This window comes from Cohnella suwonensis, from assembly GCF_042655365.1.
In the GTDB taxonomy this organism is placed as follows: domain Bacteria; phylum Bacillota; class Bacilli; order Paenibacillales; family Paenibacillaceae; genus Cohnella; species Cohnella suwonensis.
The window spans coordinates 56,700-105,794 of sequence record NZ_JBHSMH010000042.1; the positions used below are offsets into that span (position 1 = coordinate 56,700).

A 49,095-nucleotide genomic window follows, 5' to 3' on the forward strand; every position below is an offset into this window, starting at 1 on the left:
AAGGAAGCGTTCGAGGAAGAGAAACTTAAAGTATAGCGGAATGCGAGTTGAGCGGAAGGAGGAATGAGAGATGAGCGGTCCGATCGCGGAACGGTCGAAAGTGAAGGAAGCGACGGAAGCGACGGAAGCGACAAAAGAGACGGAAGAGAAGGAGCTATTCGCCGAACGGATTATCGGTTACAGACGGCATCTTCATGCCCATCCGGAGCTGTCGCACGAGGAAGTCGAGACGACGGCGGTGATCCGGGGATGGCTGGAGGAAGCGGGCATCAAGATCCTGGACGAGTACGCGCTGCGGACCGGCCTCGTGGCGGAAGTCGGCGGTTTGCGGGGAGGGCCGACGATCGCGATCCGCGCGGACATCGACGCGTTGCCGATCCAAGAGGAGACGGGGCTGCCGTACGCCTCCCGATCGGCGGGCAAGATGCATGCGTGCGGGCACGATTTTCATACGGCGGCGGCGATAGGCGCGGCGTTCCTTCTGAAAGCGAGGGAGAGCGAGCTTCCGGGAACGGTAAGGTTCCTGTTCCAGCCGGCCGAGGAGAAAGCGAAAGGCGCCGAGCAGGTGATCGCGAGCGGCGCGCTTGAAGGCGTAGAAGCGGTGTTCGGCCTGCACAACAAGCCGGACATTCCGGTCGGCACGATCGGCATCAAGGCGGGGCCGATCATGGCGGCCGCGGACGGCTTCGTCGTCGAGGTGACGGGACGAGGCGCCCATGCGGCCGTTCCGGAAGCGGGAATCGATCCGATCGTGGCGTCGGCCCATATCATTACGGCGCTGCAATCGATCGTCAGCCGTAACGTCGGCGCGTTGGACAGCGCGGTCGTCAGCGTAACGCGGCTGAACAGCGGCACGGCGTGGAACGTCATCGCCGACAAGGCCGTATTCGACGGCACGCTGCGGACGTTCGCAGAGGACGTGAGGACGGTCGTCCGCGAACGTTTTGAACGAATCGCGACCGGCGTCGGCGCGGCGCTCGGGGCGGCGACGAAAGTGAGCTGGCTCGAAGGGCCGCCGGCCGTCGTCAACGACGCGGCATGGGCGGAACGGGCGGCCCGAACGGCGACGTCTATCGGGTTAAGCGTCGTCGAGCCGAAGCCTTCGCCGGCCGGCGAGGATTTCGCGTACTACTTGCGGGAGACGACGGGAGCTTTTTTCTTCTTCGGCACGTCGGGGCCGCAGGAGTGGCATCATCCGGCGTTCGATGTCGACGAAGCCGCTTTGCCTCTCGCGGCCGAATTTTTCTCGGCGTTCGCGGCCGATGCGCTTGGCGATCTGAGCGGCTTGCGCAAGTGACGGGGAGGCGGTACGCATGAGGCAATTATACGACGTCATCGTCGTCGGCGCGGGCTCGATGGGCATGAGCGCGGGCTACGAGCTGGCGAAGCGGGGAATGAGGACGCTGCTCATCGACGCGTTCGATCCTCCGCACGACAAGGGGAGCCATCACGGCGAGCCGAGATTGATCCGGCACGCTTACGGCGGCGGCCCGACTTACGTGAAGCTGGCGATCCGGGCGGATGAACGGTGGCGGGAGCTCGAAGAGGAGACGGGAGAGAAGCTGCTGGTCAGATCGGGCGTGCTTAACGTCGCCGATCCCGACGTGTACAAGTTCGGCGTCCGGTTCGGCGACGCGGAGGATCACGGCGTTCGAATCGAAGCGCTCGACGCGGAAGAGATCCGGCATCGTTGGCCGGGCGTTCGCGTTCCGGATCGCTACCGGGCCATGTATGAACCGGACGCGGGTTATCTGTACAGCGAGAAATGCGTCTCGGCGTATCGCCGGTTGGCGAAGGAATCGGGAGCGAGAATATTGACGGACACGTTCGTCACCGGCATACACGCGGGAGCCGCGTTCGTCACCGTATCGACCAAGGACGTGACGTATACGGCGAGTCACGTCGTGCTCAGCGCGGGGGCCTGGTACCGTTCGTTTGCGTCGCTGATCGACGCGCCGATCCGGGCCGTCCGCAAAGTCGTCGGCTGGTTCGAACCGAATGGCTCGGCGGCCGACGGCGCGTACGATGCCGGAACGTTCCCGGGCTTCACGTTCGGGGATGCTTCCGGAGGCTACTACGGATTCCCGAGCATCGGAGGCGCCGGCGTCAAGATCGGCCGCCACGACGGCGGGATCCCGTGGGAGCCGGGAGAACCGTTCGCCCCTTTCGGGGCGTATCCGGACGACGAAGCGGATTTGCGGCTCGCCCTCGAAACATTCCTCCCCGCCGCAGCCGGAAAGCTTATGCGGGGAACGGCTTGCAAATACGAATTGACGCCGGACGACGATTTCCTCATCGACGTGCATCCGGAGTATCCGAACATCGTGCTCGCCGGCGGATTCTCCGGGCACGGCTTCAAGTTCGCGAGCGCGATCGGGGAACTTATCGCGGACCGGATCGAGTACGGCAGATGGGGACGGGACTTATCGATTTTCTCGTTCGGCCGGTTCGCGGGGCAGGGTCATTCCCGTACCGGAGCCCGGACGGGAACATAGAAGGAGGCAAGGCCATGAGCCAAGTTCAAGCTACGGTAGATATCGAATCGTATTTGGATACTTACGAGTCTCTTCGGCAGGCGATCGAAGGATGGACAGAGGAGCAGCTTCGTTGGAAGCAGGCGGAAGGCAAATGGAGCGCGACGGAGGTGCTGACGCATCTGGCGGATCACAACATCGTCGTCTCGTTCCGTCTTCGCGTAATATTGTCCGGCTCGGAAGCCCGCTTGCCGGCGTTCGGCCAAGACGGCTGGGTTGCGGGTCAGAAGGGCAACGCCGGCAAAGCGTCGGACATTCTGAACTTCTATCGCGGTTTGCTCTTGTATAACAGCCTGCTGTTCAGCCGGTTGACCGATGCCGATTGGGAGAAAACGGGAGTGAACTTCAAGGGGGAGACGGTAACGGCAGCGGCTATCATTCGCTCTTTCGTCGCCCATGCGCACCATCATATCGCCCAGATAGAGAGGATCAGGCTGGCTCAATTGGAAACGTCCGGGAACGGCGGATATCCGTCGTAAGTGAAAACCCATTTTCGATAGGAAAGCAGGTGGAGACCATGGCATCGACCAAGGAAGTAAAGATTCGCGAGGCGTCGCTTTCCGATCGGGACGCGGTCGTCCGCGTATTGCTCGACGCGTACCGGCAATACGAGCAAACGTTGGACGCGGAACGCTGGGAGCAGTATCGGAACGGCATTCTGCAGGCGATCGACGCGCCGACGACCCGCGACCGGCTCGTCGCCGAAGTCGACGGGCAAATCGTCGGCAGCGTGTTCATTTACGATTCCTCTGAGTCGGCGTACGGAGCGCCGCAGCTCGCGATCCACAATCCGATCATCCGGCTGCTCGGCGTAACGCGCGAAGCGCGCGGGCTCGGGGTCGCGACGGAATTGATCCGCGAAAGCGCGAAGAGGTCGCTCGAATGGGGAGCCGACACGCTCCACCTGCATACGTCGGACATGATGGATTCGGCCGTCCGGTTATACGAACGGCTAGGATTCGAAAGGGCGCACGACAAGGAATTTTTTAACGGGGACATTCTGGTGAAGAGCTACAAGCTTCGGCTGAAGGAAACCGCGCTGCTGCAAGCACATTGAAGAGGAGGAATCATTCATGGCGAAAACCAAAAAGTTAAAGCTCGGCACGATCATTCACGGCGTCGGGGGCAACGTATCGGCGTGGCGGCACCCTTCGGTTCCGGTCGACGCGAGCGTGAACCTCGAGTTCTACAAGAAGCAGGCGCGGATCGCGGAAGCGGGCAAGTTCGATCTCGTCTTCATCGCCGACGGCTTGTACATCAACGAGAAATCGATCCCCCACTTTCTGAACCGGTTCGAGCCGATCACGATATTGTCCGCCTTGGCGGCGGTCACGAGCCGCATCGGCCTTGTCGGCACGTTGTCCACCTCGTACAGCGAGCCGTTCACCGTCTCCCGCCAATTCGGCTCCCTTGACCATATTAGCGGCGGGCGCGCGGGCTGGAACGTCGTGACGTCTCCCCTGGAAGGCTCCGCCAAAAACTACGGAAAGCCCGAGCATCCGACGCACGACGAAAGATACCGGATCGCGGAGGAATTCCTCGAAGTATCTCGCGGGCTGTGGGATTCGTGGGAGGACGACGCGTTCGTGCGGAACAAGGAAACCGGCGTATTCTTCGATCCCTCGAAGCTGCATCGGCTTGACCATAAGGGAGAATATTTCTCAGTTCAAGGTCCGCTGAACATCGCGCGGTCGAAGCAGGGGCATCCGGTCGTCTTCCAAGCGGGCTCTTCGGAGAGCGGCAGGAAGCTGGCCGCGAAAAGCGCGGACGCCGTGTTCACGGGACACGAGAATATCGAGGAAGCGAAAGCGTTCTACAAGGACGTCAAGGATCGCGCCGAAGCGCTTGGTCGCTCCCGCGATGATATCGCGATCTTCCCCGGCATCGGGCCGATCATCGGCGCGACGGAGGAGGAAGCGGAGCGCAAATATTTGGAGTTCGCGAACCTGGTGACGATCGACAAGGCGCTCGAATATCTCGGACGATTTTTCGAGCATCACGATTTCTCCCAGTATCCGCTCGACGAGCCGTTCCCGGAGCTCGGGGATCTCGGCTCGAACAGCTTCCTCAGCGGCACGGACAAAATCAAGAAAAACGCGAGAGAGCAGGGGCTGACGCTCCGCGAAGTGGCGATCCGGACGGCGACGCCGAGAGGCGAATTCATCGGCACGCCTGAGAAGGTCGCCGACCTGCTGCAGCGTTGGTACGAAGAGGACGCCGCGGACGGCTTCATTATTTACGCGCCGACTCCGGATGCCCTGAGCGACTTCGCGACGCACGTCGTTCCGCTCTTGCAGGAACGCGGCATCTATCGCACAGAGTACGAGTCGGATACGCTCCGGGGGAACCTTGGATTGCCGATTCCGGCGAACCGGTATACGGCCGCCGCGACGGGGGCGGGCGTGAACGGGTAAGGGAAAGACCGGAACGTTGCGACTTTCGTCGCCTTCGGGCGATAGAGCTTGCGTAATAACCTTCAGGGGTCGACAGTTGGATGACTTCCGGGCACCTCGAGAAGCTCTAGTTGCTTGCGAAGCAGCTATTGAGCGACTCGAGGTTGTTTCGAAGGGCTGTAGTTGCTTGTGAAGCAGCTATTGAGCGACTCGAGGTGGTTTCGAAGGGCTGTAGTTGCTTGCGAAGCAGCTATTGAGCGATTCGAGGTTGTCTCGAAGGACTGTAGTTGCTTGCGAAACAGCTATTGAGCGACTCGAGGTTGTTTCGGAGGACTGTAGTTGCTTGTGAAGCAGCTATTGAACGACTCGTGGTCGCTTCAGCCGAACCCTTGTCGAAAACCGGCGTTTTCTAGGGAAGGAATCTTCTTGCCCTGCGCAGGGGCTTGGATTAGACTTAAAGACAAGAGTTCAAAGATCGAAAGCGGACTTTCGAACGCTTCCCAAAAAAGAATAGATTTGTAGGCAACGGTGCCTAGGATAAGGATCGCTTTTCGCGTTCCTTGAGCCTGGGCGCCTTTTTGCGTTAAGCGATAGTCATCGCATGCGGGGAGGTGGAGGAAGTGGAGCGTCGGCCGATCAGGGGCGTCCCGCTCGCCGTCCGGGTCATTCCGAACGTGGACGGGGGACTGGCTCGGGCATTGGCGTTGAGAGCGGGCATTCGAAGCTTGGGGCTGTTCACGTCGACCGTCGACGACGTCGGTTATACGGCACTGGACGAGGCGACGAAAAAAGCGGCCGTGGAAGTCGTGTACGCAAAATCGTTCTACGCGGGCTCCGGGCATGCTTCCGGACCGCTTTCAGGCGAGTTCATCGGCCTCATCGGCGGCGAAACGCCCGACGAGGTGAGAAGCGGACTGGACGCGGCCGTCGCGCTTATGGCGGAAGGAGCCTGCTTCTACTCTCTCGACGAGGAAGGAACCCATGCGTATTACGCGCACGTCGTTTCCAGGACGGGAAGTTATTTGTCCGAGGTCGCCGGCGTTCGGGAAGGCGAACCGCTCGCGTACTTGATCGCGCCGCCGCTTGAGGCGCTAATCGGCTTGGATGCCGCCTTGAAAGCGGCGGATGTCAGGCTGTGCCGGTTCTACGGCCCGCCTACGGAGACGAATTTCGCGGGAGGGCTGCTCGCGGGCAGCCAATCCTCCTGCGCGGCGGCAGCGGCGGCATTCGCCGAAGCGGTTCATGAAGTGGCTCGATTTCCTAGGAAATGAGGAGATGAGGGGCAATGACCGGATATGCGAAAGCGTTAGGCATGATCGAGACATGGGGATATCCCGCGCTCATCGCGGCCGCCGACGCGGCGGCGAAGACGGCGGACGTACAGGTGACGGCGTACGAGAAAGCGGACGCCGGCATCGTGACGGTATACGTGCTCGGCGACGTGGCATCGGTGCAAACGGCTATCGAAGCCGGGGGAGAAGCGGCGAAGCGGGTAGGCAAGCTGCTCGCGACGCACGTTATTCCCCGTCCGGACGCGTCCGTGTTCGCGATGGTGGAAGGTTTGCTACGTCAGCCGCCGCCGCAGCCGGAACCGGAGCCGGAGCCCCGCTCGGGATCAGACGTTCCCTCGGGGACGACCGCTCCTCCGGACGCTTCGGCCAATATCCCTTCGCGTCAGGAGGAAGAAGCCGGCGACATTCCGATCGCTAAGCCGTTCCCGTCGATGGAGGAGCTCGGGCAATGGAAGGTGAAACCGCTTCGCGAGTTCGCGGCAGGACTGGACGCCTTTCCGTTATCGGCCGAACAGCTCGCGAAAACGGGTAAAGCCGAGCTACTTCGGTTGCTGGCCGGGCTGAGCGAGGGGGATAACGGAACAAGAACCGACGGAACGAACGACGGCGGCAACGGAGGCGGATTCGCATGATCTTCGACGCCGATTTGATGGCTATTCAAGAAACGCGGCAAGCGCTCTCGGATGCGAAGGATGCGCAGAAGCAGTTGGCGCGCATGACGCAAGGGCAGATCGACGCCATCGTGGAGAGCATGGCGCGGGCCGCAGAGGCGGAGGCTGCGACGCTCGGCGAACTAGCCGCAGAGGAAACCGGCTTCGGCAACCCGGCCGACAAGAAAGCGAAAAATTTGTTCGTCGCCAGAGACGTGTACGGCGCGATCAAGGACATGCCTACGGTCGGCATCGTACGTAAGGACGACGCGCGACGGGTGTGGGAGATCGCCCAGCCGATGGGCGTCGTGGCCGCGATCGTTCCGTCGACGAACCCGACCTCTACCGTGATCTTCAAGTGCTTAATCGCCTTGAAGGCGCGCAACGCGATCGTCGTCAGCCCGCATCCGTCGGCTCTTCGTTGCTCTTTGGAAGCGGCGCGGGCGATGGCGAAGGCGGCCGAGAAGGCCGGCGCCCCTCCGGGCGCGATTAGCTGTCTGTCCCGGCCGTCCCTCGAAGCGACCCAAGAGCTGATGAGGCACAAGCTGACGGACGTCGTGCTCGCGACGGGCGGCTCCGCCATGGTCAAGGCGGCTTATAGCTCAGGCAAGCCCGCTTACGGCGTCGGACCTGGCAACGTTCCCGTCTACGTGCACCGCAGCGCCGATCTGTCGCGGGCAGCCAGGCTGATCGTGCAAAGCAAGACGTTCGATTACGGCACGATCTGCGCTTCGGAGCAGGCGATCGTCGTCGACGGCGACGTCAAGCATCGGCTGAAGGACGAGCTCGAGCGGCAAGGGGCCTACTTCTTGTCAGCGGCGGAGAAGGCCAAAGTCGCGGGCGTGCTGCTTGCGCCGTCCGGGAGAGGGATGAACCCTAGCGTCGTCGGCCGCTCTCCGAAGGTCATCGCCGAACGGGCGGGCATTGCGATTCCGGAAGGCGCGCGCGTCCTTGTCGGCGAAGAGACGGAAGTCGGGCTTAAGCATCCTTTTTCGACCGAGAAGTTATGTTCCGTTCTTGCCTTGTACGAGGTGCGGGATTGGCGAGAGGGCTCCGTGCGATGCAACGAGCTTCTGGAGCTGGGAGGCATGGGCCATACGCTCGGTATTCACGGCGAAGATCCGGAAGTCTTCGAAGCGTTCGGGCTCGGGATGCCGGCCTCCCGTATCGTCGTGAACGGAGGGACGACGTTCGGGGGAATCGGCGCGACGACGGGTTTACTCCCTTCGATGACGCTAGGATGCGGCTCGTTCGGCGGCAATATTACGACGGATAACATCGGGCCGATGCATTTGATGAATATCAAGAGAGTCGCCTTCGGCATTCGCGAAATGCCGGATCCGGAGGAAGACGGGCTCGTCCGGAAAACCGCGGATCGGGCGACGTCAAGCGCGGGAGGCAAGATGGGCATTTCAAGAGAAGAAGTGACTCGCATCGTCCGGCAGTTGCTGGACGACATGCAAATACGCTAAGGGGGAATGTTGAATGGCTGGAGAATTGACGGCGCTCGGCATGATCGAAACGAAGGGACTCGTCGGCTCGATCGAAGCGGCGGACGCGATGGTAAAAGCGGCGAACGTGAAGCTGATCGGCAAAGTGCACGTCGGGGGCGGACTCGTCACCGTCATGGTTCGGGGAGACGTCGGCGCGGTGAAGGCGGCGACGGACGCGGGAGCGGCGGCCGCGGAGAAAGTCGGAGAGCTCGTGTCGGTGCACGTCATTCCTCGCCCGCACGGAGACATCGAGTCGATTCTTCCGAAGCTCGAAGCTTAGGAAGGCATAGATGGGTCTGATTACGGAAACGAGCCTTCGGGCGATGTTGGGCAGCGGAAGGGGACTTCCGAATCCGTTCCCGATCGGAGCGGGAGACCGGGTCACGCCGGCGGCCGCCGATTTCCTGAAGGACCGGCGAATCGGTCTTAGGCGAATCGCGCCGGAACGAGAAGCGGGAGAGTCGTGGGCGCATGGCGAGCATCGAGGAGCGCTCATTCCGGTCGGGGTGTCGAACCGGCATGTTCACCTCTCGCCGTCGCATGTACAAGCGTTATTCGGACCGGACTTCGACTTGCATCCCCTAAGAGGCTTGTCGCAGGAGGGACAGTTCGCCGCGAAGGAAACGGTGACGCTCGTCGGACCGAAAGGGGAAATTTCCGGCGTACGGGTGCTTGGCCCTTCGCGCGGAGCGACGCAAGTCGAAATCTCTCGAACGGACGGCCGCAAGCTCGGCTCGACGCCGGCCGTCCGGCTATCCGGCGACCTTGCCGGTACGCCGGGCATCTCGATCAGAGGACCGGCGGGAACGCTCGGGCTGGACGAGGGCTTGATCGTCGCGCGCAATCACGTCCACCTGTCCCCGGACGATGCGGCGAGGTTGTCCGTGCAGCACGGCGACAGATTGCTGTTGCAGTCGCTTGGCGACAGGCCGATCGTATTCGCGGACGCGATCGCGCGGGTGAACGAAAGGTTCTCGCTCGATTTCCACATCGACACGGACGAAGCGAACGCGGCTTTTCTACGCACGGGCGACTTCGTTCGGCTCGTCGGCATCAATATGAGCATCTCGGACTTGTTCGGAGGACGCAAAGCATAACCGATTGCCCGAAGGGAGGGGCGTCACGGCATGGAATTGAAACCGCTCGTCGAATCGGTCGCGCGCGAGCTGCTCGATGCTTGGAGGAAGGAAACGGTCAAGGAGCCGCCGCTTCCGAAGGTGCTGTACGTGTTCTGCGACAGCACGGCGCACGAAGCATACTCGGATCATTTCATTTATCTTCGCAGCAACGGCGTATGCCACGACATGCTGTTCCTCGACGGAGAGACGTCGGGATGGCTCGGCATGCATAAGCTCGAATGCGGGGGCGCGGGCCGGATCCTCGCGGCGGACGAATTCGCGCCGGCGCCGCTGGAGGTGCCGCGGGATTACGACGGCATCGTGATCCCGGAGATCGACTTGGACAACGCGGCGCGAATCGCGCTAGGCATGAAAGGAACGGTCAAGGCGGAAATCGTCTTCGCCGCGCTCATGCAAGGCAAGTTCGTGCTCGCGGGGGAAGACAGTCCCGGCGCGAAACGGTCGGACCGGCGGACGCTGCGGACGATCTCGCTTCCCGAGCCTTACGAGAAGCTATTCTCTTATTACAAGCAGGAGCTTGCCATGTACGGCGTGGAACTCGCTCCGCAGAAGCGGTTGGCCGATGTCGTCGTCGATAAGCTGGGGAGGCGGGGGAAACCCGAAACCGAAGCCCGGAACGGAGGGACTTCGGAGGCGCCGCGAGCGCCGGAGCGTAACATGCCGGAAACGGCGAACCGGTTACTGTTCCCGGGACGGCTGCTCAGCGCCGATTGGCTGGCGAAGACTTATAAGCGACAGCCGTTCGGCGAGCTGGCGATCGCGGCGACGACGATCGTGACGCCGCTCGCGAAGGACGAAATCAAACGGTACGGCATCGCGTTGACGTACGCGGACGAGAGGTGAGCGCCGATGTTTCTCGGCTTGGTGATCGGCAGCGTGTGGGCGACGCAGAAGGAAGAGGGCATGGACAACCTGAAGCTGATGATCGTGCAACCGATCGACGCCTTCGGCGTTCGCGCGGGCTCGCAAGTGATCGCGGCGGACCGGATCGGCGCGGGCGTCGGAGAGAACGTCATCGTGTCGAGGGGCAGCCCGGCCAGGGTGCTGTTCGGCGGCAAAGCGGTGCCGATCGACGCGATGATCGTTGGCATCGTCGATAGCTTCGACGTCGCGGAACGATCGTCCGGCGAGGAGGAGAACGGATGGAAGAAAAGCAACGGGTAATCCAGGAATACGTTCCCGGGAAGCAGCTTACGCTGTGCCACGTCATCGCCAATCCGGACCCGGTGCTGTATACGAAGCTCGGTCTGGAGCAACGGAACGCGATCGGCATTCTGACGCTGACGCCGACGGAGACGGCAATCATCGCCGCGGACGTCGCGACGAAGGCGGCGAACGTCGGCATCGGTTACTTGGACCGCTTCACGGGTTCGCTCGTCATTACGGGGGAGGTGTCCGCCGTGGAGATGGCGATGGGAGCCGTGAACGCGTTCCTGCGGGAGAAGCTGCAATTCGCGATCGCGGCGCTCACGAGGTCCTGACGATGGGCGGTATCATGGTCATCGGCCCCGTCGCGGCGGGCAAGTCGTCGCTCATCCGAGCGCTATCCGCGCGGGACGAATCGGTTCTCAAGACGCAAAGCCTGATCTTCTACGGCGACTACATCGACACCCCCGGAGAATACACGGAAAATCCGTTGTTCTACCGTTCGCTCATGGCCACTGCCCAACAAGCGTCGGCCATGCTGCTCGTGCAAGACGCGACGCGAAGGGGCATCGGCTTTCCGCCCGGCTTCGCGGGCGGATTCCCCGTTCCCGCGGCCGGCGCCGCCACGAAGCTCGACGATCCCGCGGCCGACCCGGAAAGAGCCGTCGCGTTGCTACGCCAGGCGCTTCCGGTGGGAGACATCGTGCTGACGTCGTCGGCGACGGGGATGGGCATCTCGGAGCTGCGCGCGCTGCTCGAGAGGTTGGCCGCCCGCGCAAAATAAGTTCCTTTCCGACAACCGGATTCGACAACCTGCCGGCTCGTCCTATGACACAATGGAGGCTATTAAAGCCAAGTTCAAAAAGTCCGATTTGCGGACTTTTTGAACCACCTTTAAAAGTAAACTCACATGTCGGCGAGGGTTGAAAGATGCCAACGATCAAGGAACTTTGCCTGGACCATACGTTGCTAACCGCGCAAGACGCCGAGACGATCGAGCAATTGGCGCGGCACTTGCAGTTGCTCGCGGACGTGTCCCAAGCGGACGTGTTCATCGACTGTCCGATGCCGGACAAGAGCTCCGCGCTCGTCGTCGCCCAAGCGCATCCTTCGACGGCTCCGTCGCTGTACCGGACGTCCGTCGTCGGTCAGCTCGCGTACGCCCGCAACGAGCCTGCGGTCATGTTCAGCCTCGTTTCCGGGCAAGCCGTCGTCGGCTCGAGAGGCATTTCCCAGGAGCAGGTCTCGATGCAGCAGAACGTCACCCCGATCGCGGGACGAGGCGGCAGGATTATCGGAGCGCTCATCATGGAGCAGGACATCTCCGAGAAGGTCGAGCAGGAACGCAACGTCGAGAGGCTGATGGAGACGACCGAGCAGCTTAGCGAGACGCTGCTGGCGATCGCGATGAGCGAAGGCAGAGTGCAATCGCTCATGCACGAAGGCATTCTGCTGTTCGACGAGTCGGAACGGCTGACGTACGCCAATCCGCGGGCCCGTGCTCTTCTAAGGGAGATGGGACGGCCGGGCGTCGCGCCCGGAGACGAGATCCCGAGTCCGTTCGTCGACCGGACGTTATGGCGCTCCGTCTTCGAGCCGACCGGCATGCTGTGCCAGGAGATCCAATTCGGCAAGCTCGCGCTCGAGGTGAAGGCGGTCGCGATCTTCCGCGGCAGCCGGAAGGTCGGCGGACTGCTGCTCGTTCGCGACATCTCCGCGCTCAAGGAGAAAGACAAGCAGCTGATGGTCAAGTCGGCCGTTATCAAGGAAATCCACCATCGGGTGAAAAACAACCTGCAGACGGTCGCGAGCCTTCTTCGCCTGCAGATGCGGCGGACGAAACACGAGGAAGTGGCGAGGGTATACCGGGACAGCATTAACCGGATCGGAAGCATCGCCCTCATCCACGAGATGCTCGCGTACGGCGGACTCGATACGATCGCGTTCGGCGAAGTCGTCGAACGGATCGCCCGTACGATTGTTTCCTCTTCGGCGAAGCCGGGCCAGGAGATCGGATTCCGGCTGACGGGCGACGGCTTGCGCTTGCCTTCCGACGAAGCGACGACGGTGGCGCTCGTCTTGAACGAAATCATCCAGAACTGCGTTCAGCATGCGTTCGCGCAGCGGCAGACGGGAGAAATCTCCGTCCTCGTACGCGCGAGAGGGCATACGGCGGAAGTCGAAGTCGCCGACAACGGCCGCGGCATCGCGGAGAGCGAAGAAGGCGGAACGCATCTGGGACTGAAAATCGCGGAAACGCTGATCGAGGAAAGCTTGGACGGTCATATCCGCATCGTGTCCGACGGGAAAGGAACGACGGTTCGCATCTCGTTCCCGCTGCCGGATCTCGAGACGAAGGAGGGTTAACGCCTTGGACAAGACGAAGATCCTGCTCGCCGACGACGACCCGATCATCCGGATGGACATTCGCGAAATGCTGGAGGAACGAGGCTATAGAGTCGCGGGCGCGGCGAGAAACGGGGAGGAAGCGGTCGAATTGGCCGCGAGGCTCAAGCCGGACCTCGTCCTTCTCGACGTCAAGATGCCCCGGATGAGCGGGCTGAAGGCGGCTCGCCTTATCCGGCGGATTTACGATCCCGCCATCGTCCTCGTGACGGCTTATAGCGAGAGAGACACCGTTCGCGAAGCGGGAGAAGCCGACGTATCGGCGTATTTGGTCAAGCCGGTGTCGGAGCTGAACTTGTTCCCGGCGATCGAAATCGCTTTAAGCCAGCAATCGCGAATCGACGGGCTCAAGAAGGCGTTGGCGTCGTTGGAAAGATCGGCGGAGGAGCGCAGGACGGTGGAGAAAGCGAAAGGCTTGCTTATGCAGGCCCATGCCTTGAACGAGGAGGAAGCCTACCGGTTCATGCGAGGCGCCAGCATGGATAGCCGGCTGTCGCTGGGCAAGTTCGCGGAAGCCGTCTTGCAGGAACGCGAAGAGCGGATGCCGGACAAAGCCGGCAACGGATGAACGGGCAGCCGGAGGAACTGTGGCTGACGAGCGCGGGCATCGACGTCGGCACGAGCACGACGAAGCTCGTCGTCAGCCGGCTGAAGCTTGCCCGCGCTTCCGGCGCGCTCAGCTTGCCGCGCTTCGAGATCTCCGCCCGCGAGGTGTTATACGCCGGGCCCGTCGTTCCGACGCCGCTCGCCGGCGCGGACGAGATCGACGCGGTCCGGCTATGGGAGATCGTGTCCGCCCAGCTCGCGGAAGCGGGCGTCGAAGGCGGACGGTTGGAGACGGGGGCGGTCATCGTGACCGGCGAGACGGCGACGAAGCGCAATGCTTCGGCGATCGTTCATCTGCTCGCCGAACGCGCCGGCAAGTTCGTCGTCGCGACGGCGGGCCCCGACCTCGAAGGCTTGCTCGCGGGCAAGGGAGCCGGCGCCGATAAGCGCTCGCTCGACGCGAGAGGCGCGATCTTGAACGTCGACGTCGGCGGCGGAACGGCCAATGTCGCGATTTTCCGCCGAGGCAGAGCCGTCGGAACGGCGACTTACGCGGTGGGAGGCAACTTGATCCGGATCGACGCCGAAGGCCGCGTCGCTTCGGTATCCCCTACGCTCAGGCCTTGGCTAGCGGCGAACGGTTACGGCATCGCCGAAGGTTCGGTGTTGCCGTTCTCGTCGCTACGGGAAATATGCCGCAAGCTTTGCGAAGACATGCTGGACGATCTAACGGGACGGCGCGTATCAAGCTCAGGTCCGAATGCGGGCAACGTCGGGTTGCTTCGGATCGGGGCTCCGCCGCTTACAGTACCCGACATCGAGGTGTGGTCGGTATCCGGCGGCATCGGCGGATTGATGTTCGAAGCTCCGCCTCGCGATCTGGCGGAGACGGCGAGGTACGGCGACATCGGACCGTTGCTCGCATGCGAGCTGCGGGCTTGCATGGCGGACTATCGCGTCCGCTTCGTCGCCCCCGATCAGACAGTTCGGGCGACGGTCATTGGCGCGGGGACGCAGAGCGCGGACATTAGCGGGGCGACCGTCTTCATGGAAGCGGGAACGCTGCCGGTTCGCAACTTGCCGGTCGCGAAGGCAGTGATCGGCGCGGATCCGAACCGGTACGGCGAAGCGGTGGAAGCGGCGATCGGAGAAGGCTTGACGCTGCACGGACCCGACGGATCTCCGCCGTTCGCGCTCGCTTTGGCCGGCGAATCGCCGGTCGGCTACGCGCAGTTACAGAAGCTGGCGGAAGAGTTGAGCGGGCGGTTCGTCCGAAGCTTCCCGCGAAGCAAATGCTTGGTCGTCGTCTGCGAGCGGGATATGGCGCAGGCGTTAGGGCAGGCGCTCCGCAAGCGGTGCGGCGGGCGGCCGAAAGTTCTTTGCGTCGATCAAGTGCGCGTGGAGCACGGCGATTATATCGATCTGGGCGAGCCGATCTCGGGGATGATGATTCCCGTCGTGGCGAAGACGCTCGCTTTTCCGAACGGGAGAGGGTGAAGAGGCTTGAAGCTGACGACGACCGTACTCGGCAGGACGTACCGGATGGCGAATCTGAAGGAAGTATTCGCGAAGGCGAACGAGGAGAAGTCCGGCGATCAGCTTGCCGGCATCGGCGCGGAAGACGCCAAGGAGCGGATCGCGGCGAAGCTCATCCTGTCCGACCTGACGCTCGCGGACATTCGGAACGAGCCTCTCCTGCCCCCGGAGAAGGACGAAGTGTCCCGAATCATCGAAAGCTCCGTCAACGAGAAAATCTACTCGGAAATTCGCAACTGGACGGTGGCGGAGCTGAGGGAGCACTTGCTCCGGCAGACGACCGGCAACGACGAGATCCGCCGCCTGTCCCGCGGATTGACGAGCGAGATGGTCGCCGCCGCGGCGAAGCTGATGAGCAATTTGGACCTGGTGCAAGCCGCGTCGAAGATCGAAGTGCAAAGCCATTGCAACATCGCGATCGGGCAACGCGGCGTGCTGTCCGGGCGGGCGCAGCCGAACCATCCGACGGACAGCGTGCCGGGCATCAAGGCGTCGCTCTACGAAGCGCTCAGCTACGGCATCGGGGATGCGGTCATCGGCATCAATCCGGTCATCGATTCGGCGGACAGCGTGAAGAACATCCTGCTCGCGACGAAGGAAGTGATGGCCAAATGGAGCATTCCGACGCAGAACTGCGTCCTTGCCCACGTGAAGACGCAGATGAAAGCGATCCGGATGGGGGCGCCGGCGGACCTCGTGTTCCAGAGCTTGGCCGGCACGGAGGACGGCAACACGGCTTTCGGAATCGACGCGGCGTTGTTGGACGAAGCCGACGAGCTTGTCCGAAGCGAAGGAACGGGAACCGGTCCGAACCTGTGGTACTTCGAGACGGGGCAAGGCTCGGAGCTGTCCGCGGAAGCCCATCACGGCATCGATCAGGTGACGCTGGAAGCCCGTTGTTACGGACTCGCGCGGAAATACAAGCCGTTCATCGTCAATACGGTCGTCGGCTTCATCGGTCCGGAATATTTGTACGATAGCAAACAAGTGATCCGGGCGGGGCTTGAAGATCATTTCATGGGCAAGCTGCAGCAAATTCCGATGGGCGTCGACGTCTGCTATACGAACCATATGCAAGCCGACCAGAACGACATGGACAATCTCGCGGTGCTGCTGGCGGCCGCCGGCGTCAATTACATTATCGGAGTGCCGATGGCCGACGACTGCATGCTCAATTACCAGTCGACGAGCTACCACGATATCGCGACGCTTCGGGAGACGATGCGGCTGCGGCCCGCGCCGGAATTCGAAAAATGGCTGAACCGGATGGGCATTATGGAAAACGGTCGGCTTACCCCCCTCGCGGGGGATCCGAGCTTGTTCATGTGAAAGGTTTGGCGCCGTCGAAGGAGGGAAAAAGCAATGAACGCGAATGCACCGAACGAGCTCGACATGCTTGTCGACCGGGTCATGGCGGTACTGGAGCGCAAGCTTGCGGAACCGGGCGTTGTCTCCGTGCCTACGGCCTTGCAGCCGCCGATTGGCGGAACGGCGAAAGACGGAGCGGAGCGATGCGGCGGTGACGAAGCCGGCGAAGAAACGTCCGAAGCCGACGCTTTCGGCGAGGGCACGCGCGTACCGGAGCCCAAGTGGGCGGAAGGACTTGCCGAACTGGCAGACAGCACGCCGGCGAGAATCGGCGTCTGGCGCGCGGGCACCCGGCCGCTGACGAAGGAAATGCTGAAGTTCAGACGGGATCACGCCGCCGCGATCGACTCGATCTACGGCGAGGCGAACGCCGCGCTGCTGGAAAGCTTCGGCTTGTTCGCCGTGGAGACCCGTTACGGGACGACGGAAAATTATTTGAAGCGGCCCGATATGGGACGCGTCGTCACCGACGAAGGCATGGCGCGCATTCGTCTCGCGTGCAAGGCCGATCCGCAAGTGCAGATCGTCGTCTCGGACGGCTTGAGCGCCAACGCGATCGACGCGAATTTGGCCGACGTGTATCCATCGTTGCTCGACTCGCTGGAGACGTACGGACTCGCGGCGGGAACGCCTTTCTTCGTGCGCGGGGGGAGGGTCGCGGTCATGGACGCCATCGGCGAGCTGCTGCGGCCGGAAGTGCTCGTGCTGCTCATCGGCGAAAGGCCCGGGCTCGTCTCCTCGAAATCGATGAGCGCGTATATTTGTTACCGGCCGCGCAAAGGCACGGTGGAAAGCGACCGCACGGTCATCTCGAACATCCATGCGGGGGGAACGCCTCCGGTGGAAGCGGGCGCCTACATCGGGACTCTTGTACATAAGATGATAGAGCAAATGGCAAGCGGCATTCGCCTGGAGCTATGACGAATCGGAAGCCGGGGAGGTGGAAGGATGGAAATGGGAATCGGCATCGCGTTGATCGCCGTCGCGTGTTTGTTCGCTTTGTGGATCGTGCGTCTCGCGGGCAATAACGTGCGCAATTTCGACGAGAGCAAGCACGAGAGCTTCCTCGGGAAGTAAGCGGTTCGCCCGGGAGGCGGCAAGAAGAAGCGGGTCATGTCGGTAGAAAACCGAGGAGGGTAAAGGGATGAGCACTCAAACCCATCACCATGACAAAGACAAACAGGACTTGAATAAGTTCGGTTATGCGCAAGAGCTCCTTCGCAGCATGGGCGGATTTTCCAACTTCGCGATTTCGTTTTCCATCATTTCCATTCTGACCGGCGCGGTATCGTTGTACGGACACGGCCTGACGTACGGCGGACCGGGCATGATGGGCTTCGGCTGGCCGCTCGTCGCCTTATTCGTCATGCTCGTCGCCGCCTCGATGTCCGAACTCGCGTCGGCCATTCCAACGGCCGGCGCGCTGTACCACTGGGCGTCTATTCTGCGCAATAAGCGTTGGGGCTGGTACACGGCGTGGATCAACTTGATCGGCCAAATCGGCATCGTTGCCGGCATCGATTATTCCGTTGCGCTGTTCGCGGATCCGCTCTTGTCGGACGTATTCGGTTACAACTCGACGGAGACGTCCATCCTGATCTGCTTCGGCGTCATTCTGCTGACGCACGGCATCTTGAACCACGTCGGCATTCGCATCGTGGCCAAGTTCAACGATTTCTCCGCGTGGTACCATATCGCGATCGTCATCGTGCTCGTCGCCTCGCTCGCGTTCTTCTCCAAAGGCGACTTGAACAGCTTCGATTACTTGTTCCAGGTCGGAGAATCGTTCTCCGACAAGCCGTACATGTTCGCGTTCCTGATCGGCTTGCTGCAGGCGCAATGGACGTTCACGGGCTTCGACGCTTCGGCGCATACGATCGAGGAAACGGTAAACCCTCGCGTTCGCGCGCCTTGGGGCATTTTCACGTCGGTCGCTTACTCGTTCGTGTTCGGCTTCATCATGCTGGCGTTCGTCACGCTATCCATCAAGGACGCGGGCGCAGCGGCCGGCGCGGACAACGCGTTCATCTACGTCATCAGCGAGGCGCTTGGCGGAGATTTCGGCAGGGTCGTGTTATGGCTCGTCGTCGCGGCGATGTGGTTCTGCGGCTTGTCGTCGATTACGTCTTTCTCGCGGATGATGTACGCGTTCTCCCGCGACAAGGGCATGCCGTTCAGCAAGCAATGGGCGCAAATATCCAAGAAATTCAGAACGCCCGCGAAAGCGATCTGGCTCGCCGTCATTCTCTCGTTCCTGCTCGCGCTCGTGGACTATCTCATCAAGCGGGCGAACCCGGACACGACGCATACGACGATCGCGTTCATGACCGCGGTCAGCGTCGTCGGGCTGTACGTCGCGTACGGCATTCCGATCGTGCTGAAGATGGTCGCGAAGGCGCAAGGGAAGTTCCTGCCTAAGCATCTCGGTCCGTGGCACCTTGGCAAGTACAGCGATCTGATCGGCGCATTAGGGGTGCTGTGGATCGTCTTCATCTCCGTCATCATGGTCATTCCGCCGAACGAGATGGCCGGTTACGCGCTCGCGGGAATGATCGTCGTGCTCATCATTATGGATTTCGCTTACTATCGCAAAAACTTCCCGGGTCCGCAAGCGGCTCTCAAGACGTCGATGTCGGAAATTCTGCGCAAGGAGAAGGAGCTCGAGAGCGGCTCCTCCGGCGGAGGTCCCGGCGTGACGCATCGGGGGTAGGCAACCGTTAGCCGATGCCGGCGAAAAGCCCGCCGTTCTTCGCTTTCGCGGAGGCCGGCGGGCTTTTTTTTTCACAAAAGCAACGCGAGACACCGTTATTCGGCGAGAATCGATCATGCGAGGCCATTATCCTCGCGAGGCACCGTTATTCGGCGAGAATCGATCATGCGAGGCCATTATTCTCGCGAGGCACCGTTATTCGGCGAGAATCGGTCATGCGAGGTCATTAGCATCGCGAGGCACCGTTATTCGGCGAGAATCGGTCATGCGAGGTCATTAGCATCGCGAGGCACCGTTATTCGGCGAGAATCGGTCATGCGAGGTCATTAGCAACGCGAGGCACCGTTATTCGGCGAGAATCGATCATGCGAGGCCATTATCGTCGCGAGGCACCGTTATTCGGCGGGTCAGGCGAAACCCAATTATAGATTTGGCCAAATTTATTCCCCTCCGGTACGGCTCCCGTTATAATGTGGATCTAGACACAACGTGATTCGACGGGAGACGACGTATCCAGATGAAGGCATCGACGGAAAAAATATTTACGCACCCGCTGGGCATCATGGGGGCGGCGGCCGGGGCGACGTTGCTCTGGGGGAGCGCGTTCCCTTACGTGAAGCTGAGCTATAAGGAACTCGGGATCGGCAAAGACGACGTGTTCGAACAACTGCTGTTCGCGGGATACAGGTTCACGCTGGCCGCTCTTCTGATCCTCGCGTTCATGAAGTTGCTAGGCAGAAGCATCGCGTACCAACGAGGTTCCTTGCCGCGGGTCGCGCGTATCGGGTTATTCCAGACGCTCTTGCAATACGTGTTCTTCTATTACGGCATGAGCGCGTCGACGGGCGTTCAGGGCTCGATCATCGCCGGCACGACTTCGTTCTTTCAAATTTTGCTGGCTCATTTCATGTACGCGGGAGACCGGATCACGCTGCGCAGGACGACCGGGCTCATCGTCGGGTTCTCGGGCGTCGTGTTCGTCGGCTTGGGCAAAGGGGAGGCGTCGTTTCAATTCGGCGTCGCGGAGGTCGCGCTGCTGGCTGCGATGTTCTTCGGCGGGCTCGGCAACGTACTGTCGAAGAAAGAGTCGGAGCATCTCGATATTCTGTACATGACGTCCTTCCAGATGCTGATCGGCGGCGTCGCACTCGTCGCGATCGGCGCGGCGGGAGCGGGCATCGCGCCTTTCTCTTTCTCCGCGGAAGCGGCGTGGATGCTGCTCTACCTCGCCGCTCTATCGGCCGTCGGGTTCGCTTTATGGAATACGGTCATGAAATACAACAAAGTCGGCAGCATCTCGATGTATTTGTTCTTGATTCCGGTATTCGGCGTCATCTTGTCCGCTTTGTTGTTGGACGAGGCCTTGCACGTTTACGTCTGGGCGGCGCTCGCTCTCGTCGCGGCCGGCATCGTCATCGTCAACCGGCAACCGGCGAAAGCCGAGACGGCTTAAGCGTCTTCCGACACACAAGCTTCCTTCCCGTATCGATCGGGGAGGAAGCTTTTTTGCGTACACGTCCGGAGAAACGCATTATTCCGCTTATCGCATGGCGAATAGTCGAGTCCGAATCGCTCTCCGTTGTATAGCTTGTATACATAGTACTTAATTCGGTACTTGCACTTATCGAAAGTAGGGACAGGCATGTGGATCAAGGCTTCGGACAAAGAACTGAAGGAATTGCTGGAAGGCGTCGCCCGCGTCATCTCGCAATTCTCGAGCCGGCTCGGTAAGGGGAATTCTCGTCGACGCATCGAAAGGGTGGCCGAAATCCGAGAACCGGACGGCGGCACCGTACTCGTATTCATGGAGCGGGTCATCGGATTCGAATGGCAATGAACGAAAGCGAGAGGGGTAGCTTATATCCGAATCGTCGCCGAATGAATGGCGCGAGGATCGGAACGAATTAGAAAGGAGAATAACGAATGACGGAATACGCCAGGACACCGAAATTGGTCAGCATCGTCGTGACGAACTACAACAAGGCGTCGTATCTCAGGGATTGTCTCGACGGCATATTGAGGCAAACGTACCGTCGCTGGGAGCTTATCCTGGTCGACGATTCGTCGACGGACGAGTCGCTCGCGGTCGCCAGCCGTTGGCAAGAAGACAACGCGCATCTGCTTAGCGACCGCAACGCGTTGACGTTCCTCGGCCTTCCGAGGAACGTCGGCTATGCGGGGGCGCTTACGCTCGGCATGTATTTGTCCAAAGGGGAGTACATCGCGGTCCATGATGCGGACGACGTCTCGCACCCGGACCGGTTGGGCCGCCAGGTCGAGTACTTAAAGTCGCATCCGGAAATCGAGCTGCTCGGTACGAATTACGCCGTGTTCGACCAGGAGCCGTTAGAGCCCCTTCAGAAGGCGGGGTGGATCCGATACGGGGAAGACATCCCCCAAATATACGCGAACGGCGGGCATTGCGTCTGCCAAGGGACGGCGCTTCTGCGCGGTTCGTTATTCGACAGAACCGGCGGGTTATCGAGACGCGTAACCGGCGCGGAAGATTACGATTTTATCTCGACCCGCCTAACGACCCATCCCCGCAACGTGGAGAATTTGCGCGACGTCCTTTATTATTACCGCAAACATCCGGCGCAACGTTCGCGCAAATATTTCGGCAAGGACAAGGAGGGGGCCGGAACGGCGGCCGCCTCCGTTGAAATGGAGCACGAATACGAGAGCGACGGATACGGAAGGGGCGACGATGGAGCGTAAGCGCCTGCACGCTTTGACGGTGCTCGACAGCCTGGCCGAAGGCGGCTCGGAAACTTACGCGCTCAGCTTGATTCGGGCATTAAGGCGGCGCTGGGTCAGATGGTCGTACGCGGGAGGACAGTGGCTGCTTTTCGAGGCTTTCGCCAAGGAAGCCTGCTCGATCCATCCCGTGAACTTGTCGCCGTGGTCGCTCATGCACGAAGCGGAGAAGGAGGGGGCGGAACGCTCCCTGAAGCTGCTCATGCACGCGAGGCACATCAACGTCGCGCACATCCACCAGACGCCGTCGGGCACGGTGGCCGCAAGGGCGGTCAAGAAGCTGAGCGTTCCCGTCGCGTTCACCGTGCACGGCATGTATTACGCGCCCGAACAACTGCTGGAAACGTCGGCGAACCGTTCGCTTCTGATCAGCGTCAGCAGACCGATCCAGCGGTATCTCGAAGCGATGGGACTGCGCTCCGAAGTCGTGCCGAACGGCGTCGATCCCGGCGTATTCTATCCGGTCGACGCTTCCGAATTGCGCGCGTCTCTCGGCTTCCCGGACGCGTCGGTCGTGATCGTCTACGCGAGCCGACTCGCTTCGGACAAAGCGATTGTCTGCTCGCTTCTTATGCAGGCGGTCAGGAAGCTGTACGCGGAAGGCGGCGCCCAGATCGCGCCCAGTGCGCACTAGGCTCTTCTGCAATTTTATTGACATTCGATACGATTCATCGTTTTCCGGAACGCGCGCGATCGCGAACGCGGCTGGGAGAGAAGCCGAAATTGCTCTTGAACAGCCGGTTAAAATTCGAGAGGTTGTGAAAGCCGCACTCGTAGGCGACGTCGACGATTTTCCGGTCGGAGTCTTCCAAGAGCCGAACGGCGTTCGACATTCGGATCTGAATTAAATAATCCATCGGCGACACGCCCATCGTTTGTTTGAATTGGGCGCTGAATCTCGCCGGGCTTAAGAAAGCGAGCTCGCTCAAGCTTTTCAAATCCCATTCCTCGGCATAATGTTGTTCCATTAGGTTTAGAACGTCGCGGATTTTCGCCATTTGTTTCGGACTGGCAACGGCAGTCCTCACGTTCCTCCCGGGAATGTCCCGGCGGCATTCCCGGCCGACGTAAGCGAGAAAACGAAGCAAGTGCGAACGGATAACCGAGATGTGGGAAAAAGCCTTTCGATCGTTTTCTCTCTGAATCTTGATCAATATGGAACGCAGTTCGTCCATTCTCGGACACGCTCGCGGAATCAGATTCTCGTAATGAACGCCCATCTCGGTAAAGGGAGCTAGAAGCGTAGGATCGTACCTCATGTCCGCCAGAAACCAAGCCGGGCTGAACGAAATGACCAGAATGACGAGGCCTTCCCGCTCGTAAGCCCGATGCAGGTCGTTACAGTCGATCAGAAGAATATCCCCTTGTGAGAATTCGATCGTCTGCCCGTTAATGGCATAATAACCCGTTCCTTTCTTGATCAAATTGATTTCTAGCACGTCGTGCCAATGCAGCCGCTGATATTGGGGAGCAACGCCGGACGTTTCGGTAACGGAGATCGGATAGTCCGAATCCAGCTTGACCTTGTCCTTCGCGATGTACGAAATCGAAGACTTTCTCAATCGCAGCACCTCCAACTTATATAGTAATCGATTACTATAAAGGGGTGAAAAATTTGTGGAAAATAGACATGAAGCATGGAAAGGCAACGCGGATAAGTCCGATTATATAGGCGAAGGAAAATGATAACAATCGATTTCTTTGATTATAACGAGAAAACGGTTGCAAGCAATGCCGAAATTTTGAGAATAGGAGCATTTGGGATGATTTATCGGAAAATAATTTAAAAGAAATCGATTGCTTTTCTTAATTTACGATGTTAATATCGAATTAACAAACGAAGAAACTGCTTACATTTACTCGAAATAGTAATCGATTTCTATGTTACTAAATTATTGTTGGGAGTGACTCTGCTTGCGATTACACTTACATCAAGATTCGGAAACGCTGGGCCGGCATGCGGCGAAAGAGGCAGCCGCCTGGATTAACGAATGCCTCGGAGAGAAAGGGTTTGCCCGCATCGTTTTGTCGACCGGCGCGTCCCAATTCGAATTTTTCAATTCCCTGATTCAACAGCCGGTCGACTGGACGAAAGTCGAAATGTTCCATTTGGACGAATACATCGGGCTTCCGGAGTCCCATCCCGCAAGCTTTCGCAAATATCTCAAGGAACGGTTCGTCTCCCGCGTGACATTAAAAGCCGTCCACTTCGTGGACGGGGAGAGGCTTCCTTCCGATATATTAGATGAACTCGAAAAAGCGGCCGGGAAAGGTCCTTTCGATCTCGGCCTGATCGGGATCGGCGAGAACGCCCATATCGCTTTCAACGATCCGCCTGCCGACTTTCTTGTGGATTCCGCGTACAAAGTGGTCGCTTTAACCGACGATTGCAAGGAACAGCAAGTGCGGGAAGGGTGGTTCGCCGGTCTCGGTGACGTGCCGGACTTGGCGATCACGATGACGGTGAGTAGCATCATGAGCTGCCGTAAGATCATTTCCTGCGTACCGCACGAGGTCAAGGCGGATGCCGTCGGCAGAACGCTCGCGACGGAAGAAACGACGCCGGAAGTGCCCGCCTCGATTCTGAAGACCCATCCGGACTGGTCTCTGCATTTGGACTCGGGCTCCGCTTCCCGGTTGCCGATTCGGGTACGCGGAGGAATTGCATGAACGGGGGCTTAAAGATCGCGGTCGTCGGAGGGGGCTCGTCTTATACGCCCGAGATCGTCGAAGGCTTCATCAACCGGTATGAAGAGCTGCCCGTCCGGGAACTATGGCTCGTAGATATTGAAGCCGGGAAGGAGAAGCTCGAAATCGTCGGCCAGTTGGCGAAGAGAATGATCGAACGTTCCCGCTTGCCGATTCGTCTTCATCTTACCCTCGACCGCAGAGCCGCGCTGGAGGGGGCGGATTTCGTCACGACGCAGCTCCGCGTCGGTCAGCTGGAAGCCAGGGGTTGGGACGAGCGGATACCTCTCGCGTACGGCGTGATCGGACAAGAGACGACGGGCCCCGGCGGCATGATGAAAGCGTTCCGGACGATTCCCGTTCTGCTCGATATATGCCGGGATCTGGAAGAGCTCTCGCCGAACGCATGGCTGCTGAACTTCACGAACCCTGCGGGCATGGTCACCGAAGCAATCAATAAGTACGCCAAGATTCGCACGATCGGATTGTGCAACGCGCCGATCGGTTTCCGCAAAAAAATGAGCAAACGGTTCGGACGACCCGTTCGGGAGATTTTGCCGGAATTCGTCGGCATTAACCATTTGCATTGGATCACTTCCGTGTACGTCGGCGGGGAAGATCGACTGCCGGAACTCCTTCGGGAAGCCGAAGGAAACGGGTCCTCCTCGCCGGCCAACATTCCTGCTTTGGACTGGGATCCCGCGTTCCTTCAAGCGCTAGGTGCCATCCCCTCGTCTTACTTAAGGTATTATTACATGAAGGACCGGATGCTGCGGGACCAGTTCGAAGCGCTCGAAGAAAAGGGTACTCGCGCGGACGAGGTACTTCGCGTCGAAAAGGAACTGTTCGGGATTTACCGGAATCCGGGTTTGTCGAGCAAGCCGCCCCAATTGGAACTCAGAGGCGGCGCGTATTATTCGGAGGCGGCCGTCGACTTGATCCATTCCATCCATAACGATGTTCGGGACATTCAGACGGTGAACGTCCGCAACGGCCGCACCATCGAATTCCTCGAACCCGACGCGGTTATCGAGACGAACTGCGTCATTACGGCGCAAGGTCCGATTCCTTTGCCGCCGAGTCGCGTTCCGGCCGCCGCCAAAGGCTTGCTGCACGCCGTGAAGACGTACGAATCGCTGGCGGTGAACGCAGCGGCGCAAGGCGACGAAAGCGCCGCGCTCCTCGCGATCTGCGCGCACCCGCTCGTGCCGTCCGTCGAGACCGGTCGGAATTTGCTCAAGGCGCTCATGGAACGAAACCGAAATTTTTTACCTCAATTCGGACCTGCGCCATCGTCTCGTCCGTCGGACGGGAGGTGAGGGCCGGACCGCGAGTCCCGCAAGTCGCAAGAGGAACCGCAACATCGCGTTACCAGTAACTACCTATTAGGAGAGGGGTCAGTATTCATGGTATCTAAACGCAAACGGTTATCGATTTCTTTATCCGCGCTTCTGGTTTTCTCAGGCATTCTCGCCGGGTGTTCTTCGAGTGACAACGGAGGCGAATCCACGCCCAGCGCAAGCGCGAGTTCAAGCGCCGCTACTTCCGAGTCGCCGGCCGCTTCCGAGAACAAAGAACCGGTCACGCTCGAGATCAGCTGGTGGGGCGGAGATCCGCGGCACAAAGCGATTCAGGACGCGCTTGTGCTGTTCGAGAAAAAATACGACTGGATTACGGTTAAACCGACGTTTTCCGGCTTCGACGGCTACGGAGACAAGCTGACGGTCCAGTTGTCGACGGACGGCGCTCCCGACGTATTCATGTTCTCGCGCGCGGTCAGCCAACAATTCGGCAAGAGCGACGTGCTACTGAATCTCTACGATCATAAAGACAAGATTCCTTATTTGGCCGACTTGGAGCCGTTCATGGAATCGCCTTACTATAAATATCAAGACAAATTGGTCGGCTTGGCGGCAGGCATTACGGCCAACGTCGTCGTATACAACAAGAAGCTCTACGACGAGGCGAACGTCCCGTATCCGACGGACGACGAATCTTGGAAGTCGCTCGGAGAGAAGTGGTCGAGCGTGCATAAAGCGAAGGACGTATACGGGGATGCAGGTTGGTTCTACATGCCGGATACGTTCGCGCTTATCATGAAGCAATTGGGCAAGGAAGTCGTCGACGGCAACGCGACGCCTCCGACCGCGGTCGTCAATACGGAAGAAGCGAAGAAAATTTGGCAATGGACCGAAGGATTATGGGCCGATAAGTCGGTGGCGCGCGACTCGAGCGACACGATCGGATTCGCGTCCGGCAATCTCGCGACGGCGTTGTCGGCGACTTCCGTCTTGCCGACGACGGTGACAGAGACGCAAGATCCGCTAGGCTTCGCGACGATGCCGAAGACGTTCGACGGCACCGGCAGCAAAGTCGCGATTCCGCCGGTTCCGGCCGGATTGTGGGGGATCGACAAGAGAACGAAACATCCGGAGGAGTCGATTCTTCTGATCAACTTCCTGATGTCCGACCCGGACGCGATCAAAGCGCTGCAAGTCACGAACGGCGTGCCCGCCGTCCCCGCCTCGCAGGAGTTGCTGAAAGGGCAGCTCGCCCCGGAAAGCATCGAAGCGGCCATGGTCGACGTCGTCGCGAGAACCCAACAAGGCGCGGACGAATATTGGAGTCCCGCACAGCCGCTCGGAATTGGCGAAGCAAACGCGGCGTTCACGACGCAAATGGAAAACTTTATATTCAAAGGATCGGATCTCGATAAGTTCCTTTCCACCGCCGAAGCCGAAATGAACGCGGCGCTGAAAGCGGCCAATCCATAAAGCAGGCACGAGCGTTGCCGCGGGGCATATGAAACGCGTTGCCCCGCGGTTTTTTTTACCTCTTCACAGATAGGAGGTTTACCGGATGAAAACAAAAACATTAAAACAGAATCTTGCCGGATATCTGTTCATCAGCCCGTGGCTCGTCGGATTCGTCGTCTTCATGCTCATACCGGCCGGCTGGTCGATGTATTTGGCCTTCACCGACTATCCGTTCCTCACTTCGCCGAAGTGGACGGGCATGGACAACGTCCATAAGTTGATCGAAAGCGATACGTTCGGCAAATCGTTGCGCGTCACGTTCCTGTACGCGGTGCTCTCGGTCCCTTTGCATTTGGTTACCGCCTTGCTGGCGGCGATGGCGCTCAATACGAAGCTTCGGGGAATCGGCTTCTATAGAACCGCCTTCTATATGCCCGCTTTCGTCGGTTCCTCCATCGGGGTCGCGATCATGTGGCGCATGATCTTCAGCGACAGCGGGTTCGTCAACGCGATGTTGTCGGGTCTCGGGCTGGGCACGATCAAGTTTTTCAACAGTATCGATAACGCCCTGTTTACGCTCGTCGGCATCAACGCCTGGGTGCTCGGCACCGCGATGCTGATCTTTCTGGCGGGCCTTCAGCAAATTCCGAAGGAACTCTACGAGTCGGCGAAAGTCGATGGCGCCGGCACGCTAAGACGTTTCCGGGCCATTACGTTGCCGCTCTTGACGCCGGTATTCCTGTTCAACCTTATCTTGGGGATCATCAACGCGATGCAGGTGTTCACGGCCGGCTTCGTTATCACGAAGGGCGGTCCCGCGAAGGCGACGTACTTCTACGTGCTGTACTTGTACGAAGAAGCGTTCAAGTATTTCCGAATGGGGTACGCTTCGTTGCTCGCATGGGTACTGTTCTTCATTATCTTGCTCCTGACGCTGCTCACGCTGAAGTCGTCTTCCGCTTGGGTCCACTACGAATCCGAATTGAAAGGCGGAAAAAAAGGATGAATACGTACTCGCGGCGAACCCGTTGGGGTCATGCGGCCATGCATTTGCTGTTGACGTGCGGCGTGCTCGTCTTTCTGTTCCCGCTGTACTGGCTGCTCGTCAGCTCGTTCAAGCCGGTGCACGACATTTTCAGCATTCCTTTCGAGTGGTGGCCCTCGGAATGGACGACGGCGCACTTCGAGGAAGGCTGGCGCTATATGCGCAGCGTGACTTTCACCGACGTGTACTTGAATACCTTCTACGTCACGACCGTATCTGTCGTCGCCACCGTCTTTACTTCCACGTTGGTCGCCTATGGATTCGCGAGAGTGCGCTTCGCGGGAAGGAATGTCTTGTTCATCGTGCTACTGTCCACGATGATGCTGCCGACTCAAGTGACGCTCGTTCCGACTTACTTGATCTACGATTACCTGAACTTGATCGATACTTACGCCTCTTTATATCTCGGCGCGTTTTTCGGAGGCGGGGCGTTCTTCATCTTCTTGGTCAGGCAATTCATCATGGGGCTACCCTATGAATTGGACGAATCGGCCAGAATCGACGGCGCTTCATTGTTCCGGATTTACTTGTCGATCATACTTCCGCTATGCTCGCCGGTGCTTATCACGGTCGTTATCCTGAGTTTCTCTTGGACGTACAACGACTTTTTCTCTCCGTTGATCTTCATCCGAAGCTTGGACAAATACACGGTTCCGCTCGCGATCAACACGTTCATGGACGAAGCGGGCTCCGGGAAGATCGGATCCGCGATCGCGATGACGACCGTATCGATCGTGCCGCTCCTGCTCGTGTTTTTCCTGGCGCAGAAGAAGTTCATGGAAGGGATCTCCACGACGGGACTTAAAGGTTAGGGGAGAATCGAATTGGACAATAAGCGATTCGGAGTCGCCATTATCGGAGCCGGCGACATCGCGTGCATGCATATCGATGCCTACTTGCGCCTTGCGGAGGAGTGCGAGATCGTCGCGATATCGGACTTGAACGGGGCCAAAGCGGAGAAGCTTCTCGCAACCAGCGGCGTACGGGCGGACGTCTATATGGATTACGCCGCAATGCTCGAACGCGACGACGTGGACGTCGTCAGCGTCTGCACGCCGCCGTTCCTCCGGGAAGGACCGGTCGTCGCGGCGCTCGCCGCGGGCAAGCACGTCGTCTGCGAGAAGCCGTTCGCGGCTTCGCTCGAAGAATGCGATGCCATGCTCGATGCGGCCCGACGGTACGATCGCAAGCTTGCGGTCATGCTACAGACGAGGTTCGATCGGGAAGTCACGGCGCTGAGGAGAATCATCAGATCAGGAACTCTCGGTCCGCTTGCCTTCGCAACGGCGGAGAATCACCACTGGCGAGGGGACGCTTATTACCGAAAGCAGTGGCGGGGATCTTGGGAGACGGAACGAGGCGGCGTCCTGATGAATTTGGGCGTGCACACGTTGGACGTCTTCCTCTGGATCGTCGGACAGCTGGCGTCGGTCAAAGCCGAAACCGGAACTCTCGGGCACGCCATCGCGACGGAAGACGTCGCCGCGGCGACGCTGCGGTTCCGGGACGGGACGATCGGGCAATTCCATTGCACGACGGTTCATGCCGCGAACCGGAACGCGATGGCGTTCGTCGGCAAGACGAAGACGGCGGCATTGCACCCGCTGTCGTTCATGGCGATGAAGGAAGACGAGTTCGGCTTCCCGATTCCGGATCCCGAGGCGGAAGCGGCGCTCGCGAAGCTCGCGGGACGCGAGGGAGAGACGGAGCCGTTCCCGGAAGGGTTCGCCGGCCCGATCGCGGATCTGTTCGCGGCGATTCGCGAAGGCCGCGAACCGGTCACCGGAGGAGGCGAGGTTCGCGCCACGGTGGAGGCGGTGACGGCGATCTACAAAGCCGCGGCGACGGGGCGGGAAGTCAGGCTACCCTTGTCGGCCGAAGATCCATGGTATACGACTGAAGGGGTTCGCAACGGAATGACGTCCCGTTAGCAATCGATTGTTAACGCGGGAGGATCGGGTTATAATCTACACGAACCGATCCAGGTCAGCCGAACGGCGTTGGACGAACGAGGAGGATTCGACTTGAACAAACCAACGACTATCTACGATATCGCCGAGAAGCTTAACATATCCGCGGCTACCGTATCACGGGTATTAAGCAAGAGCAATTATCCGGTCCGCGCTGCGCTCGCGAATCGCATTCGCGCGACGGCCGAAGAGATGAACTACGTGCCGAACAGCATCGGCAGGCAATTGAAAACGAACAAGACCTCCACGATGGGAGTTATCATACCTTCGATCACGAATCCGTTCTACGCGAGCGTCGTATCCGGCATCGAAGAAGTGGCTAGCGAGAAGGGCTTCCAAATTCTGCTTTGCAACTCGCAGCAGAATCCCGAGCTGGAAGACCAGCATCTGAACATGCTGTTCGAGAAGCAAGTCAAGGGCGTCATCTTGTCTTCCGTCTCGAACCGGCACGACGTGCTTCGCAAAGTGATGGCGAACGGACTGAAGGTCGTATCGGTCGATCAGCACATGGCCGATTTCGAAGCGTTCCAGATCAATTTCGATTACCGCAAGGGCGGCATGATCGGCACCCGGTATTTGCTCGACCAAGGTCATCGGGAAATCGCGTATTTGACCGCGCCGTTGACGCTGACCAGCAGACAGCAGATTTTGCAAGGCTTCATGGACGAAATGGCCTCGGCCGGCTTGCCGGTTCCGCCGGAGAGAATCGTCGTCGCGGACAAGAGGCGCGGCAAGAAAGCGGAGGGCGGTTCCGAGGAGTTCGAGAACGGCAAGCGGATGACCCGCCAGCTGCTGGATACCGGGGATATGCCGACGGCCATCTTCGCCTGCAACGACATGACCGCGTTCGGCGTCATGGACGAGCTGGCTAGCCGCAAGATTAAAGTGCCGGAACAAATATCCGTGATCGGATTCGACAATCTGGAGTTCTCGGAGATCGTGTCGCCGCCGCTGACCAGCATCGAACAACCGAAATACGAAATGGGACGACTCGCTTGCGGCATGTTGATGGATTGGATGGACGACTCTATCCGACAGACCGGCGAAATTATGCTTCAGCCCCGGCTGGTGGCGAGGACGTCCGTTCGCGAAATAGACTCTTAACGTTATTGCCTGTCGGGGCGCCTCAAGGGCGCTTTAGCATCTAATGAGCAATCGATTGCTAGATTGGGGGAGCACAAATGGCGAACAGACATTTCGGCAGCACGCGGTATTGGTTGGAGCGTTCGAAGGATTGGCAACCGCGTTTATCGTTTAAAGGCGAGAACAAGAGGGACTGGGAAGAGTGGCGGAAAGATGCCTCAGACCGTCTCCTCGGGCTTCTCGGCGAATTTCCCGAACGGGTCGATCTTGCCGCGGAAGTCGAATATTCGGTGCAAGACGGAGATTTGATCCGAGAACGGGTCGTCTTCGATTCCGAAGCGTTCGCTTCGGTTCCTTGCGTCGTGCTGCGTCCCGCGGTCATGAAGCCGGACCGGAGCAACGCGGCCATCATTTGCTGCAACGGACATCCCGTGGATATGGGCAAAGACCCGGTCGCGGGAATTCGTTCCGGACCCGAATGGGAGGCCTCGATCGCGCTCATGAACTATAACTACGGCGAACAGATGGCCAGGGCGGGTTTTCTTACGATTATTCCGGAACTGAGAGGATTCGGGGAACGGAACGATTCGGAAGGCCGCAAAGACGTTTGCAATCTCAATTACGTCAAAGGTTCCATTCTCGGGGCGTATCCGCTAACGCTGAACATTTGGGATATCAAATGCTGCATCGATTACTTGGAAACCCGGGCGGAAGTGGATCCGGGACGAATCGGGATGATGGGTTTAAGCTACGGGGGAACGATGACTGCGTTCACGGCTGCCATCGAGCCAAGGATCAAAGCGGCCGATATTATGGCATACGTCAATCCGTTCCGAGGGTTCGGCCTGGAGCGCGGGAATTTCTGCGGCTCCCAAGTCATTCCGGAAATTTACAAATATTTCGACACGCACGATATCGCCGGATTGATCGCCCCGCGTCCTTTGTTGGTGGAGATGGGCCTATACGACGAATGCTTTTATTTTCATGATCTGAACAAAGGCTACGAGGGCGTTCGCGGCATCTACGAAGCGGCGGAAGCGGGCGACTCGCTAGAGGCGGACGTTTTCCCGGGGCCTCATGCGTTTTCCGGTAACAAGGCGTTTGCTTTCTTTAAGAAGCACTTATAGCGCGAGCTGAAAAAGTTCGTTTATCAGCACCGAGATGGTTAGGGGGCAACTGCACAATGAGGACCAAGTACGCTATCGTCGGCGCCGGCCATCGCGGGCTCCACATGTTCGCCTTGCCGATCGCGCGCCAATTCGGGGAAGTAGCGGAGCTAACAGGTATTTACGACGTGAATCCGGTCAGAGCCCGTTACATGAGCGAAGCCTGCGGGAACGCGCCCGTCTATGACGATTTCGACCGCATGCTGATAAATAGCGGGGTCGATACGGTCATCGTAACGACGATCGACTATTATCACGACGAATATATCATTCGGGCGCTGCGGGCCGGCTGCGACGTCATTACCGAGAAGCCGATGACGACCGATGACGAGAAGTGCCGCGCGATACTGGCCGCCGAGAAGGAGAGCGGCAGAAAAGTAACCGTTACTTTTAACGTTCGCTTCATTCCTTACGTTCGGCGGGTCAAGGAACTCCTTCGCGAAGGAGCCGTCGGACGCGTCCTGAGCGTACACTTGGAATACATGCTGGACACGTCGCACGGCGCCGATTATTTCCGTCGGTGGCATCGCGATCTCGTGCTCGGAGGCGGCCTGCTCGTGCACAAATCGACCCACCATTTCGATATGATCAATTGGTGGTTGGACGACGTGCCGCACACCGTCCACGCGTTCGGCGCGACGCGGTTCTACGGGCCGACCCGGGAAAATCGCGGCGAGCGTTGCACGACTTGCGAGCACGCCTCGTCTTGCGAATTCCATATGGACTTGAACGCCGATCCGGAGATGCGCCGAATGTACGCGGAGGCGGAAGGCGAGGACGGTTACTACCGGGATCAATGCGTGTTCGGTGACGGTATCACGACTTACGACACGATGAGCGTCAACCTGCGCTACGAGAGCGGCGCGTTGTTGTCTTATTCGCTGAACGCCCATTGTCCTTACGAAGGATGGAAAGTTTCCATTAACGGGACGAACGGCCGGATCGAGGCGGAAAGTTTCGACCATCCCTTGAACGACGGGCAACCGAACGACATCGTCCGCCTGTTCAACCGCAAAGGCGAAGCCGTCGTCTACCACGTACCGAAAACGAACGGGGTCCATGGGGGCGGCGACGACAGATTGCATAGGATGTTATTCGGCTTGGAGACGGACGATCCCTATAACCAATCGGCCGGCTCTCTCGAAGGCGCGCATTCGATGCTCATCGGGGTCGCCGCCAACCGGTCCATCGCCGAAGGTCGCCCGGTCGCGATCGGGGAGCTGCTGAGATGAGGGAAGAACTGTTGCGTTTACTCGGCGATTTTCCGAAGCGTCCGCCGTCCGCGGAAGTCCGAGTGATCGCCGAAGACGAGCTAGACGATCATATCCGACAGCTCGTTCGGTACGAAGCCGAAGAAGGGGAGACGATCAATGCGTATTTGTTGCGACCGAAAACCGGCAAGTCGGACTCGGCCGCGCCCCGTCCCGGCATCTTGGCCATTCATCCGCACGCGGGCGAATTCGCATACGGCAAATCGGAAGTCGTCGGACTAAGGCAAGACAAGCGAACGAGTCATTACGGACTCGAGTTGGTTAAGCGCGGGTTCGTCGTTCTGGCTCCGGATCTCCTCGGATTCGAAGAGAGACGGCCTTCCGCCACGGAAGCCGAACGCAATTACTCTCTCGAAGGGTTTCATTACGAGAGGATGATTTATTTCGACCGGTTGTTGACGGGTTCTACGCTGCAGGCCAAATACTTGTCCGATCTGGCGGCCGCGCTCGACGTGCTGGAAGGGTTGCCGGACGTGGACGGGGGCAGGCTGGGCACTATCGGCCATTCGTTAGGCGGACAAGAGGCGTTGTGGCTCGCCATGTACGACGGCAGAGTCCGCGCGGCGGTCTGTTCTTGCGGCGTGTCGACCTACCGTTCGGTTATGGAAGACCGCTATATTCATAATTTTCCGTTCTATGTTCCGAATCTGTTGGCGTCGGGGGACATGGACGACTTTCTGACGGACGTCGCGCCGAGAGGCTTGTTCATCTCCGCCGGCGTTCGCGATCTCAGCTTTCCCGTTCGCGGAGCGATGGCGATCGACCGCGCGTTGTCCGCAACGTACGAGAAGCTCGGAGCGGCGGAGCGCTACCGCTTCGTCGCGTTCGATGGCGGGCACGATTTCCCGGATTCGATCAAATCGCAAGCATACGATTGGCTTGAGCAAGAGTTGAATGCACGGACATAAGTTCGAAGGGCGGAGTCGCAATGCCGTATTACTTGGGCGTGGACGCAGGCGGGAGCAAAACTCACGCGGCGGTCGCCGACGCGGAAGGGCGCATTCTCGGATTCGGCAAAAGCGGATACGGAAATCATCAGTCCGGCCGGGATGAGGCGTTCGCGAACATTCGCGCGGCCGTCGGCGAAGCGTTATCCGCCGCCGGACTGGCGCCCGACCGGATCTCTCTCGCGAGCTACGGCTTGGCGGGGGCGGATCGCGAACCGGATTACCGTATACTCCGGCCGTTCGTCCGGACGCTCGGCATCGGGAGGCACGAAGTCGTCTGCGATACGATGATCGCTCTTCGGGCCGGTACGCCTCATTCTTTCGGTATCGCTTTGATCTGCGGAACCGGGACGAATTGCGGCGGCAGAAGCCGGTCGGGCGAGGAAAAACAAATCGGCGGTTTCGGTTATTTGTACGGCGACATGGGGGGCGGAGCGGATTTGGCGGCGGAAGCGTTCCGCTCGGTCGTCCGGGCTTGGGAAGGAAGAGGGCCGTCGACTTCGTTGACCGCCGTCATGCTCGATCTTTGGGGGTATCCCGACGTCGAGACGATGGTTCACGATTTCTTGGACCGGGACGAGAAGAGGGTTCCTCTAACGATCGTGCCGCGATTGTTCGCGGAGGCGGCTTCCGGCGATCGGGTGAGCGCCGGAATATTGGAGCGGCAAGGCGAAGAGCTGGGCGCGACGGCGCAAGCGATGATACGCAAGCTTGATTTGACGGCATGCCGGTTCGACGTCGTATTGGCCGGCAGCGTCGCGGCGAAGGGCGAAGGGGAATACGTGACGGCACCGGTCGTTAGCGCGGTAGCCCGGGTTGCTCCGCTGGCGAACGTCGTTCGGCTGAAGGCGGAGCCGGTCGTCGGCGCGATCTTGCGCGCGATGGACGCGGACGGAGTCGACGCGCCATACGAGAGGCTTAAGGAGTGGACGATCGGTTAAGATCGACGCGACGGCATTAGAAGGAGGAGAAGGCGAGACGATGGATCATACGGGCAGGACGGGGAGTTGGAAAGGGAAGGACATCGCGAGCGGGCTCCCGATAGCGGTGGAGATCGAGGACGGGATCGTCCGGCGGATTCGCTTAGTGGAGCCGGAAGCGGGATTGCCTTGGCTGTCGGCGGGATGGATCGATCTGCAGGTCAACGGCTGCGGCGGCGGGGACCTGAACGGACCGCGAACGACGGCCGAAGACGTGGAGAAAACGACGAGATGGTTGTGGTCCAAGGGCGTGTCGTATTACTTGCCGACGGTCATCACGGCTTCCCGCGATCGGATGGGCGCGTCGATGGCCGCGATCGACGAAGCTTGTTCCTCGGACGCCGATATCGGAGCGTCGATCGGCGGCATCCACATGGAGGGCCCTTACATCTCGCCGATCCCGGGTCCGAGGGGGGCGCACGTTCCGGATCAAGTCCGATTGCCGGACACGGAGGAGTTCGAATTTTTGCAGCGTTCCGCTAACGGCCGGATCGCGCTTGTCACGCTGGCGCCCGAACTAGAAGGAGCCGAGAGCCTTATCCGGACGTTAACGGGTCAAGGCATCGTGGCCAGCATCGGCCACAGCGCCGCGACAAGCGGACATATCTCGGCGGCCGCGAACGCAGGCGCGACGATGTCGACTCATCTCGGCAACGGGTCCCACCTTGAATTGCGCAGGCATCCGAATTACATCTGGGATCAGCTTGCGGAGGATCGGCTCCACGCCGGACTGATCGCGGACGGCCACCACTTGCCGCTCGCCGTGCTCCGCACGATGCTAAGGGCGAAGGGAACGAACGCTTTCCTGGTCAGCGATTGCTCTTCCTTGGCCGGCATGCCGCCGGGTATATACAGCGACGAGATCGGCGGAAAGGTGGAACTGCGGGAAGACGGCTACTTGGGCGTGCTGGATCAGCCGGGCATTATGGCGGGTTCCGCTTCTACTTTAGATCAAGGGCTTCTAACGCTCTTGCGCGGCTTATCCTATTCGTTGCCCGAAGCGATCGCGCTCGTCACGGAACGTCCCGCGGCGGCGATGGGTTGGCAAGGTTTCGGCCGGTTGGAACCAGGAGCTCCGGGTTACTTGACGCTTTTCGAATATGACGATGGCGGGGGTTCGGAGGGCATTCGCATCGCGGAGACGGTCGTCAACGGAGTGTCCGTCTATCGCGGATGAAGGGGCGCTACCGCTGGCTGGCGGGCTTGAACTTCTTCGTGTCCGGCACGATGGCTTTCATCGCTATCTACTTTCCTCTTATCCTGGAACGGAAATCTTTCACATTATCGGAGATCGGCTTCGCGCTCGCCATCGGTTCGCTGGTCGGTTTCTTCGGGCAATTCTTTTGGGGCATGACGAGCGACAGGCGCGGATCGATCCGATTCGTCCTGTTCGCTCTAACCGCCGGCACGTGCTTACTCGCGTTCGGCTTGCGCCTTTCCGATAGTTATCTGCTTGCGTTGACATTCGCCGTGGCGATTCGTTTCTGTTCGACTTCGCTTCTGCCGTTGACGGATCTATGGACGCTTCGGCATTCGGAGAACGGAAGCGGGAATTTCGGCGCGTTCCGCCTATGGGGATCGGTCGGTTACGTCGCTTCGGCGCTCGCGTTCGGCTGGGCCGCATCTCTATTCGACTTGAACGCAACGTTCTGGGCGCTCTGGCTGACGGCGGCTTTGTACGCTCTTGCCGTGTTTTTGCTGCCCGAGACGGGTCGGCCGGCGGACTCCAAAGCACCGAAAATTTCCGAGGCGCTTAGCTTGTTCCGTGCCCCCGCGACTTGGTTGTTTCTGGGCGTCACTCTGTTGATCAACGTTCCCGCGAGAGCTTTCGACGGATTTTTCAGCCTTTACGTCAAATCGATGGGAGGCGACGATGGGATGATCGCGGCTGCCGCGATCGTCGCCCCGCTGTTCGAGATCCCGTTTTTCCTGTACGGAACGAAGTGGATCGGCCGAATCGGCCATCGTTCGATGCTGCTGTATTCCGCGTTGCTATACATGGCGATATGGCTATTTTACATGTGGAACGATTCGGTTATTTTGCTGGCTTTGTCGCAGGTCGCCATGAGCGGGGCTTACGTCATGTTTTACTTAGCGGCGCTAAGTCACATGAGGGCGTTCGTTCCCGAGAGATTACGAGCCACCGGCCAGATGCTGCTCTTCATGTTCATGAATACGTTGTCCGCGTTCGCGGGGAACGCATTGGCCGGTTACATGCTCGAGAACGGCCATCGGACGTGGTTGTTCGGGTTCTCGCTCGCTTTCGCTTGCGGCGCCTTGATTCTCGTGCGCTTGTTACCGAAGGCAGCCGTCAATAACCGTTCGTCGATCGCGGATTAAGCGCCGCTTATGCCGTCGAATGAAGCCTGCGCAATCGAATAGGAAGCGATCAAAGCGCCCTCTTGCGAATAGGAGGGCGTTTCTTGTTTCGGATGGGCGGCAAGCGCGAAGGCGACGAACAGGCTGCGGGAGACGAGGTTCGCCATGCTCATGACGAGATGAAGCCGCGTATTCTGGAGCACTTGGTAGCCGAACATGCCGCCGATATTGACGATTCCCGAGACGTGAACGTCGCCGACGGGCGTCAATTCCTTGTTGACGCCGGAGCCCGGACGAAGCGGACCTTCGCCGACGATGACGGTGCCGATGCCGGATATGGTGCCGAGGCAAGCGTCGATCGCGATCACGTACGACTCGTCGACGTTCCGTTTGATTTTCGCGAGCGTATCGTCAAGGTTCATCGCATGGACGGGATTCTCGAGCGTGCCGTACACGTCGAACAAGGGAGAACGGTATTTCAATAGCAAGGAGCCGGTCAGCGGACCGAGGGAGTCGCCCGTGCTGCGGTCCGTGCCGATGCAGACGACAACGATCCGTTTGCCGGCAGCGGCGGCCCGAATCGAAGCGCTCAGCCTGTGGGTCAATCGCATGGAGGCGGCGGGATCCGAGTGGGATATTTTGAACGGGGCTCGGTCGAGCAAGGACATGCATTCACCTTCTTTTCCGTAAATGTATCAAGTTGAAGCCATCTATTTTTTAATGATACATTACGTATCAAGAGAACGTTGTCGAAATCGGCCGTCGTCCGAAAAAAGCAATCGCTTCAAGGAAACGGCGAAATAAACCGATAAAGCCTGCGTGCGCGGAGCTATACAAATAGAAGGCGTTGTACGAGCATGTCTAATGTTCATCGACCTGCAAAAGTGCAGTTTGTTATCGATACTCGGCTGCATCGTGCGGATCAAACTGCATGGGTACAGTTTGATTCCAAGTAAATCGCGAAAATGAGCCATTTAACGCATTTAAACTGTAGTAGATGCAGGTTGTTGGGCGATGATGAGGAAATTGGTGCAAACAAACTGTAGTCCATGCAGGTTGTCGCGGCGGGATGAAGGGAGGAAGGGAGGAAGGGAGGAAGGGAGGGAAGTGTGAGTTCCGCTGAACTAAAACGAATCACTCAACGCCGCAAGCTCGGATGAACGACATCCGGGGCGATAATGGAGTGCGGATCGTTGCCAAGGGGCGAGTAAGCTTGGACAGCAAGAAAAACCCCTGATCCTCAGGGGTTTTTCTTGCGTTATGCCCTGCTCACATCGCCGTCGGCATCTTCACGATCGTTCTTCCATCGCGTGCTTCAATAACCCGAACACGTTGCGGCTGCAAGCGGCCAGCAACGCTTCCGCCCGATCCATGCATGTTCGCAAGTCGGACGGCTCGGTTACGGTCGCGAAGCAGCCCGTGAAGTAAGGCTGAAGAAGCTGCCAATCCTGTCCCAGGCTGCCGGAGATGAGCAGCGCTTTGGCCCCGCATTGCCTGGCGACGGAGGCGACGTGGAACGGGAGCTTGCCGTAGATCGACTGTCCGTCCGAGCGTCCTTCGCCCGTGACGACCCAATCCGCGCCGGCGATCCGGGAACGCAGACCGGTCATCCGGTCGACGAGCTCCGCGCCGGGTACGATGCGGAAGCGGGCGGCCAGCAAAGCGAAGCCGAGTCCTCCCGCGGCGCCGGAGCCGGGCAGGTCGCGGATCGGCGTGCCGGCCAGCCGGCTCTCGACGAGATCGGCATATCGCGATAGGGCTGCATCCAAGGAAGCGGCCTGCTCGGGAGTCGCGCCTTTCTGCGGACCGAAGACGAAGGAGGCGCCTTCGGGACCGCATAGCCTGTTCGTGACGTCGCTGGCCGCAAGCAGCTCGCACTCGGCCAATCGCGGGTCGAGCTTGCCGAGATCGACGGCGGCTACGCGCGCGAGATCTCCGCCGAATCCATGCAGTTCTTCCCCTTCGTCATCGGTAAAGCGCGCGCCGAGCGCGGCAAGAAAGCCCATGCCCCCGTCGTTCGTCGCGCTGCCTCCGAGTCCGATCACGAATTTCCGATAACCCAAGTCCAGCGCGATTCCGGTTAATTCGCCGACGCCTCTCGTGGTCGTCCGGTAAGGATTCCGTTCTTCGTCCGGTACCATCGTCAGTCCGGCGACGTTAGCCGTCTCGATGACGACGGTGTCTTCATGGACGATGCCGAACGACGTATCGACCGCATCGCCGAGCGGGCCGGTCGCCCGCTGCGACACCTTACGCCCCGAAGAAGCCGTTACGAGAGCGTCCAACGTTCCTTCTCCGCCGTCTGCCATGGGGACGAGGTCGATCTCGGCTTCCGGGAAAAACTCGCGGATCGCGTCCGCGATAATCGTACCCGCCTGAACGGACGTGAGGCTGCCCTTGAACGAATCGGGCGCGACGACGAATTTCGGCATATGGTTTCCTCCGCTCCGCTTGCGTCATTTCACGATCGATTATACAAGGAAATGGAATCCAGTTACAATGATATCGGATGCCGGGCGGGTCTTAGGTTGCTTTCGCGTCTTCCCATGAACTAAGATGAATTCGCAAGCCATAGAGCCGATAAGATCAGAGGGGCAAATTCAAAAATGAGCGAGAAAAGCTTCAACGACTATACATTAAGCGAAGAAATCCTCCGCGCGCTCGCAGGGCTCGGCTACGAGAAGCCGACCGAGGTGCAAGACAAAGTCATTCCCGTCGCGCTCGGCAAGAAAGATCTGACCGTCAAATCCCGCACGGGAAGCGGCAAGACGGCCGCGTTCGGGATTCCGGTATGCGAGCTTGTCGAGTGGGAAGAGAACAAGCCGCAGGCGCTCATTCTGACGCCGACGCGCGAGCTCGCCGTTCAAGTCAACGAGGACATCACGAATATCGGAAGATTCAAACGGATCAAGTCGACCCCCTTGTACGGCAAAGAGTCGTTCTCCAAACAGACCGCCCAACTCAGGCAGAAGACGCACGTTATCGTCGGCACGCCGGGACGGGTCATGGACCACATCGACAGAGGCACGCTCGACGTGGAGCGGATTCGCTTCTTGGTCATCGACGAAGCGGACGAGATGCTGAACATGGGCTTCATCGAGCAGGTGGAGAAAATCGTGAAGACGCTCCCGAAAGACAGGGTTACGTTATTGTTCTCCGCGACGCTGCCGAAGGACGTAGAGAAGCTATGCCGCAACATCATGAAGAGTCCCGTCGATATCGAGATCGCCGCGGCGGCGGGAACGGCGACGAATTCGCTCATCGACCATGCGCTGATCGAAGCCAAGGAAGGCGATAAGCCGAAGCTGCTGCTGGATGTTCTCGTCGTCGAGAATCCGGATAGCTGCATCGTCTTCGGGCGCACTCAGGAGCAAGTGGACAAGGTGTATCGGCAACTGGACCAGCTCGGCTTGCGCATCGGGAAAATCCACGGCGGCATGGAGCAAGAAGACCGCTTCAAGGTCATGAACGACTTCCGCAAAGGCATGTTCCGGTATTTGATCGCGACGGACGTGGCGGCGCGCGGCATCGATATCGACAACATCACCCACGTGATCAACTACGATCTCCCGCAAGACGCCGAAAGCTATGTCCATCGGACGGGCAGAACCGGACGCGCGGGCAAAGCGGGGAAGGCGATCAGCTTCGCGACGCCGGGCGAAGGCAAATTCCTCGCGAGCATCGAAGCGTACGTCGGATTCGCGATTCGCGGAAGAAAGATGCCGTCCAAGGACGAGGTCGAGCTTCGGCAACCGGCTTTCGAGAAAAAACAAAGCGTCCAACCGGCGGTCAAGAAAGACAAGAACGAGCAATTGAACAAGGGCATCATGAAGCTTTGCTTCAACGGAGGCAAGAGCAAGAAGCTGAGGCCGGTCGATTTCGTGGGCACGCTCGCGCGAATCGAGGGCGTGACGGCCGAGGATATCGGCATCATTACGATTCAGGACAACGTGTCTTTCGTCGATATTCTGAACGGCAAAGGGCCTTTCGTACTGGAGACGATGCAGACGACTACGGTCAAAGGGAAGCAACTGAAGGTGCGGGAAGCGAAGGAGAAGTAACGCGCGAACTAGGACTTTCCGGGACGCATTTCCCTTTTTCGACAAAAAGAACAGGCGTTCCTATGGGGGCGTTTTCATGGTAAAATAATGAAGCACAGCCGCCTTGGGTGGGCATAGTCGCGCTTCCGAAAGGAGGTGTTGCCTATGGAATTTTCGTTGTCGGAAGTGATTATGCTGGGGAGCTTTCTTCTCGCGCTTCTCACTTATTTAAAACGAAAATAACCCGCCTAGGTTAGCGCCAGGGCAACGGGTTATTTTCATTCTTACTATGTGCTTGGAAGTTGCCCACTCAAGCGTTGTGCGGGAGGACGGCGTTGGCGCGCCGTCCTTTTCTATGTCCGATTATACATGGAATGGCGGCCGGTTGCAATGAGATCGGGCCTCCTCGGACGCTCGTTTTATCATGTTAGCCCACCGCTTCCCGCTTGCGGAAAAACGTCTTGAGCGCGTTATAGATTTCGCCTTTTTCCTTGATGACGTAATAAAGGAATTGTTGGTGCTCCAGATGCTTGTAGGCCGACATAAGCGTGCTGCTGCGGTTGTATTGGTTCACTTCCCCGTAGCCGAAAATGTTCGACCGCTCGAGCAGCTCCTTGATGAGCCGCACGCAACGTTCGTTGTCGCTCGTCAAGTTGTCGCCGTCGGAGAAATGGAACGGATATATATTGTATAGCGACGGCGGATACCGGCTGTCGATGATTTCCAAAGCTTTAATGTAAGCGGACGAACAGATCGTGCCTCCGCTTTCCCCGCGCGTGAAAAACTCCTCCTCGGTTACTTCCTTCGCTTCCGTATGGTGCGCGATGAACACGATGTCGACCTTCTCGTACTGGCGCCGCAGGAAGCGGCTCATCCAGAAGAAGAACGATCTCGCGCAATACTTCTCGAAGCTGCCCATCGACCCCGACGTATCCATCATGGCCAGAATGACGGCGTTGTTCTGCGGCTTGACGATTTCTTCCCACGTCTTGAATCTCAGATCGTCCGGGCTGATGCCCCCGATCTCGGAGCGGCCGTCCCGCGAATTACGCCGCAGGTTCTCGAGGATGGTCCTCTTCTTGTCGATGTTGCTCATGATGCCTTTGCGCCGCACGTCGGTGAACCGAACTTCCTTCACTTCGATCTGCTGCTTGTCTTTCTTCTTCAGATAAGGCAGCTCCAGCTCCTCGAACAGCATCGTCTCGAGCTCCGCGATCGAGATTTCGGCTTCGACGACGTCGTCGCCCGGGTCGGAACCCGCGCCTTCCCCTTTGCCGCCGGCGGGCGTCGGATCGACGCCGAGCACGTCGCCGACTTGGCTGTCCCCGTCCCCTTGGCCGACGTGTTTCTTCTTGTTCGTATTGTAAATAAAATGATATTCGTCGAGGCTGCGAATCGGAATCTTGATGATCTGGCGCCCATCGGACATGACGATGTTCTCTTCCGAGATGAGATCGGGCAGGTTCTGCTTGATCGCGTCGCGGACTTTCTGCTGGTGGCGGGCTTGGTCTTGGTAGCCTTTGCGGTGCAAGGACCAATCTTCCCGGGATAAAATGAACGAGGGATGATTCATGGGCAACCCCCTATCGCTTTATTTTTGTTATTAAGGATGTATTAATCAATATATTCAGACGCGATCAAACGATGTGCGCAAAGCGGGCGAAGGGACATGCACATTTTCGAGTTGCCAGAAACCGCTAGCTCCCCTATTCGCCGCCGATCGATTAATATAGAAGAAGAAAGCATTTTTTCGTCGGAACGGGGGAAGATTCGGCCTCATGAAATTCATACATACAGCGGATTGGCATCTCGGCAAGCTCGTGCAAGGCGTCTATATGACCGAGGATCAGCGTTACGCGCTCGCGCAATTGGTACATACGGTAGAGGAGGAAAAGCCGGACGCGGTCGTCGTCGCCGGCGATCTGTACGACAGGGCGATTCCTCCGACGGAGGCGGTCGAGCTGCTGGACGAACTGTTCGAGCGAATCGTCGTCGGCTTGAACACGCCGCTGCTCGCCGTGTCCGGCAACCACGACAGTCCAGACCGGCTGTCTTTCGGAACGGCGATCATGGAGTCGCGCGGATTGCACTTGGTCGGGCAATTCCGGCCGTCGCATAAACCGGTCGTATTAAAGGATGGGAATGGAGAGGTGCACTTCCATCTCGTGCCGTTCGCCGATCCGGCGCAGGTGAGATTCGCTTACGGCGATGAGGGGATTAAGTCGCATGACGATGCGATGAAGGCGATCGTCGACCGCATCGAAGCGACGATGGAACAGACCGCGCGCCATGTGTTCGTCGGCCATGCTTTCGTAACGCCGGGCGCGCGTCCGGAAGACAATACGAGCACGTCGGAGCGGCCGCTCTCGATCGGCGGGGCGGAATACGTGAACGCGGCGCATTTCGAACGCTTCGACTACGTCGCGCTCGGACACTTGCATCAAGCGCACCATGTCGGAGACGAGAAAATCCGGTATTCCGGCTCGCCATTGAAATATTCGATTTCCGAGGAGACGCACCGCAAGGGGTATTTGATCGTCGAACTCGACGAGAGCGGCTCGGTATCGGTCGACAAAAGAGAGTTCAAACCGCTGCGCGACATGAGACGCGTCGCCGCGCCGATCGAGGAGATCGAGCGGCACGCTCCGAGCGACGATTACGTGTTCGTGACGCTGCTCAACGATAATCCGGTGCTGTTCCCGATGGAGAAGGTGCGCGCGGTGTACCCGAACGCCCTGCACGTCGAGCGCCGGATGGCGAGCGCGGGGGCAGGCGCGGCTCGCGGCGACGCGGAAGATGAGGGCGCGGGCTCGCCTTCGCGCGGGGACGCGGATCCGGTCGCCTTGTTCTCCGCCTTCTATCAAGAGGTGAAGGGCATTCCTCTCGCCGAGGAGAAACGCGCGCTGTTCGCGGATGAATTCGCGAAAGTACTTCGCGAGGAAGGAGGCGCCGTATGAAGCCGATCCGATTAAAGATGACCGCGTTCGGTCCGTACCGCGACACGGAGACGATCGACTTCGGGTTGTTGGAGGACAGGCGGTTGTTCGTCATTTCCGGCAATACGGGCGCGGGCAAGACGACGATCTTCGACGCGATCTGCTTCGCGTTGTACGGAAGCGCCAGCGGCGAAGACCGCGCGGAAGCGAGAATGCTCCGTAGCCACTTCGCGGACGACGACGTCCATACGGCCGTCGATTACGAATTCTCGGTCGGGAAGCGGACGTTCCGCGTCTTCCGCCAGCTTGCGCACCGCAGGGGAGGCAACAAGAACGAGACAGGCGGCAAAGCGGAGCTGTACGAGACGACGACGGGCGAAGACGTTCCTTTCGTCGACCGCTTCATGATCTCGGACGTGAACGCGAAGCTGGAAGCGGTGCTCGGCTTGACGCGAGAACAGTTTAGCCAGATCGTCATGCTGCCGCAAGGAGAGTTCCGCAAGCTGTTGACGTCCGATACGGAGAATAAGGAAGACATTCTTCGGCGCATCTTCCGGACGGGGTTGTACGAGAAGCTCGAGGAACGGTTTCAGCAGCGGAACCGGGAGCTTCTGGAGGCTTTGAAGCAAGCGAAGGCGACGCAGGACGCCTACGCGGCGCAGGCGCGGGAGACGCTGCCGAGTCGCGAAGAGAGCAAGCTCGCGGCGGCGCTCGGACAGGAATACGTCGGGATGGCGCAGGTGGAGGAAGGGCTGGCCGAGGAAATCGCGCATTACGGCGAGCGGGAGTCGGCTGCGGCGGGCGTAAAGGGAGAGATTGCCGGGCTGCTGAACGCGCAGGAGGAAGCGCTGCGCGAAGCGATGGCGCTTGCGGGCCGTTTCTCGCAGTTGGCCGAGAAGCAGGGGCAACGCGCGGAGTCGGATGTGCGCGAACCCGATGTGCGGGAGCGGGAGCAAGCGGTTCAGCTTGCCGAGCAGGCGGCGAGAATCGAGCCCTACGAGGAACAGTCGAGGCAGGCGGAACGGGACGTCGCGGCCAAAGGAGCCCGGCTCGACGCGAAGCGGGCGGAGGCGGAAACGGCCGAGCGCGAGCATGTTGCGGCGCAAGCGGCTTTCGCCGCGGAAGAAGCGCGGGAGCCCGAACGCGAGCAAGCGGCGCAACAGTTGCGGGCGTTAGCCGAGTTGGAGCCGGCCGTCCGCACGCTCGAGGCTCGCAGGCGGGAAGCGGAGCGACTCGTCGCCGAAGAGAAACAGCTCGCCGAGCGATTGGAAGCCGGCGAGCGGGAGCAGGCGAAGCTTCGCGAGGACAAGCGGGGCGACGCCGAGCGGCTGAAGGCGCTGGAGGCGGAAGAGAGGCTTCGCCCCGAGACGGAGCGCAAGTTCGAGCGCGCGAAGATCAAATATCGGCTCGTGAAGGAGCTGCTCGAGCTGGACGGCCGGACGACAGCGTTCGCCATGGCTGAAGCGGAGAGCGCGAAGGCGGCGGCCGTTCTGAAGAGGGAGCACGACGAAATGGAGTCGCGCTGGCTCGAGGGGCAAGCCGGCTTGCTCGCGGCGCATCTCCATGACGGAGCGCCGTGCCCGGTGTGCGGCAGCGCGGAGCATCCGGCGAAGGCGGCTTCCGTCGCCGACGTGCCGACGAAGGAGGCGCTTCAGTCGGCGAAGGAGCAATTGCGCCAAGCCGAGCAGGCGCTGAGCGAAGCGAAGGCGCAAGCGGCCGCCGCGTCGGCGGGCAAGGAGGGCCGCGCGGACGAGCGGGCGGAATACGGCGTGACGGAGGAACCTTACGCGGCTCAGCTGGCCGAAGCCGAGGCCGGCGGCAAGTCGCTGCGGGCGGAGACGGAGCGGCTCAAGCGGCAGTCGGAGCTTCTTCAGCCGCTGCGCGAGAAGATCGAGCGGACCGAGCAGGCGCTCGAGCAAGCCCAAGCGGGCAAAGACCGGCTGCTCGAACGTCAGCGGACGTTGTCAGCGGAGCTGATCGCGAAGAAAACGCTGCTGGATAGCGAGCTAGAGCGGATTCCGGAAGAGCTTCGGACGCCGGAGAAGCTGACCGCGCGAGTCGCGGAACGGGAAGCGCTGGCGCGCAAGCTCGGCGAAGCTTGGCAGGAAGCGCAGCGACGGCTTCAGGCGACGCAAGCGCGCCTCGTCGAGGAGCGGACGAACGTCGCGCAGCTGGGGAGTCAGCTCGAGGAAGACGCGGCGCGGGCTTCGCAGGCGAAGTCGAAGTTCGCCGAGGAGCTGGCGTCCGCGGGGTTCGCCTCGGCGGAAGCGTATGCGGCCGTGAAGTTGACGGCGGAGCGCAGGGGCGAGCTGCGGCGGGAGATCGATGCCCATCGGGCGAACGCCGCGGCGTTGCGCCAGCAAGTGGAAGAGCTGGAGCGCGAGCTGGCGAACCGGGCGCAGCCGGATCTCGCGTCGGCGCATGCGGCGATCGCCGAGACGAAGGCGGCGCTCGAAGGCGCATCGGCGGAGCAGTTGACCGCCCGCCGGTACAAGGAAGAGGCGGAGCGGCTGCTGGCGGCGATCGCGAGGACGGTCGGACAGTTCCGCGAGCTGGAGCAGGAGCAGCAGCAAGTGGCCGACGTCTACCAGATGCTCAAGGGCGACAACGCGCTCAAAATCTCGTTCGAACGGTACATTCTGATCGAGTATTTAGAACAAATCCTGAGCGCGGCGAACGCGCGCTTGAACGATCTGTCGAACGGTCAATTTTTGCTTCAGCGGAGCGACCGGCTGGAGACGCGAGGCAAGCAGAGCGGGCTCGGGCTGGACGTCTACGACGCCTACACCGGGCAGAACCGGGACGTGAAGACGATGTCCGGCGGCGAGAAATTCAACGCGTCGCTCTGCCTCGCGCTCGGGATGACGGACGTCATTCAATCGCACCAAGGCGGCGTCTCGATCGAGATGATGTTCATCGACGAGGGCTTCGGCTCGCTCGACGAGGATTCGCTGAACAAGGCGATCGCGACGCTCGCCGACTTGCAGCGGTCGGGTCGTATGATCGGCGTCATCTCCCACGTGCAAGAACTGAAAGCGGCGTTCCCCGCCGTCCTCGAAGTGAGCAAGACGAAGGAAGGGCATAGCCGCACGGCATTTATATTGAAGTAAAACGAAGCCGCCTCCGGGCGTCCATCGCGGACGCTTCGGGGCGGCTTTGTTTTGGATGAGAGAGAGAGCGAGTTACTTCATCTGGAAAAGTAACTTTGTGCTCGGAACCGCGTTCGAAGTGGAGCTAGTGCGCGAGGATAAGTAAATCCATGCTCGGAGCCGCGTTCGAGGTGGAGTTAGTGCGCGAGGATAAGTAAATCCGTGCTCGGAACCCCGTTCGAGGTGGAGTTAGTGCGCTAAAGTAAGTAATTCCGTGTTCGGAGCCCCAATCGAGGTGGACTTAGTTCGCAGGTTACTTCGTCCAGAGAAGTAATTCCGCGGTGAGAGCCTTAGAAATCTCGTATAGTCGATCACGAGAAGCCTTCCTTCCTAGGGTACGTTATTCCGGGTCATGTTGCCGCTGTCGCAGCCGGGTCTCATCACGATCGCGATCGTGAACATCCTGAATATCTGGAACGAATACATCGTCGGCACGATTCTCGTGAACGATCCGAAAATGTATATGCTGCCCGTCGAGATCGGCGTCATGCAGGCCGAGATGCAATACCGGACGGAGTGGGGACCGCTGTTCGCGGCGTTGCTCGTCACGATCGTTCCCGTGCTGCTCGTCTACATTTTCTTCCAACGTCAGTTCGCGAGCGGCATTACGGCCGGCGCGGTCAAGTAAGATGAGCCGAATCGCATAGCTTAGCTTCAAAAAGGAGACCCGCTACCGGCAATGTCATTAAGTTAAGCTCAAAGACAAGACCGGGAATAAAAATGGAGTCCGAAACGGCATGGGAAAAAGCCCTGTGCCGTTTGTTTTTTTTGGTGC

The 49,095-nt window shown here is 59.6% G+C and carries 46 protein-coding genes and 1 pseudogene (1 of these 47 cut by a window edge); 43 read left to right on the forward strand and 4 right to left on the reverse strand.

All coding sequences use genetic code 11. From position 1 onward, the window contains the following. From ACFPPD_RS14035 to ACFPPD_RS14160, 26 genes are all read left to right on the forward strand, one after another. A protein-coding gene (locus ACFPPD_RS14035; RefSeq protein WP_209749638.1) for an LLM class flavin-dependent oxidoreductase crosses the window boundary here: on the forward strand, positions 1 to 36 show its 3' portion. 981 nt of this gene lie to the left of the window's left edge; the window shows 36 of its 1,017 coding nt (coding positions 982-1,017); its start codon lies beyond the left edge, outside the window; the stop codon is at positions 34 to 36. A gap of 34 nt (positions 37 to 70) precedes the next feature. Then, the gene (locus ACFPPD_RS14040) at positions 71 to 1,297 is read left to right on the forward strand and encodes an amidohydrolase (protein ID WP_209749637.1); all 1,227 of its coding nucleotides are present in this window, start codon (positions 71 to 73) and stop codon (positions 1,295 to 1,297) included. Between the two features lie 16 nt (positions 1,298 to 1,313). Next, positions 1,314 to 2,495, forward strand: coding sequence for an N-methyl-L-tryptophan oxidase (gene solA / locus ACFPPD_RS14045; protein ID WP_209749636.1), 1,182 nt, complete (start codon positions 1,314 to 1,316; stop codon positions 2,493 to 2,495). 14 nt (positions 2,496 to 2,509) lie between these two features. Next, the gene (locus ACFPPD_RS14050; RefSeq protein WP_209749635.1) at positions 2,510 to 3,013 is read left to right on the forward strand and encodes a DinB family protein; all 504 of its coding nucleotides are present in this window, start codon (positions 2,510 to 2,512) and stop codon (positions 3,011 to 3,013) included. Between the two features lie 38 nt (positions 3,014 to 3,051). Further along, a complete protein-coding gene (locus tag ACFPPD_RS14055) occupies positions 3,052 to 3,591 on the forward strand; it encodes a GNAT family N-acetyltransferase (protein WP_209749634.1) in 540 nt (179 codons plus the stop codon). 16 nt (positions 3,592 to 3,607) lie between these two features. Continuing rightward, complete coding sequence (locus tag ACFPPD_RS14060; RefSeq protein WP_209749633.1) at positions 3,608 to 4,948, forward strand: LLM class flavin-dependent oxidoreductase; 1,341 nt, start codon at positions 3,608 to 3,610, stop codon at positions 4,946 to 4,948. 599 nt (positions 4,949 to 5,547) lie between these two features. Then, a complete protein-coding gene (eutL, locus tag ACFPPD_RS14065) occupies positions 5,548 to 6,198 on the forward strand; it encodes an ethanolamine utilization microcompartment protein EutL (RefSeq protein ID WP_209749632.1) in 651 nt (216 codons plus the stop codon). A gap of 14 nt (positions 6,199 to 6,212) precedes the next feature. Beyond that, positions 6,213 to 6,851 (forward strand): BMC domain-containing protein, encoded by a 639-nt coding sequence (locus ACFPPD_RS14070; protein WP_209749631.1) that lies wholly within the window; start codon positions 6,213 to 6,215, stop codon positions 6,849 to 6,851. Further along, a complete protein-coding gene (locus ACFPPD_RS14075) occupies positions 6,848 to 8,341 on the forward strand; it encodes an acetaldehyde dehydrogenase (acetylating) (protein WP_209749630.1) in 1,494 nt (497 codons plus the stop codon). The genes ACFPPD_RS14070 and ACFPPD_RS14075 overlap by 4 nt, the downstream gene beginning before the upstream one ends. A 13-nt stretch (positions 8,342 to 8,354) precedes the next feature. Then, a complete protein-coding gene (gene eutM, locus ACFPPD_RS14080) occupies positions 8,355 to 8,642 on the forward strand; it encodes an ethanolamine utilization microcompartment protein EutM (protein ID WP_209749629.1) in 288 nt (95 codons plus the stop codon). Between the two features lie 10 nt (positions 8,643 to 8,652). Further along, positions 8,653 to 9,459 carry a phosphate propanoyltransferase gene (gene pduL, locus ACFPPD_RS14085; RefSeq protein WP_209749628.1) on the forward strand — a complete coding sequence of 269 codons (807 nt, stop codon included), beginning with the start codon at positions 8,653 to 8,655 and terminating at the stop codon, positions 9,457 to 9,459. Between the two features lie 30 nt (positions 9,460 to 9,489). Next, the gene (locus ACFPPD_RS14090; RefSeq protein WP_209749627.1) at positions 9,490 to 10,344 is read left to right on the forward strand and encodes a hypothetical protein; all 855 of its coding nucleotides are present in this window, start codon (positions 9,490 to 9,492) and stop codon (positions 10,342 to 10,344) included. A 6-nt stretch (positions 10,345 to 10,350) separates the two neighbouring features. Then, a complete protein-coding gene (locus ACFPPD_RS14095; protein ID WP_209749626.1) occupies positions 10,351 to 10,665 on the forward strand; it encodes a EutN/CcmL family microcompartment protein in 315 nt (104 codons plus the stop codon). Next, entirely contained in the window at positions 10,644 to 10,982 is a 339-nt protein-coding gene (locus tag ACFPPD_RS14100; RefSeq protein ID WP_209749625.1) for a BMC domain-containing protein, read from the forward strand. Before ACFPPD_RS14095 ends, ACFPPD_RS14100 begins: the two co-directional genes overlap by 22 nt. 2 nt (positions 10,983 to 10,984) lie before the next feature. Continuing rightward, on the forward strand, positions 10,985 to 11,431 hold the full coding sequence (locus ACFPPD_RS14105) for a EutP/PduV family microcompartment system protein (protein ID WP_209749624.1): 447 nt from the start codon (positions 10,985 to 10,987) through the stop codon (positions 11,429 to 11,431). A 146-nt stretch (positions 11,432 to 11,577) separates the two neighbouring features. Continuing rightward, positions 11,578 to 13,014: a sensor histidine kinase gene (locus ACFPPD_RS14110; protein ID WP_209749623.1), complete on the forward strand. Its 1,437-nt coding sequence runs from the start codon at positions 11,578 to 11,580 to the stop codon at positions 13,012 to 13,014. Positions 13,015 to 13,018: 4 nt separating this feature from the next. Then, the gene (locus ACFPPD_RS14115; RefSeq protein WP_209749622.1) at positions 13,019 to 13,621 is read left to right on the forward strand and encodes an ANTAR domain-containing response regulator; all 603 of its coding nucleotides are present in this window, start codon (positions 13,019 to 13,021) and stop codon (positions 13,619 to 13,621) included. Beyond that, the gene (locus tag ACFPPD_RS14120) at positions 13,618 to 15,096 is read left to right on the forward strand and encodes an ethanolamine ammonia-lyase reactivating factor EutA (RefSeq protein ID WP_209749621.1); all 1,479 of its coding nucleotides are present in this window, start codon (positions 13,618 to 13,620) and stop codon (positions 15,094 to 15,096) included. The genes ACFPPD_RS14115 and ACFPPD_RS14120 overlap by 4 nt, the downstream gene beginning before the upstream one ends. A gap of 6 nt (positions 15,097 to 15,102) precedes the next feature. After that, the gene (locus ACFPPD_RS14125; RefSeq protein ID WP_209749620.1) at positions 15,103 to 16,464 is read left to right on the forward strand and encodes an ethanolamine ammonia-lyase subunit EutB; all 1,362 of its coding nucleotides are present in this window, start codon (positions 15,103 to 15,105) and stop codon (positions 16,462 to 16,464) included. A gap of 33 nt (positions 16,465 to 16,497) precedes the next feature. Further along, positions 16,498 to 17,424 (forward strand): ethanolamine ammonia-lyase subunit EutC, encoded by a 927-nt coding sequence (eutC, locus tag ACFPPD_RS14130; protein ID WP_209749619.1) that lies wholly within the window; start codon positions 16,498 to 16,500, stop codon positions 17,422 to 17,424. A 27-nt stretch (positions 17,425 to 17,451) separates the two neighbouring features. Beyond that, positions 17,452 to 17,580: a hypothetical protein gene (locus tag ACFPPD_RS14135; protein ID WP_378082508.1), complete on the forward strand. Its 129-nt coding sequence runs from the start codon at positions 17,452 to 17,454 to the stop codon at positions 17,578 to 17,580. A gap of 67 nt (positions 17,581 to 17,647) precedes the next feature. Further along, entirely contained in the window at positions 17,648 to 19,213 is a 1,566-nt protein-coding gene (locus tag ACFPPD_RS14140; protein WP_209749618.1) for an amino acid permease, read from the forward strand. Between the two features lie 517 nt (positions 19,214 to 19,730). Continuing rightward, a complete protein-coding gene (locus ACFPPD_RS14145; RefSeq protein ID WP_209751064.1) occupies positions 19,731 to 20,666 on the forward strand; it encodes a DMT family transporter in 936 nt (311 codons plus the stop codon). Between the two features lie 189 nt (positions 20,667 to 20,855). Next, positions 20,856 to 21,050, forward strand: coding sequence for a hypothetical protein (locus tag ACFPPD_RS14150; protein WP_209751063.1), 195 nt, complete (start codon positions 20,856 to 20,858; stop codon positions 21,048 to 21,050). An 86-nt stretch (positions 21,051 to 21,136) separates the two neighbouring features. Continuing rightward, a complete protein-coding gene (locus ACFPPD_RS14155; RefSeq protein WP_209751061.1) occupies positions 21,137 to 21,931 on the forward strand; it encodes a glycosyltransferase family 2 protein in 795 nt (264 codons plus the stop codon). Further along, the gene (locus ACFPPD_RS14160; protein ID WP_209751059.1) at positions 21,921 to 22,604 is read left to right on the forward strand and encodes a glycosyltransferase; all 684 of its coding nucleotides are present in this window, start codon (positions 21,921 to 21,923) and stop codon (positions 22,602 to 22,604) included. The genes ACFPPD_RS14155 and ACFPPD_RS14160 overlap by 11 nt, the downstream gene beginning before the upstream one ends. A gap of 34 nt (positions 22,605 to 22,638) precedes the next feature. Here the strand turns inward: ACFPPD_RS14160 and ACFPPD_RS14165 are convergent, their stop codons facing one another. After that, on the reverse strand, positions 22,639 to 23,532 hold the full coding sequence (locus ACFPPD_RS14165; RefSeq protein ID WP_209751057.1) for a helix-turn-helix domain-containing protein: 894 nt from the start codon (positions 23,530 to 23,532) through the stop codon (positions 22,639 to 22,641). A 352-nt stretch (positions 23,533 to 23,884) separates the two neighbouring features. Between ACFPPD_RS14165 and ACFPPD_RS14170 the strand changes: the two genes are divergently transcribed. The 13 genes from ACFPPD_RS14170 (at position 23,885) to ACFPPD_RS14230 (ending at position 38,216) form a co-directional block, all read left to right on the forward strand. Continuing rightward, positions 23,885 to 24,640 (forward strand): 6-phosphogluconolactonase, encoded by a 756-nt coding sequence (locus tag ACFPPD_RS14170; RefSeq protein WP_209751055.1) that lies wholly within the window; start codon positions 23,885 to 23,887, stop codon positions 24,638 to 24,640. Beyond that, positions 24,637 to 25,977 carry a 6-phospho-beta-glucosidase gene (locus ACFPPD_RS14175; protein WP_209751053.1) on the forward strand — a complete coding sequence of 447 codons (1,341 nt, stop codon included), beginning with the start codon at positions 24,637 to 24,639 and terminating at the stop codon, positions 25,975 to 25,977. The genes ACFPPD_RS14170 and ACFPPD_RS14175 overlap by 4 nt, the downstream gene beginning before the upstream one ends. Positions 25,978 to 26,064: 87 nt before the next feature. Beyond that, positions 26,065 to 27,432 carry an ABC transporter substrate-binding protein gene (locus ACFPPD_RS14180; protein ID WP_209751051.1) on the forward strand — a complete coding sequence of 456 codons (1,368 nt, stop codon included), beginning with the start codon at positions 26,065 to 26,067 and terminating at the stop codon, positions 27,430 to 27,432. 85 nt (positions 27,433 to 27,517) lie between these two features. Then, the gene (locus tag ACFPPD_RS14185; protein ID WP_209751048.1) at positions 27,518 to 28,420 is read left to right on the forward strand and encodes a carbohydrate ABC transporter permease; all 903 of its coding nucleotides are present in this window, start codon (positions 27,518 to 27,520) and stop codon (positions 28,418 to 28,420) included. Further along, complete coding sequence (locus ACFPPD_RS14190) at positions 28,417 to 29,271, forward strand: carbohydrate ABC transporter permease (RefSeq protein WP_209751047.1); 855 nt, start codon at positions 28,417 to 28,419, stop codon at positions 29,269 to 29,271. Before ACFPPD_RS14185 ends, ACFPPD_RS14190 begins: the two co-directional genes overlap by 4 nt. Positions 29,272 to 29,283: 12 nt before the next feature. Beyond that, entirely contained in the window at positions 29,284 to 30,390 is a 1,107-nt protein-coding gene (locus ACFPPD_RS14195; RefSeq protein WP_209751045.1) for a Gfo/Idh/MocA family protein, read from the forward strand. A 93-nt stretch (positions 30,391 to 30,483) separates the two neighbouring features. Beyond that, entirely contained in the window at positions 30,484 to 31,533 is a 1,050-nt protein-coding gene (locus ACFPPD_RS14200) for a LacI family DNA-binding transcriptional regulator (protein WP_209751043.1), read from the forward strand. A gap of 77 nt (positions 31,534 to 31,610) precedes the next feature. Further along, positions 31,611 to 32,639 (forward strand): alpha/beta hydrolase family protein, encoded by a 1,029-nt coding sequence (locus ACFPPD_RS14205; RefSeq protein WP_209751041.1) that lies wholly within the window; start codon positions 31,611 to 31,613, stop codon positions 32,637 to 32,639. Positions 32,640 to 32,695: 56 nt separating this feature from the next. Further along, positions 32,696 to 33,910 carry a Gfo/Idh/MocA family protein gene (locus tag ACFPPD_RS14210; protein WP_209751039.1) on the forward strand — a complete coding sequence of 405 codons (1,215 nt, stop codon included), beginning with the start codon at positions 32,696 to 32,698 and terminating at the stop codon, positions 33,908 to 33,910. Continuing rightward, complete coding sequence (locus tag ACFPPD_RS14215) at positions 33,907 to 34,857, forward strand: dienelactone hydrolase family protein (RefSeq protein WP_209751037.1); 951 nt, start codon at positions 33,907 to 33,909, stop codon at positions 34,855 to 34,857. Before ACFPPD_RS14210 ends, ACFPPD_RS14215 begins: the two co-directional genes overlap by 4 nt. A gap of 20 nt (positions 34,858 to 34,877) precedes the next feature. After that, the gene (locus tag ACFPPD_RS14220; protein ID WP_209751035.1) at positions 34,878 to 35,837 is read left to right on the forward strand and encodes an N-acetylglucosamine kinase; all 960 of its coding nucleotides are present in this window, start codon (positions 34,878 to 34,880) and stop codon (positions 35,835 to 35,837) included. A gap of 40 nt (positions 35,838 to 35,877) precedes the next feature. Beyond that, positions 35,878 to 37,053, forward strand: coding sequence for an N-acetylglucosamine-6-phosphate deacetylase (locus tag ACFPPD_RS14225; protein WP_209751033.1), 1,176 nt, complete (start codon positions 35,878 to 35,880; stop codon positions 37,051 to 37,053). After that, complete coding sequence (locus ACFPPD_RS14230; protein ID WP_209751031.1) at positions 37,050 to 38,216, forward strand: MFS transporter; 1,167 nt, start codon at positions 37,050 to 37,052, stop codon at positions 38,214 to 38,216. Before ACFPPD_RS14225 ends, ACFPPD_RS14230 begins: the two co-directional genes overlap by 4 nt. Here the strand turns inward: ACFPPD_RS14230 and yyaC are convergent. Continuing rightward, positions 38,213 to 38,863 carry a spore protease YyaC gene (gene yyaC, locus ACFPPD_RS14235; protein WP_209751029.1) on the reverse strand — a complete coding sequence of 217 codons (651 nt, stop codon included), beginning with the start codon at positions 38,861 to 38,863 and terminating at the stop codon, positions 38,213 to 38,215. The genes ACFPPD_RS14230 and yyaC overlap by 4 nt on opposite strands. Positions 38,864 to 39,484: 621 nt before the next feature. Next, positions 39,485 to 40,627 (reverse strand): glycerate kinase, encoded by a 1,143-nt coding sequence (locus tag ACFPPD_RS14240; RefSeq protein ID WP_209751027.1) that lies wholly within the window; start codon positions 40,625 to 40,627, stop codon positions 39,485 to 39,487. A gap of 174 nt (positions 40,628 to 40,801) precedes the next feature. Between ACFPPD_RS14240 and ACFPPD_RS14245 the strand changes: the two genes are divergently transcribed. Further along, positions 40,802 to 42,256, forward strand: coding sequence for a DEAD/DEAH box helicase (locus ACFPPD_RS14245; protein WP_209751025.1), 1,455 nt, complete (start codon positions 40,802 to 40,804; stop codon positions 42,254 to 42,256). Positions 42,257 to 42,662: 406 nt separating this feature from the next. Here the strand turns inward: ACFPPD_RS14245 and yhbH are convergent, their stop codons facing one another. Continuing rightward, positions 42,663 to 43,808 carry a sporulation protein YhbH gene (gene yhbH, locus ACFPPD_RS14250; RefSeq protein ID WP_209751023.1) on the reverse strand — a complete coding sequence of 382 codons (1,146 nt, stop codon included), beginning with the start codon at positions 43,806 to 43,808 and terminating at the stop codon, positions 42,663 to 42,665. Positions 43,809 to 44,013: 205 nt separating this feature from the next. On the opposite strand from yhbH, the gene ACFPPD_RS14255 reads away from it, so the two are divergent. From ACFPPD_RS14255 to ACFPPD_RS14265, 3 genes and pseudogenes are all read left to right on the forward strand, one after another. Beyond that, complete coding sequence (locus tag ACFPPD_RS14255; RefSeq protein ID WP_209751021.1) at positions 44,014 to 45,192, forward strand: exonuclease SbcCD subunit D; 1,179 nt, start codon at positions 44,014 to 44,016, stop codon at positions 45,190 to 45,192. After that, positions 45,189 to 48,281, forward strand: a complete 3,093-nt coding sequence (locus ACFPPD_RS14260; RefSeq protein WP_209751019.1) for an AAA family ATPase — start codon at positions 45,189 to 45,191, stop codon at positions 48,279 to 48,281. The genes ACFPPD_RS14255 and ACFPPD_RS14260 overlap by 4 nt, the downstream gene beginning before the upstream one ends. A 388-nt stretch (positions 48,282 to 48,669) precedes the next feature. After that, positions 48,670 to 48,948, forward strand: a pseudogene (locus ACFPPD_RS14265) (ABC transporter permease subunit); the annotation flags it as partial. Positions 48,949 to 49,095 lie beyond the last annotated feature (147 nt).

Excerpts from the sequence above, each read along its gene's own strand:
- ACFPPD_RS14040 (WP_209749637.1), top strand. The coding sequence starts at position 71 with ATGAGCGGTCCGATCGCGGAACGGTCGAAAGTGAAGGAAGCGACGGAA.
- solA (WP_209749636.1), top strand. The coding sequence starts at position 1,314 with ATGAGGCAATTATACGACGTCATCGTCGTCGGCGCGGGCTCGATGGGC.
- ACFPPD_RS14050 (WP_209749635.1), top strand. The coding sequence starts at position 2,510 with ATGAGCCAAGTTCAAGCTACGGTAGATATCGAATCGTATTTGGATACT.
- ACFPPD_RS14055 (WP_209749634.1), top strand. The coding sequence starts at position 3,052 with ATGGCATCGACCAAGGAAGTAAAGATTCGCGAGGCGTCGCTTTCCGAT.
- ACFPPD_RS14060 (WP_209749633.1), top strand. The coding sequence starts at position 3,608 with ATGGCGAAAACCAAAAAGTTAAAGCTCGGCACGATCATTCACGGCGTC.
- ACFPPD_RS14070 (WP_209749631.1), top strand. The coding sequence starts at position 6,213 with ATGACCGGATATGCGAAAGCGTTAGGCATGATCGAGACATGGGGATAT.
- ACFPPD_RS14075 (WP_209749630.1), top strand. The coding sequence starts at position 6,848 with ATGATCTTCGACGCCGATTTGATGGCTATTCAAGAAACGCGGCAAGCG.
- eutM (WP_209749629.1), top strand. The coding sequence starts at position 8,355 with ATGGCTGGAGAATTGACGGCGCTCGGCATGATCGAAACGAAGGGACTC.
- pduL (WP_209749628.1), top strand. The coding sequence starts at position 8,653 with ATGGGTCTGATTACGGAAACGAGCCTTCGGGCGATGTTGGGCAGCGGA.
- ACFPPD_RS14090 (WP_209749627.1), top strand. The coding sequence starts at position 9,490 with ATGGAATTGAAACCGCTCGTCGAATCGGTCGCGCGCGAGCTGCTCGAT.
- ACFPPD_RS14095 (WP_209749626.1), top strand. The coding sequence starts at position 10,351 with ATGTTTCTCGGCTTGGTGATCGGCAGCGTGTGGGCGACGCAGAAGGAA.
- ACFPPD_RS14100 (WP_209749625.1), top strand. The coding sequence starts at position 10,644 with ATGGAAGAAAAGCAACGGGTAATCCAGGAATACGTTCCCGGGAAGCAG.
- ACFPPD_RS14105 (WP_209749624.1), top strand. The coding sequence starts at position 10,985 with ATGGGCGGTATCATGGTCATCGGCCCCGTCGCGGCGGGCAAGTCGTCG.
- ACFPPD_RS14110 (WP_209749623.1), top strand. The coding sequence starts at position 11,578 with ATGCCAACGATCAAGGAACTTTGCCTGGACCATACGTTGCTAACCGCG.
- ACFPPD_RS14120 (WP_209749621.1), top strand. The coding sequence starts at position 13,618 with ATGAACGGGCAGCCGGAGGAACTGTGGCTGACGAGCGCGGGCATCGAC.
- eutC (WP_209749619.1), top strand. The coding sequence starts at position 16,498 with ATGAACGCGAATGCACCGAACGAGCTCGACATGCTTGTCGACCGGGTC.
- ACFPPD_RS14135 (WP_378082508.1), top strand. The coding sequence starts at position 17,452 with ATGGAAATGGGAATCGGCATCGCGTTGATCGCCGTCGCGTGTTTGTTC.
- ACFPPD_RS14140 (WP_209749618.1), top strand. The coding sequence starts at position 17,648 with ATGAGCACTCAAACCCATCACCATGACAAAGACAAACAGGACTTGAAT.
- ACFPPD_RS14145 (WP_209751064.1), top strand. The coding sequence starts at position 19,731 with ATGAAGGCATCGACGGAAAAAATATTTACGCACCCGCTGGGCATCATG.
- ACFPPD_RS14150 (WP_209751063.1), top strand. The coding sequence starts at position 20,856 with ATGTGGATCAAGGCTTCGGACAAAGAACTGAAGGAATTGCTGGAAGGC.
- ACFPPD_RS14155 (WP_209751061.1), top strand. The coding sequence starts at position 21,137 with ATGACGGAATACGCCAGGACACCGAAATTGGTCAGCATCGTCGTGACG.
- ACFPPD_RS14160 (WP_209751059.1), top strand. The coding sequence starts at position 21,921 with ATGGAGCGTAAGCGCCTGCACGCTTTGACGGTGCTCGACAGCCTGGCC.
- ACFPPD_RS14175 (WP_209751053.1), top strand. The coding sequence starts at position 24,637 with ATGAACGGGGGCTTAAAGATCGCGGTCGTCGGAGGGGGCTCGTCTTAT.
- ACFPPD_RS14180 (WP_209751051.1), top strand. The coding sequence starts at position 26,065 with ATGGTATCTAAACGCAAACGGTTATCGATTTCTTTATCCGCGCTTCTG.
- ACFPPD_RS14185 (WP_209751048.1), top strand. The coding sequence starts at position 27,518 with ATGAAAACAAAAACATTAAAACAGAATCTTGCCGGATATCTGTTCATC.
- ACFPPD_RS14190 (WP_209751047.1), top strand. The coding sequence starts at position 28,417 with ATGAATACGTACTCGCGGCGAACCCGTTGGGGTCATGCGGCCATGCAT.
- ACFPPD_RS14205 (WP_209751041.1), top strand. The coding sequence starts at position 31,611 with ATGGCGAACAGACATTTCGGCAGCACGCGGTATTGGTTGGAGCGTTCG.
- ACFPPD_RS14210 (WP_209751039.1), top strand. The coding sequence starts at position 32,696 with ATGAGGACCAAGTACGCTATCGTCGGCGCCGGCCATCGCGGGCTCCAC.
- ACFPPD_RS14215 (WP_209751037.1), top strand. The coding sequence starts at position 33,907 with ATGAGGGAAGAACTGTTGCGTTTACTCGGCGATTTTCCGAAGCGTCCG.
- ACFPPD_RS14220 (WP_209751035.1), top strand. The coding sequence starts at position 34,878 with ATGCCGTATTACTTGGGCGTGGACGCAGGCGGGAGCAAAACTCACGCG.
- ACFPPD_RS14225 (WP_209751033.1), top strand. The coding sequence starts at position 35,878 with ATGGATCATACGGGCAGGACGGGGAGTTGGAAAGGGAAGGACATCGCG.
- ACFPPD_RS14230 (WP_209751031.1), top strand. The coding sequence starts at position 37,050 with ATGAAGGGGCGCTACCGCTGGCTGGCGGGCTTGAACTTCTTCGTGTCC.
- yyaC (WP_209751029.1), bottom strand. The coding sequence starts at position 38,863 with ATGTCCTTGCTCGACCGAGCCCCGTTCAAAATATCCCACTCGGATCCC.
- ACFPPD_RS14240 (WP_209751027.1), bottom strand. The coding sequence starts at position 40,627 with ATGCCGAAATTCGTCGTCGCGCCCGATTCGTTCAAGGGCAGCCTCACG.
- ACFPPD_RS14245 (WP_209751025.1), top strand. The coding sequence starts at position 40,802 with ATGAGCGAGAAAAGCTTCAACGACTATACATTAAGCGAAGAAATCCTC.
- yhbH (WP_209751023.1), bottom strand. The coding sequence starts at position 43,808 with ATGAATCATCCCTCGTTCATTTTATCCCGGGAAGATTGGTCCTTGCAC.
- ACFPPD_RS14255 (WP_209751021.1), top strand. The coding sequence starts at position 44,014 with ATGAAATTCATACATACAGCGGATTGGCATCTCGGCAAGCTCGTGCAA.
- ACFPPD_RS14260 (WP_209751019.1), top strand. The coding sequence starts at position 45,189 with ATGAAGCCGATCCGATTAAAGATGACCGCGTTCGGTCCGTACCGCGAC.